Raw genomic sequence first — 42,756 nt, forward strand, 5'->3', positions numbered from 1 at the left:
AGAAGGTAGTTCTTTAATGCTGGGTAGTTCTCGCGGATCCATTCACAGGCCACGAAAGTCGCTCGGCTGGTCATGTTCTGCCCCGCCGCGTCACCCGTACTGTAGTCAAAGCGCGTGTACACAAAATTGTGCGCGCAGTAGTGTTCGATCTCGTCGAGCTTACCTACAGATGTCGTGCTTTCTGCGACGGTCTTAATCTGTGGAAAGTTCTCTACCAGCCATTGTTCAAAGTCCCGCGCATCCCGGGAATTACGAAATACAAAGCAGGGCGCGCGTTGCATAGCTTGACCGACAACGGTGGTCATAACTCCGCCAGCCTCACGAATAACTTTCATGCCGCGGTTATAGCTCGCCAACATCGTGCCTTCGACGGTTGCCATAGGGACATAAAATTCTCCCTGGGCGTGTTCACCGTTCACGAGAAGTGGCCCGGCCACGCCGATGGGGACCTGAACAACACCAAACATGTTTTCGATGTTGCCAGCCATTTCCTGTGGATCGAAAGAAAACTGTTTTGTGTGATCGAGCTCGGCGCCGGTGGTTTCTTCGATGAACCGCTGTCGCTGGCCAATGATGTCTGCGCTGTAGTCGTCTGCGCCATCTCTGGGGATGGATTTGCTCATAGTCGTAACTCCTTGAGAAAGGCGGCTAAACTACGGTTTCACAGCGCTTGCGTCAAACGTAGCGCCCAGTTTGCGAAAGATTCGCCTGCGCGGGGACGAGGGGTTTTTCTAAATGATAAGTGAGGTTGTCAGAGTGATCTATTCTTGCCGAAGAAGCATTGGTTGGCGCTGTGTGAGTGTGCTCGGATTCATGCTTCTGCCAACAGTGGCGCTGGCTCAGAGTGTTGAGGATGCCTTGTCTCAGGACTCGCCCTTTGACGCGGAGTATCCTGCATCGGTAGTGGAACTCAGCATCGGCAGTGAGGGGTCGCGTATGCCCGCTCACATGTATCTTGCCGCTGGGCCCGGCCCCCATCCCACAGTGGTGTTATTGCATGGCCTGCCGGGAAATGAGCGCAATCTCGATGTCGCGCAGGCTCTGCGCCGTTTCGGTTTTAACACCTTGTATTTTCATTATCGCGGCGCCTGGGGTGCCGAGGGGGAGTACCGATTTAGTCAGCTGCCCGAAGATGTGCTTGCAGTGTTGGAGTTTCTTCGCAACGAGGAGCAATCTCAAGGTTTGCGTGTTGATCGGGATGCACTGTCGATCCTCGGGCATTCCTTGGGGGGTTATGCGGCGCTTGCCAGCGGCGCAAGGGACGACGAGCTGCGTTGTGTGATCGCTCTGTCACCGGCGAATCTTGGACTTTGGCAGTCTGACGTTGAAAAGGGTGGTGGTGGCACAAGTATGCGACTAAAAGCTTACGCGGATGAACTCTTCATGCTGGAGGGTTTCACCGGAGAGCGTTTGGAAGAGGAGCTGGCTTTTGGTGATGCTTCGCTGTGGGATACGCGAGGCTTTGGTGCAGGTTTGCTGGGCAAGTCCGTGTTGATGATAGTGGGAGAGCAAGATGATGTAACGCCGGCTGCAACGATGTTTGAGCCGGTCGTTGCCGCGTACGATGCCGTAGACGGACTCGATCTCTCAGCAAAAGTGATCACTGGTGACCACTCCTTTTCATGGAGTCGTATTGAACTGACTCGAGAGGTTTTAACGTGGTCTGACTCCCATTGCCGCGCTTCTCACTGAACGCAGTTAATACACCGGAAAATCAGGAAGGAAGCAGCATTGCGCAGCGCTGTCTAAAGCGCCGTATCTTGCGTTGAGTTTTGCGTCTCGCAAAGAAGCCAGACCAGGTAGATAGTGGAATAAGCTCGGCGTTACCGATGCCATCGACCAGCATTACCCGATAGCCGGCATCCTCTTTGACCGCGACGATATTGTGCGGAAGTAGGTCACGACTGAGGATGCGGAGGTCTCCTACCGCGGTGACAAATTCCTCTATTCCTGCGTCTAGCTCAGGGCTCGTGCCATGGACGAGGATTTGTTCCAGATTCTTTGGCCAACTCCCGTCGGCATTTCGCATAAGCTGAGTGACAATCCCTACACCCATGTCAGTTTCTTCGGTGCCGTGGTAACGAGGGACATAACGCCACAGGGTCTCGCTCGCTCGGGTCAGCAGTTCACGGTAAGCCTTTATCTCTTTTCGTTGATCGTCGAGAAAACGCGCCGGTAAGTGCCGCTTGAAGTCTTTGCGCAGAATCTTGCGGGCCGCCCCGGTACGATCAGGACGAAGTACCTTTACACAGCGGTTCGCGTGTTCGGGGTGCTGAAAGCAGTAACGCGTGCCGCCCACAAAGAGAGGCCGTGAGTGTTTGAGTTTGAGCATGTTTCAGTAATGATTTTGAGTGCAGAGCACAGTTTACCGTAGCTGTGGTCTTTCTCGGGATTTTTTGACTGACGGCCGCTGACATCGCATAGTAGCGGCGCTTCTTTTTGGAATGCTTCATGAGTTCGTTTCGAGTCCCGTTTCCCGCGCTGCTTCTTGTGCTCGCGATAGTGCTTTTGCCTATCGGACGCCTGATGGAATTCCCCATGGCTGCTTTGGCCCTCGTGGGAATGTTTTGGGTTTTCCGCACAGAAGGACTGCGTCGAGCGAGTCATATCTGGATCTTGCTAGGCCTTGTAGCCGCGTTTGCCGTGCCCATGATTTTGGCGCTTCCAGATTCCATCGCCCTCGAAAAAGCCTCCCTCACGACCGCGGGAACCATCCGCTACGCGATGTCCTGCACAGCGCTGCTTGCCTGGTACCAATGCTATAGCGAGCAGCCCGCCGATCGGGACAAGCTGCTCAACTGGTTTGGGTGCGTAGTGGCTGTGTTACTGATCCTCTGGTGCCTCGACGGGCTGTTACAGTTTGTTACTGGTCGTAATGTGCTTGGCTATGGCGTAGGGGAGGGCTACATCAATGGCGTGTTCGGGGATGATGATAACGTTAAGTTCGGAGTGGCCGTGGCATTCCTTATGCCTATCGGCTTGGTGCATGCCCTCCGGAGCTGGCCGCGGTTAGTGGCGGGGGCGTTCCTGCTGCTAGTGCTTGCCTTGATTGCGCTGTCGGGGAAACGCGCGGCGTGGATCAGTGCTGGTGTGGAGTTGGCGGCTTTGGGGTTTTACTACTTCGCCCGAGGACGACTGAGCCTCTTGAAAGTCGCCAGCGTTCTAACTGTTGCGACGCTCGCTCTGATCTTTGCTTATCAGTCGAGTGACTGGGTCCAAAAACGGAGCGTTGTGATCGTCAGTGCTCTAGATGAGCCGAGTTATGCGTCGGTCAATCTTGCAACGGGTTTACGCTTGCCCATATGGCAAACAGCCTTGGCGGTGGGCAAGGAACACTGGGTTAATGGGGTGGGGCCCCGCGGGTTCCGCTACGCCTATGCCGAGTTCGCGGCGGAGGGAGACCGTTGGGCACGCCCTGCGGGGGAGGCAGGTGGTGCCAAGGCATCTCACGCTCACCAGTTACTGCTCGAGTTGTGGGCGGAAACGGGTGTGATTGGTTTAGTCGGTTATGCACTGTTCGTGTCTCTACTCTGGATGGCCTGGCAGCGAGGGGACATGCAGGCGCGATCAAGAGCGCTACCCTACGCCGTTACCTTGGTAGGGGTGTTGTTCCCTCTGAACACTCATCTCGCTTGGTATTCCTCCTGGCACGCAATGTTGCTCTGGTTGTTTATTGGCCTCTATTTGCTGGCCTTGAGCTATCGGGCGCCAAGGGAGCCAGATCAATGATCATTAGCCACAAGCATCAATTCATTTTTGTAAAGACGCACAAAACAGCTGGCAGCTCCCTGGAAGTGGCCCTTGCCCAGGAATGTGGCGACAGCGATATCGTGTCTCACATGGAAGACAACATCGCCAGCGGAATTCCGCGCAATTATGGGCCGACCTCCTGGCTCGGGCCCACTTACAACCAAAGGAAGCTGCTTCGAAAGCTGGTGGGGAGACATTCGCCACTCCTGGGTGAGTTCTACTACGAGCATATGCCGGCTACCCGCATTAGAGACCTTGTAGGCGCTCCCCTATGGGAGAGTTACTTCACGTTTTGCTTTGAGCGCAATCCCTGGGATAAAGCCGTTTCTTATTATTTGTGGAAGCAGCATGGTCAAGGGCGGGATATGCCTGGCTTTAGTGCATATATAGAGAAAAAGCCGCACCGTTTGCCCAGGGATGCGAATCTATACTTTGACGGTAACGATGTTCTGGTAGATCGCGTGTTTGAGTTTAGAGATCTGAGCAATGCGTTAGCAGAGCTGCGCGAGCGCTTGGGACTAAAGCTGCCGGAGCCTCTCCCTCGGGAGAAGACCGGTGTGGCCGTTGAGCGCAAAGACTATCGGGACTATTACGACGACGATAGCAAGGCACGCATTGCCAGCCTTTTTGAGAGAGAAATCGCGCTTATGGATTACCGTTTTTAGGGCGGGCTTTGAGAGCTAACTACGCTGTCAGGCAGAAGTACTGCCAGTACCGTTAACTTGAACGCTTTACTCGTCCGCGGAGGCGGGTTTACGCACAAAGTGCACATAGCCTGTGCGGGGGCCATGGATACCGAGGCGCTCGCGTTTTCGAAGGTCTGGCTCTAAATCTTCTGGTGAAAACACCTCCGTGATGAATCCCGCTTCCTCCAAACGTTGCTGGTAATCATGGCCGTAGTTTCTGACATGCTCATCCGGGCGTTTATCCCAAGAGGCGCGAACGTTGCCGGGAGTGTTTGCTTCGGACGTGGATTCTGCGAAGAGCGGGACGTTGACTACGGCCCAAGCTCCGGGGCGAAGCACGCGAAAGCATTCAGCTATTGCTTTGCGATCGTCGGGGACGTCCTGAAATACATGATTGCAGTAAATCGCATCCATGGTTTCGTTGGGGTAGAGCATGTCCTGGACATCCAGACGTACCATCACGTCTTTTCGCATGAGATCTGCTGTGATGTAGCCTTCGTCGATGGCGTTAAAAAAGAATTCGCTGAGACGGGGTTCCGGAGCAACATGAAGAAACTGCATGTGCTTCTGAAGCAGCTCGTGCTTGCGCTTTTGCAAAAACAACCAACTTAGCCTGTCCCGTTCTCGGCTTCGGCACAGTGGGCACACGGCGCCCGGACGTGCCCGCTCGCCACTTCCCGCGGGTAAAAAATGCGAAAAACTGTGGTCGCAGACAGGGCAGTGCACCGCATCGCCCCGATACTTGATCGGAGAGATAACCTGATTGCGCCAGTTTCTGAAACGCACCTCTAGAGATTTGAGGAACTGCATTGTCTAGCAATCAGGCACTACGCCCGTTTCCGGTCGCAGCGCATCACTGGGCAGGAACAAGTAATTCACCTGTCTAGCCAAAAACAAAGAATGCCAGCTTGTTGCCATCTAGATCTTTGACATAGGCGCCATAGAAGACATCAGGAATACGTTGGCCGGGTTCGCCGTCGCAGGTCGCTCCCAATTCGATAGCTTTAGCGTAAAGCGAGTCGACATCTTCTTTGCTGGCAGCGGTGATCGCTACCATGTTGCCATTGCCGGGATGGTTGGGTTCCTCGTCGTAGGGCAGACATACGGCGATCATCGGCTCAGCCATGCTCTTACCGATAAAAGCTATGCGATCCATGTCGGCGGTGACTGAGGCGCCCATATCTTTGAGCAATTCTGTGTAGAAAGTTTTGGCGCGATCCATATCGCTGACGCCGACTGTGACATAGCCGATCATAGGTGACTCCTTTAAACAACGGATAACATTATTAGTAATTCAAAACGGGTAAGTTCGAGCATCGTTAGCGCACAAAACCTACGCTCCTGCCGCGCGAAGTTTACAAACGCGGAGAGAGTGTAAAGCATATCGTGTCACAGGCAATCTATTGTAAGTGCACCTGGGAGCTTGAGGACGTATGCCGGCTACGCGTATGCTCGCGTATTCAGTGACTGACTAAGCCTTTATGCCTGAACAGCTGTTCATCGCCATGATTTTCTTGGGCCTATTCTATGGCCTGGTGTTTACGTCCTACGCGCCTGCGTGGCTGTTTGCCGGCGCTATGGGCGTCGCTTATTTCGCAGGACTGGTTGACACCCCCGAGGTGCTGGAAAAAGCCACGAACATAGGTTTGGTGACGCTGGTTCTTCTACTGCTGGTCTCTATTGGCCTTGAGAAACTGAGTTGGCTCTCCCGATTGTCGCGAGGCCTGGTCGTAGCGGGTTATCGCCGGTCCTTGCTCCGAGTATCGGCGGTGACCAGCGTATTTTCTGCTCTTGTAAACAATACGGCAGTCGTCGCGACCTTGGCTAATGCTCTTCGCGAGAACAGCTTTCATTTGCCCAGTCGTCTACTCCTTCCCCTTTCCTATGCGGCGGTATTGGGAGGCACTACCACGCTAATTGGTACCTCCACTAATTTAATCGTTAGTTCCTTCCTTGAAGACGCTACGGGTGAAGGTCTGGCCTTCTTTGATTTCTTGCCCATTGGATTGACGGTGACAGTCGTGGGTATTGTGGTGCTGCTGCTGACGCATCGTTTGCTGCCCGCTAACCCGCGCGATGAGGTGACGGTTGCCGAATATCTTGTCGAGGCCGAGGTGGTGGCCGGGTCCAGTCTGGTGGGGCGCAGTATTGCGGAAAACGGATTACGCGAGCTGGAGTCTCTGTTCCTGGTTGAAATTGTCCGTGGTGAGCACCTGATATCCCCCGTAAGCCCGCTGGAATACATAGCAGAGGGTGACCGACTGATTTTCTCCGGTGATATCGCCAAGGTGAGTTTGCTGGACAGATTTGACGGCCTTGCAACTTTCGCAGCGGGAGAGGGGCTACTCAGCGGCAACCTCGTTCAGGTGATCTTGCTTCCCGGAGCCACGGTAGAGGGAAAAACGGTCAAAGACTCGGGGTTTCGATCATTGTTTGACGCTGCGGTAGTTGGCCTTCGAAGGGGCGGTGAGAGGCTGTCTGGGAAGCTGGGGACCATTACGTTGCAGGCGGGTGACAGCCTTATGCTCGCCACAGGCGGCGATTTTTACAGTCGTCGCAATGTGGACAAGAACTTTCTTGTGGTGGGGTCTCGCTCAGTCCAGAAGCCTCTGAGCACGCTGGTTAATAATACGGTTGGTTTGGCAATGCTCGCTGTGGTGGCGCTGGCCGCCATGGGTATTCTGCCGTTGATCAAAGGATTGATCGGTATACTCGTGCTCATGCTGGGTCTCGGCGTGGTGCGCGCGGGAGAGCTGCGGCGACGTTTTCCCTTCGATATAGCAATGGTGATTGGGTCTGCACTCGTACTGTCACAAGCCCTTGTCAATACGGGTCTTGTATCTATCATTGCTGACGGCCTGCATTTGCAGTTGGCGGGTAAAGGACCCTATGCGGCCCTTGTGGCGATCTATCTGTCGACCTTGCTGATGACGGAAATGATGACCAACAACGCCGCAGCCGCGCTAGTCTTTCCCATTGCCTTTGGGTTGGCGGAGAGCTTTGGTTTGAGTGCGCTGCCCTTTGTGATGGCGGTGGCCTATGGAGCGAGCGCGAGCTTTATGACGCCCTATGGATACACTACAAACCTGATGGTGCAAAACATAGGAAACTATCGTTTCGTTGATTACGTCCGCTATGGACTCCCCTTGTCCATAGTGTATTCGGTGGTAGTCCTGACAATGCTGCCAAGGGTGTTTCCCTTCACGCCTTGATTTTGGTGAAGGGATCGCCGGTTTCGCTTTCCCGAATCTTAGTAGCCGTTAATTCGCAGCACGTGATTTAGCATCTGGGTTTGCTCGCGACGGACATCCGCATCAGCATATCTACCGCCCACGGTGCCATTCGCGCCATAGCTACTTAACTTGTACTGGGGGACGGTGCGACCTGATAGTCCGCCCTCGTAGTTGTAGGGGCGTCCCCAGGGATCGATGAGGTTCTCAGGTTCGACACCGTAATCGTCTTCAAGCAACTTGTTTAAGGGGTCCGGCAGTGTGGCTCTGGCGTCGTAGTAGCGTGTAATCGCTGCATCGATAAGCAGCATGTCGTCGCGCACTTTGACCAGAGGTGCCCAGTCTTGGTCTGACACACCTATTCCAGTGAGCTCGAAAAGCGCCTGTTCGGGCTCGCTGCCGCAGTAAACCAGTACGTCTTCTTTTGTCGGCGCGGTGATGATCATGTCTACACCGACAACGAACTTGCTACGACGCATAGTGAAACCGTTTGAAGATAGACGGGAAAAGCTCCCGCAGAGGATATCGCCTGGATAAGTCTTGCTGTCATGAATGGTGACATCGCGCTGGTTCGGAAGACTGCGAACGAGCCGCTCTTGATACTCAGCCGTATAGGTCGCGCAGCCGCCCAACAGAGCCAAAAAGAAGAGCATAGAAAGTCGTAAAAGCATGTGTATTCCAAGCGGTACTAGCAGGGGCGGGGAGTATGTATCTCTCGGCGATTTCCGGCAAGGGGGATGTCATTGATTGAACGGTGGGTGATTCCGACGTGGCTGAGAGGACAGCCTTAAGGGCAAGCTGGGCCTGTTGCTTATAGTTGCGAGGTCACGGTAAATGACTCCAAGCCCCTATTGGAAGCTTGTGCTTATCCCCCGGAGTGTCGTTCCGGTGGTGCTTGCCGCGACTTTGTCTCAAGGAGTTGCGGCGCAGTCGCCCATTAACATTGATCAGTTATTGGCCAAAGCCTCCACGTGGCAGGTGAGCAGTAGTTTTGACTATCGCGCGACATCTTTCACGTCCCTGCAGCGGGATCGTCGGGCAACGTTTTCGACAGGTATTCGCTACGGCCTTACCCCTCGGTTTGAGCTGAACGGCAGATTCACTGCGTCTGAGCAACGGCAGGAGTTCGCAGGTTTGGAGTTCCGCCAGAAGACCCAAGGCGCCAGTCTCGGCGCCAACTGGTTAATAAAGCCTGAATCCGCGCTACCAGCACTGCTGCTTGAGGCGCGCGCAGTGGTTCATCGCAATGGGTCTGTAAGTCGTAGAAGCTTGCCAGAATGGCGCTTGGGCGTGACCACTTACAAGAGTCTTGATCCGGTGGTGCTGTCTCTGTCAGCAGCGATGACCCTCCAGCGAGACTACCAATTGGCGGAAGGATCTGTGGAGCCTGGCATGGCCTGGAGGGTAGAGCCCGGCGTCAATTTTGCCGTAAACGCTAACGTCACCTTGTTTGGTGGTGTTTCTTTCGAGCGGCGTAACGCTTCATCAGCGAACGGTGAGAGCCTTGCGGATCAGAGCGAACGGGTGGGAATTCGCGGGGGGATTGCTTTGGCAATAGCACGTCGGCATTCAGTGTTCGTGAGTGGTGATATCGCTAGTGATCATCAGGGCGGTATGAATCTGCAATGGTTTTACGAGTTTTAGTGGTGGGGGTAATCCCTAAGAAGTAATGATGAAAGGAATCACATTATGCAAATTGAAAGGAAAAAATCGGCGTTTATTGCCGTTATCGCTCTACTTGTCGCGCAAGGAAGCTCAGCGAAAGAGGCGGCTACGAATGACGATCTAGAAAAAGTGAGCCAGTCGGCTCTAGTGTCAGCGGCATTTAAGAGTCCACCCTCAAGCACTGTGAGGCCCCTTGATGCACAGCTCATGGATAACACGCAGGGCGAGCTTTGGCCCTGGATCTTTGGAGTGGTCGCTGTAGATATCAGCCTCGCAAGCTTCTTCTGGGGTGAGTACGTGCCCATCATGGCCGCGTCTGGCGGTGCTTGCGTCACCTGCGATATCGGTAACAAGACCAGATAGCGTTATCCGATAACAACGGCCGATAATAAAGGTCGATAAAAAAGCCCGATAACTAAGTCCGCTAGCAAAGCGGGTTAGCAAGGACGGCAGGGCGTCATCAGCCCTGCCGTCCACTCACCATAAACAATTAGATCTATCTAACTGGGAAAAGTTAGCCATGACTAGCGCAGCCTTAATCAAAAGATCTCTCGATGCGGAGTTCATTCGTCGTTACAACCAGCTTTTTTTCGCGCATGCCACGGGCCTGCTGCCGCTTTTTGTATTTGTCGCCGTGACGTTTCTCAAGTGCCAGGCCTTGGTTTGGACCGCCGCTTATGCAAGCGGACTCACCTATGTTCTTACTCTGCTTGGACTCCGCTTTCTCTGGCGTAGGGCGATACTGACTAGCATGCTGAAAGAGGGTGTCCTTACGAGCGATTACCGGCCGCCGGCTTTTTGATGACAGCAGTAGGGCGCTTAGGAAAGATTACCTTTATTGCTGCCATAGCGGCCATCAGCGTAATGGTCTCCATGGAAACAAGCTACGCCTTCGATAACTGGGTGGCTATGCGTGATGCGAACATCGTGAAACAGCAAAGGGATTTCAGTTGTGGTGCGGCAGCGCTAGCCACCCTGTTAACGTATTTCTACCAGGACCCTGTTAGCGAACGAGAACTGCTTGAACAACTGATTAACGGGCGCAGCGACGATCGCAGCGACCATCGCAAAGACCATCGCAAAGACCATCGCAAAGGCCATCGCAAAGACCATCGCAAAGACGATCACGACGACAACACTGAACCAGCTAAGCGCTCCGCAGGATTATCGTTCTCTGATCTGAAGATGCTGGCGCACACCCGCCGTTACCCGGTCATGGGCTTTGCGGTCACATACCAGGATCTAAAAAATCTAAGGCTGCCGGTAATTGTCGCACTGACAATTAATGGCCGAGGGCACTTTAGTGTGCTGCGCCGCGTTGACGAGTTTGGTCGAGCGTATCTTGCAGATCCGAGTTGGGGTAACCGGCAACTAGGTCGGGAGGAGTTTCTCCAGAGCTTTCTGCGAGGCAACGACGAGGCTAGCGGTAGGATCCTGATTGTGGGTGCGCGAGGCGATAGGGCGGGGGACGACAGCTTCCGTTATCGTCCCCCGCGCCGGGTACTGATTTCACCGGTGGAATGACAAGCAGCTCATTCATCGGAACGAGCTGTTCCCGGGTGACTGGGCGCTTAGAGCTCTTTGAAGCTCATACCCAGAGACTCGAGATAGCTCGCGCTTTCGTCGCGGCTGGCGCTGCCCGTCACAACGGCGATCGATGCGTTCTCCGGAACCAGATACTCGGCTGCCACTCGTTTCAGATCATCCAGCGTGACTTCCAGGATGCGCTGCCTAAACGCCATGCGCTGATCATGGTTTCGGCCAAAGCGTCGATTGTGGAAGTCTTGCTTGGCCTCTCCGGCTGGAGAACCCGGTTTATCGATCGTGCTGATTACGCCAAGAATGGCTTCTTCCAGTCCTGAGGCATTGTGATCACCTGACGCCATCCACTCGATGCTGTCATCAAAGTCACTGAGCGTGCCCTCGATACGTGGGTCTCGATAGGAGTAGAAACGGAATGCAGCAATGCTCGCATCATGACTGGCGCCACCACCGTAGGCGCCACCTTGTTCACGAATCGCGCGGTGTAGAAAGCCGTTGCGTAAGTAGCCGGACAGTACCGTCAGCGCCGCTGCGTCAGCGTGCCCGCTGGGCACTGTCGCATAGGCCTTGGCACAAAAGCTTACCTGTGAGTTGGCGACCCAGCATTCTCTGCGGGATTCTCTGAGCATGGGGAGGCGTAAGGGCGCGCCGCTATGGGTCGGCAGTGTCTTCCAAGCTTCGGCGGCCTCCTGAGCGAGGCTGGCGGTCCGGCCAGGCTCAGCCACGATGAGCGCTTCCCATGAGGCGTCTCGAAGCTTTCCGTTGAGTTGCTGTAGCCCATTGGCAAAGGTCTCCAGCTTGTTCGCGTCCGCAAGAGAATCGTCCAGCTGCCGCAGTGCCGCGATGCCTTGCATACCCGAGAGCTCATGGTGAAGCATCGCTAAAGGGCTCATCCCTGCGCAGGCTGCAAGCATTGCCAAACTATGGCCTTGCCCTGTGATGGACTGCTCCCGGCGAGCCCGCTGTTGTGCAACCAGTTCCCTTATGCGGGGCAATTCGTCAAAACGCACATCAAGCAAGGTGTCGCGCATGAGCGCTGCTTGATCGTGGCTTTTTCTTGCTAGTGCTTTTGAAGACAATACGAGACTGGCTTGGGCGACTTGCTCGTCTTCTATGCTGCCGCGCATGGAGGTGAAGAGGCTAATGGATCCCACCGATGATGACTGGCGGTGCTGCGTCGCCAGATAGTCAGCTGCTCCTAACCCCAGCTCTGCTGCCATACCCGTGAGGTGTGGCAGTAAGGCGAGTTCTGCCGAGCTCAGGTCCGGAATCGCACAGCTTAGCTGCTGGTAAACAAGACCATTAGTACCTTGTTCGTAAAGAGTGAAGGGCAGGTTCCCCAGTGTTACTTCGTCATAAGATAACTTTGGCAGAGTGCCCGGCACATCCTGCAGAGTGACTTTTGGCAGTATCTCCGGATCGTCTTCCTGCGCTTGGCGCTTTAAAAGCGCCTCCGCCTGATTGACGATGGCGGTTTTCTCCGAATCATCGAGGCTGGCTTTCATATCGGCTAGTCGCTGTTGCTCTTCTTCACGTTTTTTCTGTGAGAGCGTGCCGTCCGGAGTCATGACCAAAGTGAGTCGATGAGGATTTTTGAGCAACAACTTCTGAGCGAGCCTGCGAATGTATTCCGGGTCTTGAATCTGTTCACGTAGCTGCGCAATAACCGGCTCAAGATCCATGGAGGGTATGGGGTCGGCGTAGTGAGTCGCAGGCCCCAGTGCCTGAAGAATGAGATTGAGCCCAAAAGGCATGCCGTCGCCGCTGATCTCCCTTTGGTGGAGTTCCAGCTGGTGAAGTACGGCCTCGAGCTGTTCCTGAGGTATCCCATTCTTCGCGATGTCTTCGATAACACCAAGGACGAGCTTTTCAAGGTCTTCTTCGTGCTCTGGGTTACTACCCTCGATGCCACAACAGAAAACCAGTTCCCGAAGAGAGTCCTCCAGGCCGCAAAGTGGGGAGGGCGCGGTCCCAAGTTCAGTGGTCTCCAAAGCTTGCTGCAGCGGTGAGGCACTGTTCTCCATAAGAACGCTAGACAGGAGCTGAGCCTCCAGTAAATCTTTGAGCTCCGTGCTCTCGCCCAGTAACCAGCCCATGACAATGTGTGTATGTCCCTCACTGCTGCCTTCCTCATCGAAGGCATATTCTTCGACGACGCGCTTGGGTTCCGAGTATCGCTGCTCAGGATTTACCACAATGCGCTTTTCAAGGCGGGGAAACCGCTGCAAGGCTTGATCGTGAAAAACCGCCTGGTGTTCGGCTGCCGGAATATCCCCAAAGGTCATAAAGGTGGCATTACTAGGGTGGTAGTGACTTTGATAAAACTCCTGAAGCTGCTCATAGCTGAGTTCGGGAATGTTTTCGGGCTCGCCGCCAGAGTTGTAGTGATAGGTGCTGGTCGGGAACAGATGATGGCAGAGCGTCTGCCAAAGGCGCGAGGGCACCGAGCTCATGGCGCCCTTCATCTCGTTGTACACCACACCCTTGTAGACGAGGTCGCTATTCGTGTCACTTGGCTCGGTAAACTCTACGCGGTGCCCTTCCTGTGCAAAGTCGAGAGGATCCAGCTTCGAGAAAAAGACGGCGTCCAGATATACGTCGAGCAGATTGCGAAAGTCTTTGCGATTTTGGCTGGCAAAAGGATAGGCGGTCCAGTCAGAGCTGGTGAACGCATTCATAAAGGTATTCAGAGACCGGCGAAGCATCATGAAGAAGGGGTCTCGAACCGGGTAGCGTTCGCTGCCGCAGAGCGCTGTGTGTTCCAGAATATGCGCTACACCTCGGCTGTCTTCGGGGACGGTTCGCAGCGCTACCAGGAACACGTTCTCGGGATTATCCGTCGCAAAGTGGTAGTGGATGGCTCCGGTGTCGCGGTGTTCGAAGTGCTCAACCCGGATATTCAAAGCTGCGATGCGTTCAGAGCGCAGTGGGATAAAGCTGTCGTGGGAGATAGGAAGCTTGGACGGACTGTTCATCAAATTACCAGATTCGCAAAAACGGCTATTCTAACGCGAATTGCTCGGTTTCTTTAGGGTGCTAAGCAGTGAGGACGGTCTAGTGAGGCGCGGACATTGTGAGGGGCGTCTGGACAGGCGTGACTCGAGTCGCTTGTTCAGGGATGTTTACTGGGGAGGTTTGGGCGCAGGCAGGGCGCGAAGTCGTAGCTTATACAGCCAGGGCCACCGCTTGCCCGTTACCCACAGCGCATTGTTGTTGGTATCCCATGCTATGCCGTTGAGGACATCGGTATCTGGCAGTCGCTCTGCGGGATCTAAAAGTCCTCGAAGGTCGATAATACCCAAAACATGGCCGTTCTCTGGGTCAATGCGTACCAGCTGATTCGACTGCCATACATTGGCCCAAATTTCGCCGTTGATCCATTCAAGTTCGTTGAGACGCGGCAGTGGTCTCGATCCTAAGGAGACCGCTAAGGTACGCTGTAATGACATATCCGAAGGATCAAGAAAGTACAACTGATGGCTGCCGTCACTGTAGATGAGCTCTGAGCCGTTGTGGGTGATGCCCCAGCCTTGCGTGCTGATTCGGTGAGTGTCAGTCTGTTTAAAGGACTTGGCGTCGTACTCCAGGAGCAGGCCAGAGCGCCAGGTTAGTTGATAGATACGGTTGTTTAAAACTGTAATACCTTCACCAAACAGCTCATCGGGAAGCGCTAGCTCCTGTACGAGATTCATAGAGGGGAAGTCATAGGCCAGCAGGCGCGACTCAGTGTAAAGCCCTGTGCCGACGTATAAAGTGTTATCGACAATCTGCAGGCCTTGAACAAAGTTCTCTCGCGGCTGTGGAATGCGCTCCAACACTTCGTAGCCAAAGCGCTGCAGATCTGCAGCGACAGCCACGGTCAAGCTTAAGGGTAGAAGGCATACCACCAGTAGTAGGGATGCGCGTACACGCATGTTGGACCCATTCATACTGTACGGTCCTTGGGTCTTGGTTTTCCGCGCACCAGTCCTCGGATGAGGAATCGCGCAGGGCATAGTGCCCGCTGCAATTCCCGGCTAACAGGAATCGGCTCTCCCAGTACTTGCGTGGCGATTAGCTCTGCACTCATGGCCGCGTAGCTTAAACCCCTTGACCCGTGTGCGGTACTGGCAAAAAGTCCCGCTTGGTAGGCGCCATGCTCGGGGATGATCTGGCTGGCATCCCACTGTAGCGTGCTAAATCGTTCTGTGAAGACTGATTCGTCTGGGATAGGTCCGGCGATGGGGAGGTAGTCCGGTGATACACAGCGAAGTTCTGCGCGGCCGCGAAGTTTGGCTGGATCAAGAGTGTCCAGGTGCTCTTGCCAGGCGGGCAGTGCACGGCCGAGTGCTTCAAGGTTATCTCTGTGCTCTTCGATGCGCAGTTCTCTGCTAACGTCCCCCGGTTTGAAAGTGGCGCCGATACAGTGTTCGCCGTTGACCGCCGGAGTAATGTAACCGCGGTGGCAAAAACTCGTTAGCAGGGGCTTATCGCTTGGTGCAGGTATTTGAGTGGTTTGGCCGCGCACGACGCGCAAGGGTAGGTTCTTTGTTTGCTTAATCGAGCGCCCCTCCGGACCGGTGGCGAGTATCAGGATCGGAGCCGTTCCGTAAAGCGTTCCCTCAAGGTCTCGTACCTCCCAAAGATCATCTTTAGTCTGAGTGAAACTCAGGTCGCCGCACTGCTCCCGCAAGGTGATGCCCCTTTGACCTAGAAGTGCCCTGCATACCGCGGGGGGTGACAGCCACCCAGAACCTGGTTGCCAAAGCCCGGGCGCTGCGCCCTCCACGCCGAGTAAGGATTCGACTTGCTCCGCACTGCGGCTCTGCGCGACAGCTTCGAGGCCCACGAGTGCGGAGGCCAATGTTGACCCATCGCCTCGGGGTGTATCTGTCTGCACGCAGCCACTGAGTGCGCCATCAATGCCTTCATTGAGACTGCCGTCTTCGAACATCTTCTGGTAGAGCTCTCGGGCAAAGAGAAAAGCGGCTAGCGAGAATTCTCCAAGTATGGAGCGCTCGTGAGAAAGCCTGGTAAACAGAACACCTTGCGAATTTCCGGAACCGCCACCAGCCACTACGCCCTCATCTAGCACGGTGACAGCCATTCCCCGCCGTGCAAGAGCGGCCGCGGCGTGAGCCCCGGCGAGACCGGCGCCGATAACCAGCGCCGATTGGTGACAGCTAAAAGCGGCGCTGGAATTGAGATCCCAGGGAGTCATGGCTGGCGGCGCTTGGCCAGTGCATACATCTGCCGCGACAACGCCCTGTAAGCATTCGCGTTTGCGCCCAAAACCGGGGCGCTTCGATATACGAAAGCCTGCCGTCTCCAGGTCTCTGCGTACGGTACTGGACGCACTGAAGGTGGCGATAGTCGTCGACGGCTTACTGGCTTCGATCATGTGGCCAAAAAGCTCAGGCATCCACATAGAGTCGTTTTGTCTGGGAGAAAAACCGTCTAAATACCAGGCATCTACAAGGGGTCGTTGTAAACTGGAGAGCTCTGGTAGCGCCTCTTGAACGTCTGCCCAAACCAAATCGAGAGTAACGCGCCCACCGGCGAACACACGGCGGTGCAGGCCGGGCAGTGGAGGGGGGTAGGCATCTATCAACTGTGATGCGTATTCAGAAAGCTGCGGCCATCGCCCTAGCGCTTGCTCAAAATCGTCTCGTCTCAGCGGATGACGATCCACACTCCAAAAATGCAATCGAGTGTCAGGACCGGCGAAGCGCTCGAAGCATTGCCACGTTTGAAGGAAGTTCAGACCCGTACCGAAACCGAGTTCACCAATCGTGAACAAAGGCGTGTTGGGGTGGCTAAGGCGCGATTCCAGGTTACTGCCTTCAATAAAAACGTATTGCGACTCCGCGAGCCCGTTGTCTGGGCTGAAGTAACAGTCATCGTAGTGGATAGAGCGAGGTTCGCCGTCTCCAGTCCACTGCAGATGGGCGGTCTCCATCGCACGGAAAGGGCCTTTAGCGCGGATCACGACGCTGGACTGGCTTCTATAGACGGGTTCTTGAGCCAGGACGGGGTGTCAGCGCCAAGGGACTCGATAACGCTTGCTGGTAAAGCATGCAGAACCCAATCCTGCCTTGGGGGAGCAACGAGGACTAAAAGATAACGGGTTTTTTGATCCATCGCCGGGAGTTCGATCTCCCATTGAAAATCCGACACACTCACGACGTTGCGCCCTTGTCCCAGATTAGTCTGCCCGACGAATTGATGTTTGCCGATGTGCTTTAGGCTGTAGGTACCGCTGCCAACGAGGGTTCCTCGCTGACGGGTCTGTATCGTCCCTATCAAGGGGCTGTTGCTACGACGCTCGCCAATTGTTGCGTCGCTCCTGCGGCTCTCGATGTCCGCCAGAAGCTGTGGCCACTCGTCCACTCTCAATAAAAGTTTGTCGGTCGAGTAGGGGGCAGCAAGGGCTGCCGCCATCTCAGATTCGCTGGCGCTCCGATCTAGCTCCAGGGTTTCTGCGAGTGCTGAGGGTTCTTCGATCGGGCCGCTGTCAGCGCCCTGATGGCGCATTAGCAGTCCGCGAAGCCTATCGACATCGGTCTCCGGTACGACGGCATTCTCAGCTTCCTGGGAGTAACTCCAGGGCGCACCGAGCAGAACAATATTCAGCGTCAGCAGCAATACGCTGCGCAGCGCGACGCCTGCGAAAGAGTGCCTCCGCGTAACGACTCCTGTCCTCACCGACTGTCTTAGTGACGGCCTGGATGACGGTCTTGTTGAATGTGAAGCTTGTGCCATTGATAGTGTCATTGATGGCGTCATTAACCTTAGGTCGGACGTGACACCAGAAAACCCGTAATCAAAAGCACAGCATAACAAACTGCGCCCCAGAGCTCTTCGTTGCTTTTGTGTATTTCGTCGTGGAGTGGCTGGCAAGCAGCAGAGGCAATCGGTAGACTTCGCGGGCTGTTAGCCACATGTTCGGAATACCCATGCCAGAAAGCACTCAACAAAAAAGCCTGCCGACCGACAAGTTCCTTACGGTCGCTGTGAATTTGATTCACAAGGCGCTTATCGAGCCCAGCCGCACTGAGGCCAAGAGCTTGTACCGGGAATTAGAGGAAAAGAAAGTCGTCGCTCTGACAAACCTGCGCATGGAAGACGGCAGCATGGTTCGTTTCGATCTGAGCCTGAACTATGAGCATTATCAGGGCCGTCTCAACTTCGCCAGTTTTCGTACGGGGCTAACCATGCTTCTTTCGAGTATCGCAGAGGCCATTAAGGACCCGGCGTCCTTACGCTCTTTTGCCAATGAATCGAAAGAAGGCTCGGTTATGTTCGGAATCACCGCCCTCACTTCTGAAGAGGGGAAGCCAAGCGTTATGGTCCTGGGTGCTGATTCCGGCCGTGGTGGTCCCAACGTGGAGCTACAGCTGATGTACCTCGATCCTTCTCAGTTCGAGCAGACTGCAAAAGTCGAGTCGGACTCAGCGGCCGGCTAGAGCGAAGCAGATCAGAGGTTTGGGCGCTGTAACTTAATTCGGTGCAATGACCTCGGCGCTACCGCGCAACACATCGCGACCGTCTTCATGGCAAATCACACAATCGATAACTACCCGGCCGCGACGCTTCTTCTCACTGACCGTGAGGCGAATAGTCAGCTTATCGCCGGGCAGCGCGGGCTGTCGAAACTCAAGGCTTTGACGAAGATAAACCGTTCCTTTTCCGGGCAAAGTATGCGCCAAGCTTGCGGAGATCCAACTCGCAAGCAGCATGCCGTGGGCGATGCGGTCTTTAAAGCCTGCAGCACGGGCAAATTCGGCGTCGGTATGCAGGGGATTGTGATCTCCACTAGCATCCGCAAACGCATCGATATCCGCAGCGAGCAACTCCCTTTTTATCTCGCATTGTTGTCCCTCAGTAAGTTCCGCATAGCTAAAACTGGTATCGGTCTTCAATGTTGTGCCTCGCTTTTGCAGCTTCGTCATGGGGTGCATGCGGAGCTAGAACTCTTGGCCGCCGCTATTAGAGTGATTGCGCGGGTAAAAGTGCCACTCTCAATAAGAGTACCTCTTGCTGCGCAGCAATGGCGAGGGCTTTGCCTATGAGCACTGACAGCAAAGCTCCAGTGCTTCGCGACATTCCTGCCCTTAGCTATCCACCTGAGCTGCCCGTGGCGGAACATCGCCAAGAGATTGCTGACGCGCTGCGCGATCATCAAGTGGTGATCGTAGCGGGGGAGACCGGCTCAGGTAAGACCACGCAGCTACCGAAGATTTGCATGGAGCTGGGACGAGGTCGCACGCAGCGCATCGGGCATACCCAGCCTCGCCGATTAGCCGCGCGAACGGTCGCACAGCGCATTGCTGAAGAAGTGGGCCTACCTCTGGGTGACCTGATCGGCTACCAGGTCCGCTTTCAGGAGCACTTAGGCGAACGCACCGCAGTAAAGCTCATGACCGACGGTATTTTGCTTAGCGAAATGCAGCGAGATCGAGACTTGCGGCAATACGACACCCTGATCATCGACGAGGCGCACGAGCGTAGTCTCAATATTGATTTTATCCTGGGCTATTTAAAACGTCTCCTGCCGCGCCGCCCCGATCTCAAGGTGTTGGTCACGAGCGCAACCATCGATGTGCAGCGTTTTTCAGAGCATTTTAACAACGCGCCGGTTATTGAAGTCTCGGGACGCAGTTATCCGGTAACAACGCACTACCTGTCCAGGGATAGTAGTGATTCTGAAGACCTCCTGCGGCAAGTGGCTTCGGTGGTCAAAGCAGTGCAGGCTGGGGTGCATGGAGAGCCCGGGGACATGCTGGTCTTTTTGTCTGGTGAACGGGACATCCGTGATGTGGCGCGCCAACTCCGAGGTGCCGCAGGTTTGGATGTCTTGCCGCTGTATGCGCGCTTAAGCCAGGGGGAGCAGGCTAGAGTCTTTGGGCGAAGCAGTTCTCGTGGTTTGAGAGTGGTTTTATCAACCAACGTCGCCGAGACATCCGTTACCGTGCCCGGTATTCGTTTTGTGATTGATCCCGGTGAAGCGCGCATTAGCCGCTACTCCTACCGAACACGAGTGCAACGCCTTCCCATTGAGCCTGTATCGCGCGCAAGTGCTGATCAACGACGGGGCCGTTGCGGCCGCGTCGGGCCGGGTGTTTGTCTACGTTTGTACACCGAAGAAGACTACCTCAGTCGACCTGAATTTACGGATCCTGAGATCAAGCGCAGTAACCTTGCCGCCGTAGTGCTTCAGATGTTGCAACTGGGCTTAGGCGATATCTCAAAGTTCCCGTTTCTGGAACCTCCGGATACACGGTTGATTCGCGACGGTTACCGGCTTCTCGATGAGCTGGGAGCGGTAAATCAGCGAGAACAGTTGACCCGACTGGGTCGACGGATGGCGGCTTTTCCTATTGATCCGGCGCTTTCCAGAATGGTTCTTTCGGCTCAGGAGTTCTCCGTATTGCCCGAGATGCTGGTGATTGCCAGCGCTCTTTCGATTCAGGATCCTCGAGAACGCCCAGCAGATCGTCAGGCGCAGGCCGACCAATCCCACGCACGCTTTACTGATCCTCGCTCTGATTTTATGGGTCTGCTGAATTTGTGGCGCTACTACGAAGAGCAGCGACAGGAGTTGAGTGAAAACAAACTTCGCAAACTCTGCAAACGTGAGTACCTATCCTGGCTGCGCATGCGCGAGTGGCGAGATGTGCACCGCCAGATCAGCATTGCCTGTCGTAGCCAGGGTCTGAAACCGGCACTTGAAGTGGCGGCTGAGACAGACTACTCAGGCGTGCATCGCTCTCTGCTTACGGGCTTGCTTGGAAACATTGCCCAACAGGACGAACGCAGGGAGTATTTGGCGGCCCGCAACCGACGCTTGCAGTTGTTTCCAGGGTCGGCGGTTTATCGTAAACCGCCAAAGTGGTTGGTAGCGGGCGAAATCGTCGAGACTCAGAGAGTCTATGCGCGCACCGCCGCCTCTATTGAAGCGCAGTGGCTGATGCAGGTAAACCCAGCCTTATTGAAGCATCAGTACTATGAACCCCGTTGGCAGCGAGAGCAGGGCAGGGTGGTTGCTTGGCGAAGAACAAGCCTTTTTGGCCTTACAGTCAGCGATCGCGTTGCTGTGCACTATGCCAAGATTGATCCGACTTTATGTCGTGAGCTTCTGATTCGTGAAGCGCTCATCGCAGGACGATGGTCTAAGCCCCCAGCGTTTCTAAAGCACAATTTACGTCTCCAACGAGAAGTGGAAGATCTTGAATCTCGAGCCCGCCGCCGTGATCTGCTGGTGGACGAGGAGACACTGTTTCAGTTTTACGATGAACTCTTGCCTGGTACTGCGACAAACACCACGTCCTTATCAGCCTGGCTTAAGGAGGATGATAAGCGGACGCAGTTACTGAAGCTCCGCCGAGAACAGTTACTTACCCGTGATCCAGGCGCTTTAACAGATGCTTTTCCCGATCGTCTCGAGTGGGAAGGGCAGAACTATAAGCTGAGCTATCAGTTTTCCCCCGGAAAAGAGGCCGATGGCGTTTCAATCACCGTGCCCTTGGGGCTGCTTAACAGGCTTCCCCGATTCCGACTGCAGTGGCTGGTGCCTGGAGTGCTCCGGGAAAAGTGCGTGGCCTTAGTGAAAGCACTACCAAAATCTGTGCGGAAGCAGTTGGTTCCCGTGCCCGATTGGGTCGACAGGGCTTTGGCGAATATGGAGCCTGGCGATCAGCCGTTAAACGAGGCTTTGGCGAGTGCCTTAGGTGCTGCAGGTGGCCCCCGAATTGACGCTAGCGACTGGGCGACCGCCGAGATTGATGACTACTATCTTATTAATCTCCGCGTGGTAGATGAGAAAAATAGGCTCCTTGCCCAAGGTAGGGACGTCGATGCACTGATCGCCGAATTTCAGGAGGCGACGCGCCAACAGCTGACCACTCAGGACGGAGACTCCCCTGCACGCGTGGGTCTGACCTCCTGGGACTTTCAGGTCTTGGATCGAGAGTATGCGTTCAGACAGGCAGGTGTGGATATTCGGGCTTACCCCGCTTTGGACGATGGGGGAGATACGGCAAGCATTGCTTTGTTCGATTATCCGGGAGAGGCGTTGCTGGCTCAGCGTCGGGGTCTTGCTCGACTACTAATGCTCTCTGCAAAGCCTCTGTTTCGGGATCTGCGTAAACGTTTTCTTAAAGACAACGCTACCGCGCTTCTTTTTGCAGCGCTGGATGTATCTCGAGACGAGCTCCTTGACAATCTTCTGCCCACCCTGGCCTTAAATGCTTCTGGCCTGCTCAATGCTGACTGCCGGGAAAAATCCCGTTTTGATAATGCTGCTCATCAGTTATCGCGCGCAACTATCACTGTAGCTAATGAGCTTGAGGCTCAGCTCAAAAATACGCTGGTGGCCATGGTAGATGCGCTACAGATTCTTCAGCGTCACCAAGGTCAGTACAGCGAGGCTAAACAGGATCTTGCGGCGCAGCGGAAGTATCTCCTGAGTCGTACTGGCTTGTTTGCTATGGCCACCGATGAGCTTCGGCATTATCCGCGTTACGCCAAGGCTATGGTGGTGAGAGCTGAACGCCTCGCGGCAAACTATCGGAAGGATCAAGAACATCAAGCCACACTTGCGGCATTAGAGGCTCCGATGCACGAGCTGCTTAAGGAGACTCCGGGAGCAGCCCAGTTATCCTCCTCTTTGTACACTTTTCAAACGATGTTGCAGGAACTCCGGGTGTCGTTGTTTGCCCAACACCTTGGTACATCGCGACCGGTCTCTGTGAAGCGCTTGAATGCACAGTGGGCTCTAGTGGACGCTTGGCAAAAACGAACCTCCTGTCGCTCGCCGGAAGAATAGTAAATATTCCCATTTAATAATCCTCCGCAAAAGAAACTAATTCCTACAGCCTCAGTCTTATTGTAGGAGTGTGATGAGAAGAGCGACTCTCAAGCACAGAAGTGAACCGGACAACCGTCTCTAAAATGACAACGATTTAATACTGAGGATTATCAACATGGCAAATTCAAAAACTCCTTTAGCAACAGCTCTTGGCGCGGCTTTTCTGGCTTCTGCGATTGCGCCTATCGCATCTGCTGACGTCAACCCCTTTGGTGCCCAGCAGCTCAGCAGCGGCTATGACCTTGCTTCTTATGCTCAACAGCCAGAAGGCAAGTGCGGAGAAGGTAAGTGTGGCGCCGAGAAGTCTGAAGGCGAAGGCAAGTGTGGAGAAGGTAAGTGCGGCGGCGAGAAGTCCGAAAGTGAAGGCTCTTGCGGTGGCGACAAAGCAGAAGGTGAAGGTTCTTGTGGTGGCGACAAGGCCGAAGGCGAAGGCAAGTGTGGCGAAGGAAAGTGCGGCGGCGCGTAATGCCTGAAGCTCTACCTCAGGACCCGCCAGGCGCGGGTCTTGGACTGCGACGGGCCCTCATGGGCCCGTTGTTGTCTATGGAGGAAAAAGCCGTCGATTTTCTCGAGTTAGCCCCGGAAAACTGGATAGGTGTCGGTGGCCGCTATGCCGCCGGGTTGGACACTCTCGGGGAACGCTTCCCCTTTGTTATGCACGGTTTGTCACTCGATATTGGTGGCCCGGATCCTTTGGACATGGATTTACTCGCGGGGGTAGCGAGTCTCGTAAAACGCTTCGACGTGCCCATCTACAGCGAGCACTTAACCTATTGCGCCGCGGACGGCCATTTGTACGACCTGTTGCCCATTCCCTTTACCGATGAGGCGGTTCATTACGTGAGTGAACGTATCAGGGTGGTACAGGATTACCTGGATATGCCCTTGGTGCTTGAAAACGCTTCTTACTACGCTCAGGCACACAAGGATATGGACGAAGCTGCGTTCATCAACGCCGTTGTCGAGGAAAGTGGCTGTCAGTTACTTCTGGATGTAAACAACGTTTACGTCAACAGCGTGAATCATGGCTACGAGCCGTTGGCGTTCATTGATGCGCTGCCACTAGATGCAGTGCGCTACATCCACATAGCTGGTCATTTCGACGAAGCGGATGACCTGAAGGTCGATACCCACGGTGCAGATGTTATTGATCCCGTATGGGAGGTTTTGGATGAGGCCTATGCTCGGGTCGGGGCGCTGCCCACACTGCTGGAGCGAGATTTTAACTTTCCCGAACTCGACACGCTTTTGGGTGAGATCACACAGATTCGTAATGCGCAGCACCGCCGTCTTCTGCCAGCACTGGATTTGAAGGCATGAGTACGGCGTTGAATCAGGCGCAGCGTGAGATGGCCGCCTACCTGCGCGATCCGGACGGCCTTTCTCCTCCGGCAGGCATTGAGCAGCGGCGACTCCAAATCTATCGAGATTTGGTTTATCGCAATATCGAGGGTTTTATCAGCTCTGCGTTTCCGATCCTGCGCGGCCTGTACACCGATGAGGCCTGGGAGGCACGGGTGCGAGCGTTTATTCAGATGCATCGCTGTAAAACCCCCTTGTTTCTACAGATCAGCGAGGAGTTCCTGGCGTTCATGCAAACCCTCCCAAGTGCCGAGCTACGTCCTTTTGAAGCTGAGCTTGCGCACTACGAATGGTTGGAGCTCGCGGTTGATGTAGCGGTAGGCGATGTGCCGAGCGCTTGGCCGCCCGAAATGGAGGTGGAGCTCACCGCCATTGAGGCGAGCTTCTCGACGACGGCAAGGCTGGGGAGCTATGTTTTTGCGGTTCATCGCATTGGTAGCTCCTATCAACCCGACGAGGCTGGTGATCCCAGTTTTCTGCTGGTATACCGCGATCGTGGGAATCGCGTGCAGTTTATGGAATTAAGCCCCGGCGCTGCGCGTCTTATTCAAGAGGTGCGTGACGGTGCTGATTGTTCGATAGCTGCGCTTTTGAACCGTCTTGCCTTGGAGTGGGGTATGGCCAGCGAACAGCTCCTTGAGTTTGGATGGACGCAGCTGAAAGAGTTTAACGAGGCTGGCATAATCGCCTTGAAGAGTTCCGCCGTATAATCCGCGAAAGTGGTTTTGCATCGGCCGAAGGCGCCACAGTATTACTGAAAAAGTTACTGACATAGTTACTGACATAGTTACTGACAAAGTTACTGACAAAGTTTTGACCGAAGAGACTATCGATTATCAAAGATCGAAAAGTACATTTAGGCTTCGCTCTTACAGCATTGCTTTCGAGTTCGAGAATGCTGGGCTTTGCGGTGCCTTGGCGACAGGCCTTGCTGTCGATTATTGTCGGCGCGTGTTTGCTCCTTGCGCCTGCTTTGCAGGCTGAGGATGACCCCCTCGAGGCCATTAACCGGCCTGTTTTCGTTGTCAATGACGTTCTCGATCGTTGGGCACTTCGTCCCATAGCCAAGGGCTATGACTTTGTCATGCCTGCGCCGGCTCAACGGGGCGTCAGTAACTTTTTTGCCAATCTCTACGACGTAACAAGCACGCTTAACGCTGTGCTCCAGTGGCGGTGGGAAGGCGCGTCCCAGAGTGGCGGCCGTTTTCTGGTGAACTCGACGTTGGGCGTTGCAGGTTTGTTTGACGTCGCTACGCCTATGGGGATCCGGCCTTACCGCACAGATTTTGGTCAAACATTGGCGCTGTGGGGCGTCCCCGAGGGGCCCTATTTGATGCTTCCGCTCTTCGGCCCGCGCACATTCCGCAGTGGTACAGGAACTTTGGTGGATACCTTTGCACTCTCTGTGCCCCCGTATGTTGATAATCGCAGCATTCGAAACTCCATCTGGGGTCTTGAATTAGTTCATGGCCGGGCACGGCTGCTGGGTTCTGACGAGCTGATTTCTGGCGATCGCTACATATTCGTCCGTGACGCCTACTTGCAACAGAGGGCAGCGTTTGTGAACGATGGCGAAGTGCAGGATGATTTTTCTGACTTTGAAGATGCCTGGGACCAGGAGTTTTAAGTTTTTTCGTATCTGGCATGTGTCCCATACATGCAAAATTGTGAATTCTTCCTCAAAGCTGAAAACCCCTGTTGCCTGTGCGTGAATGCAGGGGTAGGGTTCCGCTAATTACTTTGAAGAAGCAACACTGAATGGCCTATAGCGGTAAGGTACTGGTCATTGACGACGATCCGAACCGGGGCAGCAATCTGGCTGAACTCGCTTCTACTGCCGGCTTTACCACTTCCGTCGCAAATTCTTTGGACTCCTATAGCGCTTCCCTTGGTGAAAGCAGCGATTGGGACGTAGTGCTGTGTGATGTCCACGCCACACCCGAGGCCTGGGCCGCGGAAGGCGCTAGTCTCAGGGAACTGGATATTCAGGTTCCCGTGATGATGTTTAGCAATGAGTCCCGCTCGGCGAGCATGATGCGCGCGCTGAGGCTCGGTGCGAATGACTTTTTTGCGACCCCTGTAGAGGACCCGGAAGCGCTCGTGGCATCCATGGAACGTTGCGTTCGATTGCGTGCCATGAGCCGCGAACTCCGACGGTCTCGTCAAGAGCTCGAAGCCGCAAACCGGGAGCTGAAGAACACGGTGCGGGTACTGGAGAAGGACCAGCAGGCCGGACGTCAGGTGCAAATGCGTATGCTGCCCACCTCACCCATGGTGGTGAGCGACTACATGTTCAGTCATACGATCATTCCTTCGCTATATCTGAGCGGCGACTTTACTGATTACTTCACCGTGGACGAACACTATGTCGTCTTTTTTATGGCCGATGTATCTGGTCACGGAAGTTCATCGGCGTTTGCTACTGTATTACTGAAAAACCTGTTTGCGCGAAAGCGCTCCGATTACTTACGACGCAATGACAATGCAATCCTGAGTCCCGTTGCCATGCTCAGCCTTGCCAACCGGGAGCTTCTGGAGCTCGATGTGGGCAAGTACGCAACAATGGTGGTGGGTGTACTGGATCAAATTGAAAATACGCTGCAATACAGTGTGGCCGGCCATCTGCCTTTACCAGTACTGGTATCTGACTCTGGTGCCGCGTACCTCGAAGGAGAGGGCAATGCGGTAGGAATGATGCCTGATGCCCAATATAACGAGCACACTATCAATTTGCCTGACGCCTTTATGCTGGCTCTCTTTTCCGACGGTATTCTCGAAATCCTGCCCCCAATGAATCTGGTGGAGAAAGAAGCCTTTTTCCTCGATGTGTTTTCCCGAACCGCGGACACCCCCGAAGAGCTGGTCTCTCAGTTGGGCCTAGACAACGCTGAAACTGCTCCGGATGACATTGCTGCATTGTTTGTCAGCAAGCGGGTGAGCAATGAGTGAGGGTCAGGTGCTCGCTGCGCGTGAGAACGGCGCCTACGTGCTGCGACTCGTGGGGGATGTCCGCTTAACGCTCTGTGCGTCTATCGAGGACTACGTCGATGGTATGTTGGACGATCCCGAGTTTTGCAGTGTGTGGGTCGATCTTTGTGATGTGGAAGGCATTGACAGTACCACCCTTGGACAGCTCGCCAAACTAGCGATGTCGGTCCACGAACGCTTTGATTTTCGTCCTGCGATTTACTGCTGCGATGCCGGTATCAACCGTCTCCTTGGGAGCATGGGCTTGGATCGTTTATTCGAAATGCATGAGAAAACCTGTTGTGCCTCGGGTAGTGGACAAAGCATTCCTATGGTTCCCGGGAGCGAAGACGATGTTCGCCAGAAGGTACTGGAGGCCCACCGCACGTTGATGGATGTTTCCTCAGAAAACCGAGAACGCTTTAGCGAGCTTGTGGCCACACTGGAGCGCCACTGATTCGTCGCGTCAGCTCTTGGAGGCCGCGATTTTCTCGCGAATAAAGTCCTCGTGGTTCACGTAGATTAGTTCCGATGCCCGTCGAATCAAGTGCTCTTCATACTTGCTCAATGACTTATCGGCATAGGCCACCTGCCACATCGCGTTAATGAGCTGGCATTTTTCTGCGTAGTCATAGTGGTCGTTGACCAGGCGCGTAAACTCGTAAAGCGATGTCGCATTGTCCACCGTGTCACTGGCTTCGGCGATGAGTTCATTGACAGTCTTTTCGTCAATAGAAAGGGTACTTACCAGAAGCTTTGCCATTGCAGATTCTTCTTCGGCATCCTGGGCAAAATCAGCCCGCGCGACCTCAACGAGAAGCGCTGCAGTGGCTATACGCTTTACCTCATCGGCGCTTCGAGGGTTCTCTTTGGGGTCTTCGAGAAAGAGTTTTTTTAGCGCCTCAATCACAGCTCGCTAACCAATGCTTCAAGTCGTTTTTGGTCGGCGACGAAGTTGCGAATGCCCTCGGCAAGTTTTTCCGTTGCCATGGCATCTTCATTCACCGCTAAACGAAAGCTCGCTTCGCTGAGATTGCTCCTGACATCCTCGCTGTTTGCGCTGTCGGAACTGAGCTTCTGCGGTAAATCGCCATGGTCATTGGCTAACTCTTCAAGAAGTGCGGGGCTTATAGTCAAACGATCGCAGCCGGCTAAGGCTTCGATTTCTCCGCAATTTCGGAAGCTGGCGCCCATGACCACGGTTGCGTAGTCATGCTGCTTGTAATAGTTGTAAATGCGCCGCACAGATTGAACACCAGGGTCGTCTTCACCGCTGTTCACCTGCAGCTCAGTATTAGCCTTGTACCAGTCCAGAATTCGTCCAACGAAAGGCGAAATAAGAAACACGCCCGCGTCCGCGCAGGCCTGAGCCTGAGGGAAGCCGAAGAGGAGGGTCAGATTGCATTGAATGCCATCTTGTTCCAACTGTCGTGCGGCGCTGATTCCTTCCCAGGTTGATGCTGTTTTGATCAATATTCGATCTCGCGATATGCCCGCTTCTTCATACAAAGCGATGAGCCTGTGAGCGCGCTCGATCGTCGCCCCGCGATCAAAAGACAGCCGAGCATCGACTTCCGTGGATACGCGGCCGGGCACGATTCCAAGAATCTCTGTGCCAACGGCTACTGCAAAGTAGTCGCAGCACGCTGCGAGCTGCTCGCTGTTACTACCGCCTTCGCTGTGAGCGCGTTCTTTGGCTTTGAGAAGAATGTCCTGATAATGCGGTAGTGCCGCGGCTTTGAGAAGCAAGGATGGGTTGGTGGTGGCATCCAGTGGTGTAAAGCGTCGAATCGCCTCAATGTCGCCCGTATCGGCAACCACGTCGGTCATAGCTTTGAGTTGGCTCAGTTTGTCGGTCATAGAATTCTCGGTTGTGTAGGGTTCAGGCTGCTAGCTGCATGACTTCGTTGACAGCTGCCCGGAGTACATCCGCGCCCGCTCCGGGTCGATGCGCCTGCTCACTGAGTAGGCGACGATAGCGCTTGGCACCGGGCACTTCCTGATAGAGTCCCAGGAGGTGTCGAGTGATCTGGTTCAATCTAGCACCGCTTCCCAGCTCTTTTTCCACATAAGGCAATATCGCCTCGATAATGTCTTCACGGTAGCGCAACTCTTTTGGCTCCCCAAACAATCGATGATCGACCTCCGCGAGGATCCAAGGGTTGTGGTAAGCGCTGCGTCCGAGCATCACTCCGTCCACATGGGGAAGGTGTACATCGCAGTCGTCGAGAGTCTCGATACCCCCATTGATCACGATAGACAGCTCGGGAAAGTCTTGCTTCAGTTGATAAACCCAGGGGTAATTCAAGGGTGGGACTTCGCGGTTTTCTTTGGGCGAGAGACCTTTTAACCAAGCCTTGCGCGCGTGAACGATGAACACTTTGCATCCGCCCTCGGCAACGGTGCCGACAAAATGGCAAAGCTCCTCATAGCTCTCCATGTGATCGATGCCGATGCGGTGTTTTACGGTGACGTCGATAGTGCAGGCGTTACGCATAGCTTTCACGCCATCGCGAACGAGTTCGGGTTCGCCCATTAGGCAGGCACCGAAAGCGCCGTTTTGCACTCTGTCCGATGGACAGCCGCAGTTCAGGTTAACTTCGTCAAAACCCCAATCTTCGGCCCACTTGGCGCAACGAGCGAGATCGTCGGAATTTGAGCCGCCAAGCTGCAGGGCAATGGGAGACTCTCGCTCATCGAATCGCAGGAATCGGTCGCGATCCCCATGAATAAGAGCGCCGGTGGTTACCATCTCGGTATAGAGCCGCGCGTTATTGGTCAGCAGACGCCAGAAGTAACGACAGTGCCGGTCGGACCAATCCATCATGGGGGCCGTGCAGAAACGCCAAGGCGACACTATGTTGTCGTTGGATGTATTGCTGGGAACGCGTGTGGATACGTACTCGGACATTCTCGAAGGGACGCATTAGAAGCATCAGAGTTTGAGGATGCGCGCAATTGTATCGACAGAATGCGGTCGATGCACGTTGGTCGATATTACAAGTGCACTCTCTCAGGGGCTCGCGCTCCTCATTGTCGGTGTTTTTGTAAGAGATGAGCAGTTTAATGATCTATTCTCGTAGTCTGTCTGGTTTCATCCACTGGTCAAGCGGCAAGACAGAACGCACAATAGCGACCACGCAGCGATTAACCCCTCTCCCCGGTAACAGTTAGTGAGGCAACATGCATAGCAAGAAACCCAATATTTTTTCGATCTCCGCGGCCGCATTGATCAGCATTGGCCTTGCACCTTTGGCTCTAAGTGCAGATTCCGCAAAGTTCATGGTCATCGATGGTCACAACGACCTGCCATGGCAATATCACGAGCGTTTCGGCAACCGTCTTGCGCCCCTCGATGTTGCCGATCGTCACGAGGACATGGAGCCACCCTTGCACACCGATATCCCGCGCTTAAGAGATGGCGGCGTTGGCGCGCAGTTTTGGTCTGTCTACGTTCCTATTGCGGCCTACGGTGGTGCGCCCGGCGATGCGGCCCTGGTTCTTGATCAAATGGATGTGGTGCGTCGCCTGGTTGAGCGTCATTCCGACGATCTCGCGCTGGCTATGACAGCGGCGGATGTGCGCCGTGCAGCTTCCGAAGGCAAGATCGGATCCCTCATGGGTATTGAGGGAGGTCATGCGATTGAAAACTCTTTGGGCACCTTGCGCTCCCTTTATGCTGCGGGCGCTCGCTATATGACGCTGACGCATAGTAAGGGTCTTGCGTGGGCGGATTCAGCCACGGATGCGCCGCGTCATGATGGTCTTACAGAATTTGGAGAGAGCGTAGTGCGTGAGATGAATCGACTGGGCATGCTGGTCGATCTTTCTCACGTAACCGCAGCCACAATGCACGACACGCTCGATACCGTAACGGCCCCGGTTATTTTCTCTCATTCTTCGGCTAGAGGTCTCAACGATCACCCAAGGAATGTTCCTGACGACGTCCTTAAGCGTATGCCGAAGAACGGTGGAGTGGTCATGGTGACCTTTGTACCGGGATATATCTCGCAAGAGCGACGCGATTGGGACTTGGCGAGAACGGGGCAGCAGGCGAGCCTGGCAGCGATGCACCCCTATGACGAAGGGCTTCGGGACGAGTTGCTGGCTGAGTGGGAAGTCGCCCATCCCAAGCCCGAAGCGACGCTGTCTCAGGTGGCCGATCATATCGACCATATTCGTAAAGTAGCCGGCGTTGAGCACATTGGACTTGGTGGCGATTTCGACGGGATTAGCTCGGTGGTTCAGGGGCTGGAAGATGTCTCCACTTATCCTGCACTCTTTGATGAGCTAAAGCGTCGGGGATATAGCGATGCCGATTGTGAAGCCATCGCTGGGGGCAATGTGTTGCGGGCTTTAGAAGCTAATGAGAAAGAAGCGCTGCGGCTGCAAACTGAACGGCCGGCAGAAGATCCTCCAGAAGGCGGTGTAGGGGCGGTGCAGGGGTAGAGTAAGGCATCATTTTCTTATGAAAAACGCTCTCGGTCTGACACTGTTGTTAGGGCTAGCGCTTTGGCGTTTTGAGGTTGTAGCGGCCGACGTCGACATGCCCGTGTCCTTCTCATCGGTACTTGAACTCAAGGCACGCAAGCCCGATTACAGCATACGTTACGGTGCGGCGCCTTCCCAAAGGGCGACGCTGTGGATGCCTCCACTGAGAGCTGAGGGGCCGGTACCGGTTATCTTTCTGGTGCATGGAGGATGCTGGCTCAGTGATTACAGTGCGGAGCATATCTACCCATTGGCCGCTCAACTTGCTGCTGATGGATATGCTGTGTGGGTGCCGGAGTATCGGCGGGTGGGCGAGCCAGGAGGTGGCTGGCCAGGTTCAGCGGTTGATATGGCTTTGGCATTGGATGCTCTGGCGGACATAGAGAACCCGCGTTTGGCGCTGTCTAGAACGGTGGTCATGGGGCATTCGGCCGGCGGACATTTAGGACTATGGCTTGCCGCACGAGACCCTGAGTTACTTAAACCTCCTGTGCGCATTGCCGCCGCTATCGGCTTAGCCGCGATTACCGATCTAAAGAGCTACTCCGAGGGCGACAACAGCTGTCAGGCTGTGACGGAGCCTTTTATGGGAACGAGCGCCGCTTCGAATCCCGATGCCTACGCTGAGGCTTCTCCAGCTTCACTACCCACCCGCGTGCCTGTGCGACTGTTGCGAGGTGCTGAAGATGGCATCGTCGGGCCCGAACAAATGACCGCGATGACGCGCGCCAGCATGATGGAACTGCCGGGAGCAGGTCATTTTGATTGGGTCCACCCGGATACCGATGCATACAATTCTATTCTCGACGCGATTTTCGATGTGCTCAGCGTGTCCATCCAGCCCCGACGCCCATGAGTGAGTCAGCCCTTGCCAGGGATCAGGCGGATTCTCTTACTCAGCTGAGAGAGTTATTCCAGTTACCTCCAGGTGTGGTCTACCTCGACGGGAATTCTCTCGGAGCGTTGCCCCGAGCAGTGACTGCTGCGGTAAAGGACGCCGTAGAGCATCAATGGGGTGACGATTTGATCACTAGCTGGAATGCCCATGATTGGATTCGCTTACCAAATTTGGTCGGAGAGCGTATTGCCGCGCTCATTGGTGCCGGCCCTGGGCAAGTACTGTGCAGCGACAGTATTTCGGTAAACCTGTTTAAGCTATTGGCTACGGCACTTGAGCTTAATGCTGGGCGCAGAGTGATTCTTGCCGTTGATGAAGACTTTCCTACAGACGCATACATTGCCCAGGGGCTGTCCGGTATGTTGGGAGAAGACCGCTGTGAACTCCACCGCGTTGCAGCGCAGGATGTGCAGGCGGCACTGAGTGATGATGTTGCGGTGTTAATGCTCACCGAAGTCAACTATCGCAGCGGCGAGCGCCATGACATGCAGGCGCTTACCGACGCAGCCCATGCCACAGGTGCTCTGGTACTTTGGGATCTTGCGCATTCAGCGGGCGTTATACCGATTGAGCTTGATCGCATAGGTGTCGATCTTGCGGTGGGTTGTGGGTACAAGTACTTCAATGGCGGCCCAGGTGCCCCGGCTTTTCTCTACGTTAACAAGCGCCACCATGCCCAAGCACGCCAGCCCCTGTCAGGATGGCTGGGTCATCAGGATCCCTTCGCTTTTGTGGCAGATTATGAGGCGGCAGGGGGAGTGCAGCACTATCAAGCGGGAACCCCGGCCATTATCAGCATGGTTGCGTTGAACGCCGCGCTCAATGTTTTTCAGAAGGTAAGCATTGAACAGCTGCGCGAGAAGTCGCTGGCTTTAACGGACTTTTTTATGGAGGGTCTTGAATCTCGCGATTTACTCGCTTCCCTCAAGTGCATCACCCCGCGAGAGCATCGAAGACGGGGTAGTCAGGTAAGCGTTCGTTACGAGCATGCATGGGGGTTATGTCAGGCTCTTATCGAGGCACAGGTTATCGTTGATTTTCGGGCGACGGATATTGTTCGTTTTGGTTTTTCGCCCTTGTACAACAGCTTTGCTGATGCTCAAAAGGCTCTCGACGTCCTGGAAGATATCCTCGTAAGCGGGCTGCATCTGGATGATCGGTTCACAACGCGACCTACGGTGACTTGATGCGCGCTCAGAGTTTCCACTTAAGACTGCTTTCCCTCATCTTTGTCTGTGCACCTGCATTTGCCCAATGGCCGGTGATCCCGAATTCAACGCCGAAACCGGCTTTTGAATCACTGGAGTTAGATGCCGCCGCAACGGTAACGCGTTTGGCGTTTGGGTCATGCTACAAGGCTCAATTGGGAGGGGAGCGCGTCTGGCAATCCATCGCAGACACGCAACCCAACCTGTTTATCTTCGCGGGAGATACGCTTTATCCCGATAGCGACGACGACTCCGCCGCTCTTACGAAGTTGCGTGCGGCTTATCGATTGCTCCAGGGCGTCCCCGAATTTGCCGCACTGAGAAGTGATGTCCCGGTTTTGAGCGTTTGGGACGATCATGATTTTGGCAGGAACGATGGAGGAGGAGACTTTCCCTGGCGTCTGGAGTCCGAGCGTCTCTTTGAGCGCAGCTGGGTAGGAATGGATGACCCGCGACGAGAACGCTCAGGCATATATTTTAGCGAGCTGATCGGAGAAGCCGGGAAACAGCTACAACTGATTGTGCTGGACACGCGGTTTTTCCGTTCTGCGCTGCGCCCGAGCGACGATTACGGAGCGAAGGGCAAAGAGCGGTACATACCGGATGATGATGCGCAAAAGACAATGCTCGGTGATGAGCAATGGCGTTGGCTCGAAGCTGAGCTTCAGCGGGACGCGGACCTGCGCATCATAGTCTCATCAGTTCAAGTGCTCGCTGACGGGCATGGATGGGAAGGGTGGCGGCAGCTACCTCTGGAGCGCGAGCGCTTGTTTGATGTCTTAAGGGCGAACGACACTGCGCCGGTGTTGCTTTTGTCCGGTGATCGCCATGTGGCGGGTTTCTATGAACGGGACATCGGCACGCACACGTCGCTGGTGGAGTTCACATCCTCCGCACTCAACAATCCTATATCCCTTCCTAATCGCTACAACGCTCTCGCTGAGGATGGCCCCTACCGATTGGGCGAGCTCTACGGCGAGGCAAACTTTGGTTCTTTGGATATCGATTGGAAAGCGGGTGTGGTGGAGCTTAGTTTGCACGACGCGAATGGGCTGGTTGTACGCACGCTGCTTCGTGCTCTGAGTAATTAGGCCTGCCAATCTTTTTTTGAGCGCCTATAATCACCGCCCTCGCTAACTACTAGATTTTGTTATGACTGTTCGAACTCGCGTTGCTCCCTCTCCTACAGGGGATCCCCACGTTGGCACTGCGTATATCGCTTTGTTCAATCTCTGTTTTGCTCGAGCCCATGGGGGGCAGTTTGTATTGCGTATCGAAGATACGGATCAGACACGCTCCACTGCATCATCGGAGCAGGCGATTCTGGATTCCCTGCGATGGTTGGGTCTGGATTGGGATGAGGGTCCAGACGTTGGCGGCCCGCACGGTCCGTATCGTCAAAGCGAACGTATGGAAATTTATGGCGGATACGCTCAGCAGCTCGTTGATGAGGGCAAGGCGTTCGTCTGCTATCGCCGTCCTGAGGAGTTAAATGAGCTCAGAGAGTCTCGGCGCGCTGCCGGAAACAGCACGGCCCTCAAGCACTCCGATTTAGCGCTGCCGGCTGATGAGATAGAAAAGCGCCGAGCGGCGGGTGAGCCCCACGTTATTCGTATGATTGTTCCGGAACACGCCGGGGTATGTGCTGTGCAGGACTTGCTGCGCGGCGAGATTGAACTTGATTGGAGCATGGTCGACGCTCAGATTCTTCTCAAGTCCGATGGCATGCCTACTTATCACTTGGCGAATGTCGTGGATGATCACCTCATGGAGATTACCCATGTGATCCGCGGGGAAGAGTGGATAAACTCCGCCCCTAAACACCAGCTTCTCTATGACTACTTTGGCTGGGACATGCCGGTGCTCTGTCACTTGCCCTTGCTTCGCAACCCCGATAAATCGAAGCTTAGTAAGCGCAAGAATCCTACGAGTATTCTGTATTACCAGCGTATGGGATTCTTGCCGGAGGCGCTGTGCAACTATTTGGGTCGTATGGGGTGGTCCATGCCCGACGAGCGCGAGAAGTTCAGCCTTTCACAAATGCAGGAATCCTTTGATATTCAACGGGTCTCCCTGGGCGGCCCTATTTTCGATGTCGAAAAGTTGCGCTGGCTCAACGGTATGTGGATTCGCGAAGACCTTAGTCAGGAACAGCTTGCCCAGCGCTTGGTTGAGTGGGCGTTCAACGCCGAGCAATTGGCGGCAGTGCTACCCCATTTGCAACAAAGGATGGAAACACTCAGCGACTTCGCCCCGCAGTCGGCGTTCTTGGTGTCCGGGGAGCTGTCTTTAAGCCCCGAGCAGTTCACCGAGCTGGGCACGGAGACAGAACAGATAATGAAAACTCTGCAGTTTGCACTCTGGCGTCTGGAGGCGTTGCAGGACTGGAGCCGCGATGCGGTGTGGGACGCAATGAAGACTTTGGCGGATAGTCTTGAGATTAAAGTTCGCGACTTTCTTGCTCCGTTGTTTATTGCGATCTCCGGTAGCCGCGCGTCGATCTCAGTCGTGGATGCGATGAGCTTGCTCGGTCCCGACATGAGTCGCGCACGTATTCGACATGCCATAGACACCCTGGGCGGCGTATCCAAAAAAGCGGCGAAGCGTCTGGAGAAGGAATACCAAGCTATTTGAAAGCGGTTTTCCCGATTTGTTGAGGACTATTCCTCAGGTTCGTTCCAGGCCTCCAAGGCAGCTTCACAGGGGTTACCGCGCGCAAAAATTCTTTCGAGTAATGGTTTGGCGATGATGGTTACCCCTGCACTAGCGACCGCAGCGCCCCCACTGATAGCAGAGCTTGCGATATCAAGACTCAGGCTTGGTTTTGCCAGCGTGCCGGTTACAGCCACAAAGGGGTTAATCACGCTGGCAGCGCTAATGCCAAGCCCTTTGCGCGCTTTGTTGTTAAAGCTGATGTTCAGTTTTTCACTGCGCAAATCTATCTGGCCCTGAGCCGAAAGGTCAATCTGAGCACTTCGGAAAACGAAACCAGGGTCAAGGCTTAGAATACCTTGCTCAGCCCGCGCCGCCAGAACAGAGCACTCGACCTCCATGTTCGTTTGGCCCTTGGTGAGCATGGGAAGAAGGGTCTGAAACACCTGTGCGACAAAGGACTCCGTGGCAGCACTCAGCTTCATCTTACGCAGAGTGCCCGATCCGCCAGTCATCAGGAACTCACCATCCAGCGAGGCGGCAACGCCTCTTAAGCTGTTACCGCTTGCCGTCAATGCACTGCGAAGATCGTATCGTGGCAGTGCTTCGTACTGCGCGCCCGCGGCCACCAATCCCAATGGCATACCTGCTACCGTCAGGTCACTCTTAAGCTCCGCAAGATCGCCCGTGTCAGAGACGGCTAGATTGCCTTTATAACTGCCGCGACTACCCTCGAGACGTTCTATGGTGAGAAGCCCCTGGCCATCGCCAACCTCCAGTCGCAGCGTTGCTTGTTCTACAAGCGACTGCTCGACGAACTGCGGGTCTCCAAGGCCAAGAGGGCCAGTGGTGACAGACAGATCAACGCGATAGTCATGCAACCACTCTAACGGCAGAGGAATATCGGGGATCCGTCGGCCGTCGTTGTCTTCGAGGCGAGGGCCAGATGCGTCTTTTTGCTCTCTTTTTACTATCCAGCTCTGTAAATCCGCCTCGGGTATATCAATAGCAGCGACGAGGGCCTTCTCTGCGTTATCCCAGCGGGCATTGCCGCGAATAAGAGAGGCGCCCAAACTAATGTTCTGGGCGTCCACCGATGTAATTTGATCTTTTATCTCTGCGTCAACCTTGATGTTGTAGGAGACCGGTTGTTCGGGGAGGAATGACATGCTTCCCAAGCTGCGCAGGTCGCTTCCTGACCCTCGGGCAGAGATGCTAATCCCTGCTTCGATGTTCAAGGGCACTGTAATATCTGCGCTTAGCAGCGATGATTCGTCGTCAAAGAGTTCTGCTTTTATTTTGGTGGAATCCGTCCCCGGACGGGTGACAGCGCGCAGAGTCAGGGGGCTCTGTGGCGCGGAGTAAGCTTCAACGTCGGGCATAAACCGGGATACGTCAGTAAAGCGGAGGTTTGACTCAAGTAGGGTGTGCTCATTGATGCTGAAGTCCCGGCTGATTTCAAGGCGGGCGTCGCCGCTGACCTCAGGTCCAGAGAGTTTCTGCAGATCAACGGAAAACAGTTCGGGCGTAAGTGTTGGAGCTAGTTCGAAACTGTAATCACCCGAAGGTAAGTGCGCCGAGGCGTAGTCACCCAGTAGCGCGTTTACGTTAGATATCTGCCCCACGAGTTGCAGGTCGCTTGATAGTGCCTTATTTGCATAGCGCAGGCCGCCCTCGCGGCCCTCTAAACTAAAACCGCCCACCCGTAAGCGAGGATTACTGATCACTATGCTTTCAGGCTTGCCCCTAACATCCACGGCGAAGCTGACGGGAGCCTCACCCAGAGCCGCTAAACCGAGACGTTGCCCCAATTGATTAAGAGATTGAGCGTCCGCCGTTAAATGGATGTCCGCGTTGTCGAATTTGGGGTAACTGTTTAAGCGACCTTCGAGTTGGCCGTGGACGTCATAGGCAAAAACATCTGCAGTATGGATACTGATGACAGCATCGTCCGAGATAGACAAATTGCCGTTTACGCTTAGCGGCGTATCCGGGATGTCTACCCCAAAATTTGCGGCAATGGTGCTAAGACTAGGGCTGCCTAAATCGATGTTGAGGTCACTGCCAGCATAGTTTGGAAAGTTAGCCAGAGTGCCCGAAAGCTGCAGCTCATGGGCGCCAATTGATAATTTGCCCTCAACGTATTCACCACGATCGACATTGTTCTGTATGTCTATGTCGAGGGAATAGGGCTTTTCGAGGTTCGGTGTGAGTTCGAAGAGCTTCTGAAAAAAGGAGAAATCTGGCCCGCTTGCGCTGAGGTGCACTGTTCCGCCGTTGGTGCCGGGAAATGCCGGCAACACGACATCGGCTTCCAGATTATTGTTGCCGGCTTTGAAAGTCGCATCCCGAAACTCGATGCGTTTACCCTTTCGTAAAAGACGACCTTTGAGAGATAGCGGGACATCGGCACCAGGACCCAATCCTAGAGCTTGCGCAAGCCTTGGTAGGCTGTCGGCATCAAGCTGCATATCGAGGTCCATGCCATCGCCCGAACCGGGGTTGTCGATGCTGCCATGAAGGCTAGCGGTCAGATGAGGGAGCTCTGCTTGCAAGCTCAGGTCGAGTCCCGGTTCCACGTCTTCAACCTTCAGCACGATGTTTGCGGGATCGTCGGCCTCGAGTATTGGTGACAATTCTGCGAGCCTGTCGGGTATAGGGCCAGATAACTGGGCATCGAGGGTGAGGTTCCGAAGCTCAGCTATGTCAGGGATCTGATAACTGCCTTTGAGCTCTAGCTCACCAATCTCGCCAACAAACGTCGCCGACACATTGCGACCCGTTCGAATGGTGTTGAATCCGCTGCCATCTACCTCGAGCTGCCAGGGGCGGCCCTGCAGGTTGCCATTCCCTTTCATCCTCAAGGTATTTTGATTCGGCGCCTCTTGCCTTAAGGATTCAATAACCAGGTCTACGATGTTTCCGCTTATGTCATTTTTGCGCTGGATGTGAACATCACGCAACTCCAGATGTTTGACTGCCACGCGCGGTGGTCCGGGTGGTGATGGCTTTTCCATTTCATCGTCAGTCCCTACGGGTAATTCCGGTAGATTGCTTACACCATTGCTGTTCTTGTGGAGACGCAGCCTTAAACCCTGAATGAAAAAGTGATTAACGATGATTTGATCGTCGAAAAGAGTCCACGGATCGATCAGCGCCTCAAGAGATTGCAACTGCAGCATCTCAGTGCCTTCTGCCCACACAGCATTGGCCAGCGTGATGTTGCTGAGGCTAAGCCTGACGCCGGAATCAATTTGAATACGTGGCGGATCGGAAAGGGTGACTTGCCTGTTTAAAGCTTGGCTTATGCGGCTTTCCAGAAAAGAACTCGCAAATCCCAGGGAGAGTCCATTTCTTAGAGACAGGGCTAGCGATGCCGCGCCAACACCCAGCGTGACGATCAGCAGCAGGAGCGCCGGTTTTAGTCGCATTAACTGTTGCGAGAAAGTAGTGCTGCCGCAGCAGCCGTTACAAAGGTCTCAAAAGCTAAAGCACCCCAGGTGTAACCGGTGAGCACTTCGTCGCTGCGCAGAGCTCCCAAGGCACGGGTGGCCGCCAAGAGGCCGATGGCTAAAACAAGGAGCAGTAACGCGCTGCGTGAGAGCTGCGGTTTAAAGGCTGCGATAAGGCAAAAGACACCGACACCAGCTTGAAGCCCGCCATACATAGCGGACATTTCTGCGTAGCCGTCACCACTAAGTATCTGTAAGCCCGCGAGGCGCGCAGGAAGAACAGGGTCGACAGTACAGGCGACGCCGTATCCTACAAATACCAGGGCGACAAAAATTAAGAATATGCGAGTCATCGTTAGGCCTCGGGACTATGGAACATCTGGGCGTGGTTGCTGCGACTCGAGGCGAGCGCCGAGGCGCTGGCTGACCACATAGAACGCCGCTCCGGATACAACGATGCCCACACAAATCATCGCTTCTATGGGGCGTTGCAAGACGATGTACAGTAGCGTCCAGCCGGTGATCAACAGAAAAATAATAGGCGGAAAGGGGTAAAGCCAGGTTCGAAACGGCCGCGGTAAATCAGGCTGACGCCAGCGCAATATGAATACGCCCATTACGGTGAAAAAGGTATTCAGCGCCATAGTTGCACCGGAGAATACGAGTATCCGATCGAAGGATGAAGACCATAAAAAGGCGAGCGCTACGGCAGCTTGAACAAGTACCGCTGTAGAAGGGATCCCATCTTTATTTACACGGCCTAGAAGCGCAAAGAGAGGGAAGTCTTCGCCGATGCGGTGGAGCACTCGAGGTCCTGCCAGAATCATGGCGCTCACCGTCGACACTAGTAGGAGCGCCAAAAGGACTCCCATGATGGTGGCTCCAGCCTCACCGAAAGCGTAGCTCGCAGCGACGTAACCCACTTCAACTTTGCCGACCATGGCGTCCATGGGGGCCACGGCCAGAAAAACGTAGTTGAGCAGTAAATAAGACAGGCAAACTAAAGAGGTGCTTGCGATTAGCACAATAGGCAAAGAACGTTGGGGATGTTCGAGTTCACCGGTGATGTAGGTCGCTGCATTCCACCCGGAATAGGCGTAGTTCACATAGATAAGCGATACCGCGAAGGCACCAGAAAATAAGAGCGCGCCGTCACCATCGATAGGGAGAAACCGCGTTGACTGTCCAGAGTCGTTAAATAGTAGCGCTAAGCCGGCGAAGCCAATGATTAATAGTATCTTCAGTAGAGTAAACAGGCTTTGGGTGCTGCCCGAGCTTTTATGGCTTCTGCTGTGCGCGAACGCCAGAACGACGACCAGTCCCGTTGCCAGCCAGATACTCGAGAGCTGCGGGAACACGGCCGACAAATAGCTGCCAAAGGTCATCGCCGCCAAGGCGGTTGGCGCGGCAAATCCCACTGTTGCCGAGACCCAGCCTGAGATAAAGCCAGCGCTAGGGTGATAGATTTCGCTCAAGAAGTTGTACTCGCCCCCGGAACGGGGCAGAGCTGCGCCGAGCTCAGCGTAAGACAGGGCGCCACATAGAGCTGCGAGTCCACCTACCGCCCAAAGCGATAGCAAAACAGGTGCAGATTGAATTTCCACGAGCTGGAAGCCAAGACTGGTGAAGACGCCTGTGCCGATCATATTGGCGATGACGATGGCGGCGGCTACTGATGGTCGAAATCGGGTCACGGGGCATTGTTCCGCGAAAGCTTCTGCGGTGCAACTTTCAAGGGCCTTAAAGCCATACAGTGACTAGCAATGCCGCGACAAACAGGCTGGTAAATTGTCGTGTGTGTCCAAAGGCCTGCGCGGAGAACCACAGCGGCCAAATTCGCTTTGGGTAGTTTTCGGGGCGCTCAAGAGGTTTGCTATGTTGTAGTGCTTTTACGGCGCGCAGGAGCGCTGGAACACTCAAGAGCACTGCAGCCAGGATCCAGTGTTCGGTGCCACTGGCGATAAGGACTGCACAGCCGATGTACTGCGATACCAGTAATACCTGCGTTGCGCGGCGCGCATTATTCTGGCCAAGGAGCACCGGAAGAGTTTTCACCCCCTTATCGCGATCCATTTCCAGCTTGTCGATGTGTTTGCCAAAGAGCACCGTTGTTGGACCAATACCGTACAAGAGACCGAGCCATGCAGCCGAGGCGCTCCATTCCCCGGTGCTGACGTAGTAGCTCCCACCGACCATCAAAGGCCCCCACACTAAAAGTACCGCTGGCTCTCCCAGGCCGATGTACTTGAGCGGCCACGTATAGAAAAGCACGAAGAAGGCACCGGCGAGCATCAGCGGCAACGTCAATCCTCCCCGTTCCACGATTAGATAAACGCCAACGAGGAGGGCGGCGCCCCCCGTGAGACCAATGTACACGAGGAACTGTTTACGACTCATGAGGCCGTCTTCCAGCACATGAACCCCATATTGGTTTCGATAGTAGTTGCCCGCATCAATGCCTTTCGCGGAATCGGTGAGATCATTAAGTAAGTTGTTCGTCGCATGGGCAAGCATCAGACCGAGCACGCACAGGAGCCACAGTCCCAAATCACCGCTGCCGTCGCGCCAAGCGAGTAAACCACCCAGTGCCGCGGACATTAACGTCATAAACAGCACTGAAGAACGTACGGCCAAAAGCCATCGAACGGGCAAGGCGAGCGTCTGCCATTGTCCCGGGTTCAGGCGAGGTACCGTGGTCACGGCCTGCCACCAGGTGGGGGATTCATTCATTTCTAGGAATTCTCCAGTGTGATTACCACAACTTAAGCGCTCTGGAAGTCGCGATTAGGCTGCCACAAGTTTAGCAGGTCACTGGCCCTAAGGGAGTTGGTGCCCAGCGGGATTTCGCGAATGTATGTTGTTTTCCGCGATCGGTAGTCGTCTCTTGAAATTACCGCCGACCCCTATTAGACTCGCGCCTCCTTTATGGGGCCATAGCTCAGCTGGGAGAGCGCAACACTGGCAGTGTTGAGGTCGGCGGTTCGATCCCGCCTGGCTCCACCAAT

Annotated in this window: 36 protein-coding genes, 1 tRNA gene and 2 pseudogenes; 22 read left to right on the forward strand and 17 right to left on the reverse strand. The window is 54.7% G+C overall.

What is annotated here, in order from left to right; genetic code table 11:
• A pseudogene (locus tag AB8B76_RS11190) lies at positions 1–623 on the reverse strand (hydroxymethylglutaryl-CoA reductase); the annotation flags it as partial.
• A gap of 112 nt (positions 624–735) precedes the next feature.
• Here AB8B76_RS11190 and AB8B76_RS11195 point away from each other — a divergent pair.
• Positions 736–1,692, forward strand: coding sequence for an alpha/beta hydrolase family protein (locus AB8B76_RS11195; RefSeq protein ID WP_405272513.1), 957 nt, complete (start codon positions 736–738; stop codon positions 1,690–1,692).
• A 22-nt stretch (positions 1,693–1,714) separates the two neighbouring features.
• Here AB8B76_RS11195 and AB8B76_RS11200 read toward each other — a convergent pair whose 3' ends face one another.
• Positions 1,715–2,332, reverse strand: a complete 618-nt coding sequence (locus AB8B76_RS11200; protein ID WP_405272514.1) for a YrbL family protein — start codon at positions 2,330–2,332, stop codon at positions 1,715–1,717.
• A 119-nt stretch (positions 2,333–2,451) separates the two neighbouring features.
• On the opposite strand from AB8B76_RS11200, the gene AB8B76_RS11205 reads away from it, so the two are divergent.
• Positions 2,452–3,729 carry an O-antigen ligase family protein gene (locus tag AB8B76_RS11205; protein ID WP_405272516.1) on the forward strand — a complete coding sequence of 426 codons (1,278 nt, stop codon included), beginning with the start codon at positions 2,452–2,454 and terminating at the stop codon, positions 3,727–3,729.
• Positions 3,726–4,415 (forward strand): hypothetical protein, encoded by a 690-nt coding sequence (locus AB8B76_RS11210; protein WP_405272518.1) that lies wholly within the window; start codon positions 3,726–3,728, stop codon positions 4,413–4,415. The genes AB8B76_RS11205 and AB8B76_RS11210 overlap by 4 nt, the downstream gene beginning before the upstream one ends.
• Positions 4,416–4,481: 66 nt before the next feature.
• Here the strand turns inward: AB8B76_RS11210 and AB8B76_RS11215 are convergent, their stop codons facing one another.
• Both AB8B76_RS11215 and AB8B76_RS11220 read right to left on the reverse strand, forming a co-directional pair.
• Positions 4,482–5,246 carry a class I SAM-dependent methyltransferase gene (locus tag AB8B76_RS11215; RefSeq protein WP_405272520.1) on the reverse strand — a complete coding sequence of 255 codons (765 nt, stop codon included), beginning with the start codon at positions 5,244–5,246 and terminating at the stop codon, positions 4,482–4,484.
• A 73-nt stretch (positions 5,247–5,319) separates the two neighbouring features.
• Positions 5,320–5,691 carry a VOC family protein gene (locus AB8B76_RS11220; RefSeq protein WP_405272521.1) on the reverse strand — a complete coding sequence of 124 codons (372 nt, stop codon included), beginning with the start codon at positions 5,689–5,691 and terminating at the stop codon, positions 5,320–5,322.
• Between the two features lie 226 nt (positions 5,692–5,917).
• Between AB8B76_RS11220 and AB8B76_RS11225 the strand changes: the two genes are divergently transcribed.
• Complete coding sequence (locus AB8B76_RS11225) at positions 5,918–7,648, forward strand: SLC13 family permease (RefSeq protein ID WP_405272523.1); 1,731 nt, start codon at positions 5,918–5,920, stop codon at positions 7,646–7,648.
• A gap of 38 nt (positions 7,649–7,686) precedes the next feature.
• Here the strand turns inward: AB8B76_RS11225 and AB8B76_RS11230 are convergent, their stop codons facing one another.
• On the reverse strand, positions 7,687–8,337 hold the full coding sequence (locus AB8B76_RS11230) for a type II secretion system protein GspG (RefSeq protein WP_405272525.1): 651 nt from the start codon (positions 8,335–8,337) through the stop codon (positions 7,687–7,689).
• 163 nt (positions 8,338–8,500) lie between these two features.
• On the opposite strand from AB8B76_RS11230, the gene AB8B76_RS11235 reads away from it, so the two are divergent.
• From AB8B76_RS11235 to AB8B76_RS11250, 4 genes are all read left to right on the forward strand, one after another.
• Positions 8,501–9,310, forward strand: coding sequence for a hypothetical protein (locus tag AB8B76_RS11235; RefSeq protein ID WP_405272527.1), 810 nt, complete (start codon positions 8,501–8,503; stop codon positions 9,308–9,310).
• A gap of 45 nt (positions 9,311–9,355) precedes the next feature.
• Complete coding sequence (locus tag AB8B76_RS11240) at positions 9,356–9,694, forward strand: hypothetical protein (protein ID WP_405272528.1); 339 nt, start codon at positions 9,356–9,358, stop codon at positions 9,692–9,694.
• A 157-nt stretch (positions 9,695–9,851) separates the two neighbouring features.
• Entirely contained in the window at positions 9,852–10,133 is a 282-nt protein-coding gene (locus tag AB8B76_RS11245) for a hypothetical protein (RefSeq protein WP_405272529.1), read from the forward strand.
• Complete coding sequence (locus tag AB8B76_RS11250; RefSeq protein WP_405272530.1) at positions 10,133–10,855, forward strand: C39 family peptidase; 723 nt, start codon at positions 10,133–10,135, stop codon at positions 10,853–10,855. The genes AB8B76_RS11245 and AB8B76_RS11250 overlap by 1 nt, the downstream gene beginning before the upstream one ends.
• Before the next feature lie 47 nt (positions 10,856–10,902).
• On the opposite strand, the gene AB8B76_RS11255 is transcribed toward AB8B76_RS11250, so the two are convergent.
• The 4 genes from AB8B76_RS11255 to AB8B76_RS11270 form a co-directional block, all read right to left on the reverse strand.
• Positions 10,903–13,848 (reverse strand): insulinase family protein, encoded by a 2,946-nt coding sequence (locus tag AB8B76_RS11255; protein WP_405272531.1) that lies wholly within the window; start codon positions 13,846–13,848, stop codon positions 10,903–10,905.
• 147 nt (positions 13,849–13,995) lie between these two features.
• A complete protein-coding gene (locus AB8B76_RS11260) occupies positions 13,996–14,802 on the reverse strand; it encodes a glutaminyl-peptide cyclotransferase (RefSeq protein WP_405272532.1) in 807 nt (268 codons plus the stop codon).
• Positions 14,799–16,841 carry a bifunctional tRNA (5-methylaminomethyl-2-thiouridine)(34)-methyltransferase MnmD/FAD-dependent 5-carboxymethylaminomethyl-2-thiouridine(34) oxidoreductase MnmC gene (mnmC, locus tag AB8B76_RS11265; protein WP_405272533.1) on the reverse strand — a complete coding sequence of 681 codons (2,043 nt, stop codon included), beginning with the start codon at positions 16,839–16,841 and terminating at the stop codon, positions 14,799–14,801. The genes AB8B76_RS11260 and mnmC overlap by 4 nt, the downstream gene beginning before the upstream one ends.
• Entirely contained in the window at positions 16,838–17,557 is a 720-nt protein-coding gene (locus AB8B76_RS11270; RefSeq protein ID WP_405272534.1) for a hypothetical protein, read from the reverse strand. The genes mnmC and AB8B76_RS11270 overlap by 4 nt, the downstream gene beginning before the upstream one ends.
• 251 nt (positions 17,558–17,808) lie before the next feature.
• On the opposite strand from AB8B76_RS11270, the gene AB8B76_RS11275 reads away from it, so the two are divergent.
• Positions 17,809–18,318, forward strand: a complete 510-nt coding sequence (locus tag AB8B76_RS11275; RefSeq protein ID WP_405272535.1) for a hypothetical protein — start codon at positions 17,809–17,811, stop codon at positions 18,316–18,318.
• A 33-nt stretch (positions 18,319–18,351) separates the two neighbouring features.
• Here the strand turns inward: AB8B76_RS11275 and AB8B76_RS11280 are convergent, their stop codons facing one another.
• A complete protein-coding gene (locus AB8B76_RS11280; protein WP_405272536.1) occupies positions 18,352–18,804 on the reverse strand; it encodes a MaoC family dehydratase in 453 nt (150 codons plus the stop codon).
• Between the two features lie 86 nt (positions 18,805–18,890).
• Here AB8B76_RS11280 and hrpA point away from each other — a divergent pair.
• The 7 genes and pseudogenes from hrpA to AB8B76_RS11315 form a co-directional block, all read left to right on the forward strand.
• Positions 18,891–22,679: pseudogene (hrpA, locus tag AB8B76_RS11285) on the forward strand (ATP-dependent RNA helicase HrpA); the annotation flags it as partial.
• Between the two features lie 157 nt (positions 22,680–22,836).
• Complete coding sequence (locus AB8B76_RS11290; protein ID WP_405272538.1) at positions 22,837–23,187, forward strand: hypothetical protein; 351 nt, start codon at positions 22,837–22,839, stop codon at positions 23,185–23,187.
• On the forward strand, positions 23,187–24,041 hold the full coding sequence (locus tag AB8B76_RS11295; protein ID WP_405272539.1) for a DUF692 domain-containing protein: 855 nt from the start codon (positions 23,187–23,189) through the stop codon (positions 24,039–24,041). The genes AB8B76_RS11290 and AB8B76_RS11295 overlap by 1 nt, the downstream gene beginning before the upstream one ends.
• The gene (locus AB8B76_RS11300; RefSeq protein ID WP_405272541.1) at positions 24,038–24,793 is read left to right on the forward strand and encodes a DUF2063 domain-containing protein; all 756 of its coding nucleotides are present in this window, start codon (positions 24,038–24,040) and stop codon (positions 24,791–24,793) included. Before AB8B76_RS11295 ends, AB8B76_RS11300 begins: the two co-directional genes overlap by 4 nt.
• Positions 24,794–24,978: 185 nt before the next feature.
• Entirely contained in the window at positions 24,979–25,710 is a 732-nt protein-coding gene (locus tag AB8B76_RS11305) for a VacJ family lipoprotein (RefSeq protein WP_405272543.1), read from the forward strand.
• A gap of 131 nt (positions 25,711–25,841) precedes the next feature.
• Positions 25,842–27,032, forward strand: coding sequence for a PP2C family protein-serine/threonine phosphatase (locus tag AB8B76_RS11310; protein ID WP_405272545.1), 1,191 nt, complete (start codon positions 25,842–25,844; stop codon positions 27,030–27,032).
• A complete protein-coding gene (locus tag AB8B76_RS11315) occupies positions 27,025–27,507 on the forward strand; it encodes an STAS domain-containing protein (protein ID WP_405272547.1) in 483 nt (160 codons plus the stop codon). The genes AB8B76_RS11310 and AB8B76_RS11315 overlap by 8 nt, the downstream gene beginning before the upstream one ends.
• A gap of 9 nt (positions 27,508–27,516) precedes the next feature.
• Here the strand turns inward: AB8B76_RS11315 and AB8B76_RS11320 are convergent, their stop codons facing one another.
• Genes AB8B76_RS11320 through dusA form a run of 3 tightly spaced genes read right to left on the reverse strand, consistent with a single transcriptional unit; the run spans position 27,517 to position 29,961 of the window.
• Entirely contained in the window at positions 27,517–27,960 is a 444-nt protein-coding gene (locus AB8B76_RS11320; protein WP_405272549.1) for a TerB family tellurite resistance protein, read from the reverse strand.
• Positions 27,957–28,910, reverse strand: a complete 954-nt coding sequence (tal, locus tag AB8B76_RS11325; protein WP_405272551.1) for a transaldolase — start codon at positions 28,908–28,910, stop codon at positions 27,957–27,959. The genes AB8B76_RS11320 and tal overlap by 4 nt, the downstream gene beginning before the upstream one ends.
• Before the next feature lie 22 nt (positions 28,911–28,932).
• On the reverse strand, positions 28,933–29,961 hold the full coding sequence (gene dusA, locus AB8B76_RS11330; protein ID WP_405272553.1) for a tRNA dihydrouridine(20/20a) synthase DusA: 1,029 nt from the start codon (positions 29,959–29,961) through the stop codon (positions 28,933–28,935).
• 272 nt (positions 29,962–30,233) lie between these two features.
• On the opposite strand from dusA, the gene AB8B76_RS11335 reads away from it, so the two are divergent.
• The 5 genes from AB8B76_RS11335 to gltX all read left to right on the forward strand — a co-directional run bounded on the left by AB8B76_RS11335 (position 30,234) and on the right by gltX (position 36,281).
• Complete coding sequence (locus tag AB8B76_RS11335) at positions 30,234–31,499, forward strand: dipeptidase (protein ID WP_405272555.1); 1,266 nt, start codon at positions 30,234–30,236, stop codon at positions 31,497–31,499.
• A gap of 19 nt (positions 31,500–31,518) precedes the next feature.
• Positions 31,519–32,397, forward strand: coding sequence for an alpha/beta hydrolase family protein (locus AB8B76_RS11340; RefSeq protein WP_405272557.1), 879 nt, complete (start codon positions 31,519–31,521; stop codon positions 32,395–32,397).
• The gene (gene kynU, locus AB8B76_RS11345) at positions 32,394–33,626 is read left to right on the forward strand and encodes a kynureninase (RefSeq protein ID WP_405272559.1); all 1,233 of its coding nucleotides are present in this window, start codon (positions 32,394–32,396) and stop codon (positions 33,624–33,626) included. The genes AB8B76_RS11340 and kynU overlap by 4 nt, the downstream gene beginning before the upstream one ends.
• Positions 33,626–34,738 carry an alkaline phosphatase D family protein gene (locus tag AB8B76_RS11350; RefSeq protein ID WP_405272560.1) on the forward strand — a complete coding sequence of 371 codons (1,113 nt, stop codon included), beginning with the start codon at positions 33,626–33,628 and terminating at the stop codon, positions 34,736–34,738. The genes kynU and AB8B76_RS11350 overlap by 1 nt, the downstream gene beginning before the upstream one ends.
• Positions 34,739–34,799: 61 nt before the next feature.
• On the forward strand, positions 34,800–36,281 hold the full coding sequence (gene gltX, locus AB8B76_RS11355; RefSeq protein WP_405272562.1) for a glutamate--tRNA ligase: 1,482 nt from the start codon (positions 34,800–34,802) through the stop codon (positions 36,279–36,281).
• 26 nt (positions 36,282–36,307) lie between these two features.
• Here gltX and AB8B76_RS11360 read toward each other — a convergent pair whose 3' ends face one another.
• From AB8B76_RS11360 to AB8B76_RS11375, 4 genes are read right to left on the reverse strand one after another with little or no spacing between them, the layout of a single operon-like run.
• Positions 36,308–39,730: an AsmA family protein gene (locus AB8B76_RS11360; RefSeq protein ID WP_405272564.1), complete on the reverse strand. Its 3,423-nt coding sequence runs from the start codon at positions 39,728–39,730 to the stop codon at positions 36,308–36,310.
• On the reverse strand, positions 39,730–40,104 hold the full coding sequence (locus AB8B76_RS11365) for a DUF4345 family protein (protein ID WP_405272566.1): 375 nt from the start codon (positions 40,102–40,104) through the stop codon (positions 39,730–39,732). The genes AB8B76_RS11360 and AB8B76_RS11365 overlap by 1 nt, the downstream gene beginning before the upstream one ends.
• Positions 40,105–40,119: 15 nt before the next feature.
• Complete coding sequence (locus tag AB8B76_RS11370; protein ID WP_405272567.1) at positions 40,120–41,445, reverse strand: APC family permease; 1,326 nt, start codon at positions 41,443–41,445, stop codon at positions 40,120–40,122.
• Positions 41,446–41,491: 46 nt separating this feature from the next.
• The gene (locus AB8B76_RS11375; protein ID WP_405272568.1) at positions 41,492–42,481 is read right to left on the reverse strand and encodes a prenyltransferase; all 990 of its coding nucleotides are present in this window, start codon (positions 42,479–42,481) and stop codon (positions 41,492–41,494) included.
• Between the two features lie 197 nt (positions 42,482–42,678).
• On the opposite strand from AB8B76_RS11375, the gene AB8B76_RS11380 reads away from it, so the two are divergent.
• Positions 42,679–42,754, forward strand: a tRNA-Ala gene (locus AB8B76_RS11380).
• The last annotated feature ends 2 nt before the right edge of the window (positions 42,755–42,756 follow it).

This window comes from Congregibacter sp. (assembly GCF_045107095.1).
In the GTDB taxonomy this organism is placed as follows: Bacteria; Pseudomonadota; Gammaproteobacteria; order Pseudomonadales; family Halieaceae; genus Congregibacter.

Coding starts and splice junctions, on each gene's coding strand:
- AB8B76_RS11375 (WP_405272568.1), bottom strand. CDS start 42,481: ATGAATGAATCCCCCACCTGGTGGCAGGCCGTGACCACGGTACCTCGC.
- AB8B76_RS11225 (WP_405272523.1), top strand. CDS start 5,918: ATGCCTGAACAGCTGTTCATCGCCATGATTTTCTTGGGCCTATTCTAT.
- kynU (WP_405272559.1), top strand. CDS start 32,394: ATGAGTGAGTCAGCCCTTGCCAGGGATCAGGCGGATTCTCTTACTCAG.
- AB8B76_RS11200 (WP_405272514.1), bottom strand. CDS start 2,332: ATGCTCAAACTCAAACACTCACGGCCTCTCTTTGTGGGCGGCACGCGT.
- AB8B76_RS11295 (WP_405272539.1), top strand. CDS start 23,187: ATGCCTGAAGCTCTACCTCAGGACCCGCCAGGCGCGGGTCTTGGACTG.
- tal (WP_405272551.1), bottom strand. CDS start 28,910: ATGACCGACAAACTGAGCCAACTCAAAGCTATGACCGACGTGGTTGCC.
- AB8B76_RS11230 (WP_405272525.1), bottom strand. CDS start 8,337: ATGCTTTTACGACTTTCTATGCTCTTCTTTTTGGCTCTGTTGGGCGGC.
- AB8B76_RS11310 (WP_405272545.1), top strand. CDS start 25,842: ATGGCCTATAGCGGTAAGGTACTGGTCATTGACGACGATCCGAACCGG.
- AB8B76_RS11290 (WP_405272538.1), top strand. CDS start 22,837: ATGGCAAATTCAAAAACTCCTTTAGCAACAGCTCTTGGCGCGGCTTTT.
- AB8B76_RS11360 (WP_405272564.1), bottom strand. CDS start 39,730: ATGCGACTAAAACCGGCGCTCCTGCTGCTGATCGTCACGCTGGGTGTT.
- AB8B76_RS11275 (WP_405272535.1), top strand. CDS start 17,809: ATGCCAGAAAGCACTCAACAAAAAAGCCTGCCGACCGACAAGTTCCTT.
- AB8B76_RS11205 (WP_405272516.1), top strand. CDS start 2,452: ATGAGTTCGTTTCGAGTCCCGTTTCCCGCGCTGCTTCTTGTGCTCGCG.
- AB8B76_RS11340 (WP_405272557.1), top strand. CDS start 31,519: ATGAAAAACGCTCTCGGTCTGACACTGTTGTTAGGGCTAGCGCTTTGG.
- AB8B76_RS11240 (WP_405272528.1), top strand. CDS start 9,356: ATGCAAATTGAAAGGAAAAAATCGGCGTTTATTGCCGTTATCGCTCTA.
- AB8B76_RS11365 (WP_405272566.1), bottom strand. CDS start 40,104: ATGACTCGCATATTCTTAATTTTTGTCGCCCTGGTATTTGTAGGATAC.
- AB8B76_RS11280 (WP_405272536.1), bottom strand. CDS start 18,804: ATGACGAAGCTGCAAAAGCGAGGCACAACATTGAAGACCGATACCAGT.
- dusA (WP_405272553.1), bottom strand. CDS start 29,961: ATGTCCGAGTACGTATCCACACGCGTTCCCAGCAATACATCCAACGAC.
- AB8B76_RS11215 (WP_405272520.1), bottom strand. CDS start 5,246: ATGCAGTTCCTCAAATCTCTAGAGGTGCGTTTCAGAAACTGGCGCAAT.
- AB8B76_RS11210 (WP_405272518.1), top strand. CDS start 3,726: ATGATCATTAGCCACAAGCATCAATTCATTTTTGTAAAGACGCACAAA.
- AB8B76_RS11235 (WP_405272527.1), top strand. CDS start 8,501: ATGACTCCAAGCCCCTATTGGAAGCTTGTGCTTATCCCCCGGAGTGTC.
- AB8B76_RS11300 (WP_405272541.1), top strand. CDS start 24,038: ATGAGTACGGCGTTGAATCAGGCGCAGCGTGAGATGGCCGCCTACCTG.
- AB8B76_RS11315 (WP_405272547.1), top strand. CDS start 27,025: ATGAGTGAGGGTCAGGTGCTCGCTGCGCGTGAGAACGGCGCCTACGTG.
- AB8B76_RS11335 (WP_405272555.1), top strand. CDS start 30,234: ATGCATAGCAAGAAACCCAATATTTTTTCGATCTCCGCGGCCGCATTG.
- AB8B76_RS11220 (WP_405272521.1), bottom strand. CDS start 5,691: ATGATCGGCTATGTCACAGTCGGCGTCAGCGATATGGATCGCGCCAAA.
- AB8B76_RS11195 (WP_405272513.1), top strand. CDS start 736: ATGATAAGTGAGGTTGTCAGAGTGATCTATTCTTGCCGAAGAAGCATT.
- AB8B76_RS11305 (WP_405272543.1), top strand. CDS start 24,979: ATGCTGGGCTTTGCGGTGCCTTGGCGACAGGCCTTGCTGTCGATTATT.
- AB8B76_RS11350 (WP_405272560.1), top strand. CDS start 33,626: ATGCGCGCTCAGAGTTTCCACTTAAGACTGCTTTCCCTCATCTTTGTC.
- AB8B76_RS11260 (WP_405272532.1), bottom strand. CDS start 14,802: ATGAATGGGTCCAACATGCGTGTACGCGCATCCCTACTACTGGTGGTA.
- gltX (WP_405272562.1), top strand. CDS start 34,800: ATGACTGTTCGAACTCGCGTTGCTCCCTCTCCTACAGGGGATCCCCAC.
- AB8B76_RS11250 (WP_405272530.1), top strand. CDS start 10,133: ATGACAGCAGTAGGGCGCTTAGGAAAGATTACCTTTATTGCTGCCATA.
- AB8B76_RS11255 (WP_405272531.1), bottom strand. CDS start 13,848: ATGAACAGTCCGTCCAAGCTTCCTATCTCCCACGACAGCTTTATCCCA.
- AB8B76_RS11245 (WP_405272529.1), top strand. CDS start 9,852: ATGACTAGCGCAGCCTTAATCAAAAGATCTCTCGATGCGGAGTTCATT.